A 57,671-nucleotide genomic window follows, 5' to 3' on the forward strand; every position below is an offset into this window, starting at 1 on the left:
CATTTATGAAAGATTTTTGAATGCACTCTATCAGTCTAGACCTAAGCCAATGATTAGCCTAAATAATATCGTCAAAAATATTTGACGGCCGGGTTGCCGCAACCAGAATGCCCGCCCTCAAGCCAATCTTCACATCGGGGTTAGGGAAGATAATGTGCTCGCCAGCCCGTGCCAATATCCGGTCGCTACCGTCCTCCCCTACCACATAGCCCGCCTCCAGCGGCGTAAAGTTCAGGATATCGGCAGCCACATTCAGTTTGAATGTCTCGCTGCTCCGAATGATGTCTCGGGTGGCGTGGAAAACATGATAGTCATCCGCTTGAAAGCTGGCCGCCGTATACGAGCCGTCGCCGATCAGCTTCTGCAGGGTGCGCTCGAGCGCGCTGACATCGACGACGCCATTCTCGCCAAACGGTCGGGCCTTGCCGAGCTCCAGGGTAAAAGCCTGGGCTGCAAATTGATGGCTGGTGAAATAGGAAAAGGTCGGTGACGGCGCAGTATGTAAGAGCAGCGTGTGCACATCGCAGTCTCCCAACAGGCTGACGGCCTCCAGGGAGTGTGGCCGCCCATCGGTATGGGGATAAATGGCAAATTTCTCGTAATACGATCCGCGGATTGCCGTGTGCAGATCGAAATGCCAGCGCGGCACGCCTTGGGCAGCGGTGTCGAAGAAGCGGGTAACGGCACCTTCCAGCTCGGCAACTCGCCTTGCCTCGTCGCAATCACCAACGCTGGCATGCTTGCCGCAAAACAGCCTGTTCATGTCTTCCTGAAGATAGCGTTTACCGACCCGCATGGCTTGCAGGTTGCCGACAATGAATAGAAGACGCACACGACTTGCCAGCTGCCCCTTGCGGATGGTCGCCACCAGGCGATCGACCAGTTCGATTGGGGCTGTCTCGTTACCGTGAATACCGCACGAGATAACCAGCTCGGCCAGGGGCGGAGTAGCCGGCGTGACCTGCCAGGCCCCGGGGGCCAGTAGTACGCCCTCGGCGCCATCAGGCAATGGGCCGTTGAGGAAGGAGGTATCGGTGCCTTCGATCAGCGCACGAAGAAAAGGAGAATGCATGACGACCAGCCCTTTGCAGAAGTCGGGCCGGTACGTCGTCGAGAGGCTGTCGGGCGGAGTATGCCCTGCTGACCGCCGTGCACGCAGCCCGATAATACGACAACGCCGCAGACAGGCTGCGGCGGCTTAATTGGATCAGACCAACTGGAATGGATAGACCGATCCCAGTTTCAGAATCTGCGTCAGCTCATCGAGCGCCGTCCGGCACTCGATGAGCAGTTGCGGGTCAGCCAGATCTTCCGCTGCCAGCCTGTCGCGATAGTGCTTGTCCACCCAACCGTTCAAGGTGGTAAACAGGTTCTCCGACATGAGCACAGCCGGGTTGACCGCTGCCAGCTCGGTCTGGCTCAAGGCAACGCGCAGGCGCAGGCAGGCCGGGCCACCGCCGTTCTGCATCGACTGCTTGAGGTCGAATACCTTGACTTCGTCGATCGGGCCGCCGCTCTCGGTCAGCTTGTTCAGGAAGGACCAGACGCGCTCGATCTTGTGGCACTCTTCGGGGACGACGATGATCAGCTTGCCATCGGGCTTCGACAGCAACTGGCTATTGAACAGGTAGGACTTCACCGCCTCTTCCACCGTCACCTCCGCCTCCGGCACCTCGACGGCGACAAACCTGCCGCCGACGGCAGCCAGCTTGCGCTCCAGCTCGGCCAGCACCTCGGCTTGCCGGTGGAAGGAACGCTGGTGGTGGAACAGCACGTTACGATTACCGACCGAGATCACGTCGTTGTGGAACACACCGGCGTCGATGATGTCCGGATCCTGCTGGGCATAGACCACCTTGTCGTCGGACAGCCCGTGCAGCCGGGCAATCGCCTGGCAGGCTTCCAGCGTCTGGCGCGCCGGGAATCTGGTCGGCTTCGGGTAACGGCTGTCGAACGCGGCCTGGCCGAACACGAAGAACTCCACGCCTGCCGCATCGTACTCGGCGCAGAAACGGGTATGGTTGGCCGCGCCTTCGTCACCGAAGTGCATCTGCGCCGGCAACGCCGGGTGGTGTGCGAAATGGCGCTCGTCGGCGAACATCGCCTTGAGGATGCGGCCGGTGGTCGGGTGCTCGATCGAACGGTGGAATTTATTGTTCAGATTGGCCGGCGTGAAATGTACGCGCTTGTCCGCCGTGTCACCCGACGGGCTGATCGTGGCGGCATTGGCTGTCCACATGCACGAAGCCGAACTGACGGCGGCAAGGATCGCCGGGGCCTGTTTGGCCGCCTGGCGAATCACCTCCGCATCGGTGCCGGAGAAGCCCAGGCCACGCAGATGCGCCACGCTGGGACGCTCATGCGGGGCCAGCACGCCCTGCTTGAAGCCCAGGTCGTGCAGGGCCTTCATCTTCTGCAGGCCCTGCTTGGCGGCCAGCTTGGGGTTCGAGGCGGCCTTCTCGTTCGAGGTCGAGGCGACGTTACCGTAGCTCAGGCCGGCGTAGTTGTGCGTCGGGCCGACGAGGCCGTCGAAGTTGGCTTCAAATGCGGTCATGGGCGATCCCCGTTATCTATGTGTAGCCCGGATGTGGCATGGCAAAATCCGAGATGGGTGTTGGCTGGCGTGTTGGTTCAGCAGGACACCCGGATTCCGCCTGCGGCTGCATCCGGGCTACATACCTGTTACAGGCTCATGCCCGGGCTGAGCTGCCCAGGCAGCACGATGGTCGCCGCTTCCAGGCCAGCTACCGGGTAGGAGCAGTAATCCGCCGCGTAATAGGCGCTGGCTCGGTGGTTGCCCGAGGCGCCCACACCGCCGAACGGTGCGGCGCTACTGGCGCCGGTGAGCGGCTTGTTCCAGTTGACGATGCCGGCACGGCTTTCCTGCCAGAAGCGGTCGTACAGATCCTTTCGGTCCGAGATCAGGCCGGCGGCGAGGCCGTAGCGGGTGGCGTTGGCCAGGTCCAGTGCCTCATCGAAGCTCTGATAGCGTTGCACCTGCAGCATCGGGCCGAAGTGCTCTTCATCCGCCAGATCCTTGACCGCGGTGACATCGACGATGCCGGGGCTCAGCAGCGCGGTGCCCGCTTCCACTCGACGCATTTCCAGCAGGATCTTGGCGCCCTGCTCGGCCAGCTTCTGCTGCGCCTTGAGCAGGTTGTCGGCGGCGGCGACCGAGATCACCGCGCCCATGAATGGCTGCTCGGCATCATCCCAGCGGCCGACCTTGAGCTTGCCGGCTACGTCGATCAGCCGTTGCAGGAAGGCGTCACCTGCCGCTCCCACCGGCACCAGCAGGCGGCGCGAGCAGGTGCAGCGCTGGCCGGCGCTGATGAAGGCGGACTGGATGACGTGGTGGATCGCCGCGTCGGTGTTGGCGACATCCTGCACGATCAACGGATTGTTGCCGCCCATCTCCAGCGCCAGAATCTTGTCCGGGTGGCCGGCGAAGGACTGGTGCAGCAGATGGCCGGTATTCGAGCTGCCGGTGAAGAACAGGCCGTCGATACCGGCATGGTTGGCGAGCGCGACGCCGGTATCCTTGGCGCCTTGCATCAGGCCCAGCACACCGGCCGGGATGCCGGCCTGCTGCCACAGCTTGGCCGTCTCCTCGGCGACCTTGGGCGTCAGCTCGGACGGCTTGAAGATCACGCAGTTGCCGGCAATCAGTGCCGGCACGATATGGCCGTTCGGCAGATGGCCGGGGAAGTTGTACGGGCCGAACACGGCGACGACGCCATGCGGGCGGTGGCGCAGCACGGCCTGGGCGTCACCCATCTCGCTTTGCTTCTCGCCAGTGCGTTCCTGGTAGGACTTGATCGAGATATCGACCTTGCCGATCATCGTCTGCACTTCAGTCAGCGATTCCCAGCGCGGCTTGCCGGTTTCCAGGCCGATCAGGTCGGCGAGGCCGGCCTTGTGCTCGTTGAGCAGCTCGGCGAAGCGCTTGACGATGGCGACACGCGCATCGAAGCCCAGATCGCGCCAGCCCTTGAAGGCCACGCGGGCGGCCTTGACCGCGGCATCCACCTGCGCGGCGGATGCGGCGCGGCCCTCGAATACGGCTTGCTGGGTGACCGGGTTGCGACTCTGGAACGGGGCGCCCTCGCCTGCTTGCCACTGGCCCGCGATGAATTGGGTCGACATCGGTTTACTCCTCTTTGGCGGACAGGGGCACGGCACGCACCTCGTCGCCCGGTTGAATATTCAGCTTGGCGCGTGCTTCCGCCGAGATCGGCAGGCCGTCGCCATGGAGGCGGCTGCGCACGAGGCAGACGCGGAAATCGTCGAGACGCCGATTCGATACCAGATAGGTCACGCCATCGTCGGCTGCGTGATGTTCGAGCGCCTTGAGCACGCGCGAGTCACGCACGGCGCGGATGCTCGACAGCATGCACTCGACCGTGGGGCCGGCATCAAAGATGTCCACATAGCCCTGGTACTGAAAGCCCTCGCCTTGCAGCAATGCCAGTGCAGGGCGGGTTTTCTCGTGCACCTGGCCGATCACCGCGCGAGCCTGTTCGCTGAGAAAATCGACATACACCGGGTGCTGCGGCATCAGCTCAGCGATGAAGGACTTGTTGCCGATGCCCGACAGGTAGTCGGCCTGCGAGAACTCCATCTTGAAGAAGTGGCGTCCGAGGCTCTCCCAGAACGGCGACATGCCATTTTCGTCCGACACGCCGCGCATCTCGGCGATGACCTTGGGCGCGAAACGCTCGGGGAACTCGGCCAGAAACAGGAAACGCGATTTCGACAGCAGGCTGCCATTGCTCGAATGGCGGAAATCAGCGTGCAGGAACAGCGAGCACAGCTCGGCGGTACCGGTCAGATCGTTGGTCAGGAACAGCGTGTTGAGCCTACGGTAGATATTGAGTTCGCGCGAGGCGTGCACCGAGGTACCGACGCGGTAGTTGTACCATGGCTCATCGAGCCCGACGCTGGCGGCAATGCCGCAGATGCCGACGACGCGACCATCTGCATCTTCCATCACGAACACGTAGTTGGCATCACCGATCGAGGCCGAGCCGTCGATCGACTGGACCGAGGTCTCGATGCGGCGCGCGAGGCTCTCCTCGTTGGCCGGCAGCGTGGTGACGCCAACGCCGGTCGAGCGCGCCAGGGCCATCAGGGCGTCGAGGTCAGTGGTCTGGATGGGGCGAACTAGCATCGTCGGGATATCCGTGAATAAGGCTTAGAGAGGGGCGACCAGTACCGTGTCGCCGCCGCGCACCTGCAATGCAGCGGCCAGCGCCGGCGGCAGGTTGACGGTGCCGCTGCCGGCATCGGGCTCCAGTGTGGCGACCGTCGCGCGAAACAGCCCAAGGCGCGTATTGGCCACCAGGAAGCGCTCACCCTGGCCATGCAGGCCGCCAACCTCGACGTGATAACGGCGCTGCGACGCGATGGTGCGGATGTGCCCGGTGCGGGCCTGCAGCACGCAGCCGCCATCGAAGATGTCGACATAGCGCTCGGTCTCGAAACCCTCGTTGATCAGTATCTCGAAAGGCAGCTCGGAGAACGGGTTGACCTGGCCGATGGCTTCCTGCGCGGCCTCGGTCAGCAACGGCACGTAGATGGGGTGCTGCGGCAGCAGCTCGGCAATGAAGGAGCGCCCGCGCACGCCGCAGTAGAGCTCGGCCTGTGCGTAGTCGATGCCGAAGAAATGGCGGCCGACGGAATCCCAGAATGGCGAATTGCCATCGTCGTCACACACCCCCAGCATTTCGGAGACGACAGTGTCGGCGAAGCGCTGCGGATGGGCTGCGATCATCAGCAGCCGGCCCCGCGACAGCAGGTCCGACCATTCGGAATAGTGATAGCTGTCGTCGAGGAAAAATGACGTCAGCAGCGTGTTGCCGGTCAGGTCATGGCACAGCGACAGCGCATGGACCTTGCTGTGAATGCCCAACTCGCGCGAGGCGTGGACCAGCGTCTCGTTGCGGTAGTTGTAGAACGGCTCGTTGAAGCCGGCCGAAGCAACGATGCCCGACACCCCGGCAATGGCGCCCGTCGAGGGGCTTTCCAGTACGAAGAAATAGCTCTCTTCGCCATTGCAGGTCACTTCGGCGTCGAGCGAGGCCAGCGACTTCTCTATCTTGGCATAGAGGCGATCACGATCGGCCGGCAACGAGGTCACGCCGACCGGGCTTCTTGCCGCAATCTTCTCGATGGCCGACAGATCGGCCAGGCTGGCTGGACGGAATACGAGCATGGTTCTCTCGATGAATGAGGGAAACAAAGGCGGGGCGCCTTGCGCGCTCCCGCCCGGCCAACATTTACTTGCCGGTGACGGCCGCCACCGCGCGTTCGAAACGGTTCAGGCCTTCCTCGATGTCGGCATCGGGAATCACCAGCGACGGCGCAAAACGCACGACATCCGGGCCGGCCTGCAGCACCATCAGGCCGAGCTTGGCGCTCTCGGTCATGAAATCCTTGGCGCGGCCGGCGAAATCCTTGTTCAGCGCGGCGCCGATCAGCATGCCCATGCCGCGGATCTCGGCGAAGCAGCCATGCTTTTCGTTGATCGCGTTGAGGCGCTCACGGAAGCGCTGATGCTTGGCCTTCACGCCAGCCTGTACTTCCGGCTGGGAAATGATGTCCAGCACCGCTTCGGCCACGGCGCAACCGAGCGGGTTGCCACCATAGGTAGAGCCGTGCGTGCCGACGGCCAGGTGCTTGGCGATTTCCTCGGTGGTCAGCATCGCGCCGATCGGGAAGCCGCCGCCGAGCCCCTTGGCGGTGGTCAGGATGTCAGGCACCACGCCGTAGTCCATATAGGCATAGAGCGAGCCGAGACGGCCGTTGCCGGTCTGCACCTCGTCGAACACCAGCAGCGCGTTGTGCTTGTCGCACAGCGCACGGGCGCCCTCGATGAAGGCCTGGGTGGCCGGCACGATGCCGCTTTCGCCCTGCACCGGCTCGAGCACCACCGCGCAGGTCTTGTCGGAGATGTGCTTGGCCAGCGCGTCGAGATCGTTGTACGGCAGGTGGGTGATGCCACCGGGCTTCGGGCCGAAGCCGTCGGAATACTTGCCCTGGCCGCCGACCGACACGGTAAAGAAGGTACGGCCATGGAAGGCGTTGCTGAAGGCAATGATCTCGGTCTTGTCCGGGCCGAACTTCTCGATCGCGTAGCGACGGGCGAGCTTGAATGCCGCTTCGTTGGCCTCGGCACCCGAGTTGCAGAAGAACACCTTGTCGGCGAACGTCGCATCGACCAGCTTCGTCGCCAGGCGCAGCGCCGGCTCGTTGGTCAGCGCATTGGACACATGCCACAGCTTCTTGGCCTGCTCGGTCAGCGCCTCGACCAGCGCGGGGTGGGCATGACCAAGGCTGTTCACCGCGATGCCGCCGGCGAAGTCGATGTATTCGCGCCCTTCCTGGTCCCACACTCGGGAGCCGGCACCGCGCACCGGCACGAAAGCCGCCGGGGCGTAGTTGGGGACCATGACTTTGTCGAAATCGGCGCGTTGAACCTGCTGGGTCATCTTGAATTCCTTTGCACAAACTGGGTGTTTGATGAGTGCATTCTAGAGTGAATGCCTCAAACGGGATTTTCTGGAAGCGACAAGTTTTTACATCTCATGTCGCTTTGCCGCAGCGGCTCAGCTTTCCGCCGCTTCCGGCCCGGCGCGGCGCCCGGGCTGGTTGCGCAACCGATCTTCGCGCGGCGTGACGCCGAAATGGTTGCGATAGGCGCTGGAAAAATGCGGGCCCGACGAAAAACCGCAGGACAAGCCGATCTGGATGATCGATTTGCTCGTCTGCAGCAACAGTTGGCGGGCGCGCTTGAGCCGCAATTCGAGATAATACTGTGAAGGCACGGAATTGAGATGCTGTTTGAACAGGCGCTCGAGCTGGCGGCGCGACACGCACACGCGATCGGCGATCTCGTCGGTGGTCAGCGGGTCTTCCAGATTGCCCTCCATCAGCGTGACTGCCTTGACCAGCTTGGGCTGCGCCGAGCCGCCGAGCTGGCTCACCAGCGGCACGCGCTGGCGCTCGTCGGCGGCGCGCATGCGCTCGTGCATCAGCACCTCGCTCACGGCAGCGGCCAGCTCCATCCCCTGGATGCGGCCGATCAGCGCCAGGCTCAGGTCCAGTGTCGCCATGCCGCCGCCGCAGCTCATGCGGTTGCGGTCGATCTCGAACAGATTGCTGCTCACCGCCGATTGCGGGAAGCGTTCGGCATAGCGCTCGGCGACCATCCAGTGCACGCTGGTCTTGTAGCCGGCCATCACGCCGGCCAGCGCAAGCCAGGCCGTGCCGCCGCCAACGCCAAGCAAGGGGATGTCGAGCTTGCCGGCCTGCTGCAGCAAGGCGAGCGACGGCTCCAGGCCGGCACGGCTGGCGGGTGGCTCGCCGCCGAAGGCAAACAACAGGTCGTAGGCCGGGCTGGCCGGCAGCGCCTGTTGCACGGCGATTGCCAGGCCGTCGGCGTCGCCGACCGGCTGGCCGTCGAGCGAATACAACGTCAGGAGAAACAACTCGGCCTCGGCGAGCCGGTTGGCGGTAGCCAGCGCAGCCCGCGCCAGCGCCAGCTCGTGCAGGCTGAAACCCGGCAGCAGCAGCAAGGCCACGCGCCGGGCGGGCTGATAGTCTTTGAGTTCGAACATGGCGTCGGCAGGCGCTGCCGCAGGGTTGCGCCGCCAGCGACGCGCCGGCGGCCAGATGATGTTACTTTAGACTGCCGGACAGGAACTGGCGCAGGCGCTCGCTCTGCGGCGTCACCAGCACCTGCTTGGGGTCGCCCTGCTCCTCGATGCGTCCCTGGTGCAGGAAGATCACGTGATTCGACACCTCGCGCGCGAAGGCCATCTCGTGCGTGACCACGACCATGGTGCGGCCCTCCTGCGCCAGCTGCTGCATCACGCGCAGCACTTCGCCCACCAGCTCGGGGTCGAGCGCGGACGTGGGTTCGTCGAACAACATCACCTCCGGCTCGACCGCCAGTGCCCGTGCGATCGCCACGCGCTGCTGCTGGCCGCCCGACATGTGCGCCGGGTACTTGTCCTCGACGTTCTTCAGGCCAACCTTGTCGAGGTACTTGCGCGCGCGCGCCACGGCCTCGTCCTTGCTGACGCCGAGCACGTGTACCGGCGCTTCGATGATGTTCTCAAGCACGGTCATATGGGCCCACAGATTGAAGTGCTGGAACACCATCGCGAGCTTGGAGCGCAGGCGCTGCAGCTGCTTGTGGTCCGCCGCCTTGAGCATGCCGTCCTTGGCCTTGACCAGCTGCATCTCTTCGCCGGCCACGACGATGCGCCCGCTATGCGGCCGTTCGAGCAGGTTGATGCAGCGCAGGAAAGTGCTCTTGCCCGAGCCGCTGGAGCCGATAATGCTGATCACGTCCCCGGCCTGCGCTTCGAGCGATACGCCCTTCAATACCTCGTGCGAGCCATAGCTCTTGTGCAAATCTTCGACGTGCAACTTGTTCATGGTATTCCCCGTGCGATCGGCTGTAGCCCGGGCGCCCCCCGCTGGCGTGGCCGAACCTGGCTGGCCAGTGAGCACGCTCGTTCTTTCTGCTTGCAAAAACATCTTGTCCCACTCCTGTATGGATGTGCTGGCCTTCGGCCTGTTATGAATTGTTCGGGCGCCGCAAAAATCTGCTGCTGGCATGTATCCTGGCCCGCTATCGGGCACCGGCCTCGCCCGCCTATCTGATCCATCCCGGCGGTGCATCACCCGTCACCGCCCGTCGCACAGCACGCCAGGTGCTAGGCCGACAGCAGATTGCCCGTCTTGAACGCCACGCGCCCCGCCACCTTGGCCATCCATTGGCCGGCGGTCGCGTAACGGCGGCTTTCCCGCGCATACAGCACGCCCGCAGTTTGGCTTCTGACCGTCTCGCAGCGGTCGCCCAGCGGGTCGATCACATCGAATATCGCGTCGCCCTGCTCAACCCAGTCGCCGGGCCGTTTGTAAAAACTGACCACGCCGGGGAACGGCGCCACGATCGACTCCGACCCCGCCAGCGGCGTCGCCGGCTGCAACAGCGCCGGCATGGCAGGCACCTCGTCCGCAATCACGCCGCGATGCACCAGGAAGGCATACAACCGGCCCGCATCGGCCTGCGCCTGCTCATGTGTGACCTCATTTTCGCTGCGCAGCTCGATGGTGACGGCCAGGCAGGCCGGCTCGATCGGGAAGCGACCCTTGAACATTTCCGCGAGCTTCCACCAGGTCTGCCCGCAGGCCTCGTCGAACGGGTGTCCGCCCGATTCGGTGGCCAGCAGCGTGGCATGCGCCCCCGTGTAGCGCGCCAGCGGCTCGCATTGCGCCCACAGCGGCGTGCCGGTGTAGAGGTGCAGCACGGCCTCGAGGTCGCAGTGCAGGTCGAGCACCACGTCGGCATCGGCGGCGAGCGACATCAGCGTCAGCCGCAGCGATTCGAGCTCCGTCCTGGCAGCCAGCGCCGCCAGCTGTTCGCGGATAGCCGAGCGGATCAACGCAGTATTGGCCTTGGCATCGGTGCCCAGCTTGCCGACGATCTGACGCTCGATCAGCGGCGCCAGATCGGGGTAGTTACGATTGAAGTTTTCACCCGAGGCAAACTCGAAGCGCCCCATGTGGTCGCCCATCATGGTTTGCGCCAGGCCGATCGGGTTGGCCACCGGCACCACCACGATTTCGCCGCGCAGCCTGCCCGCGGCCTCTGCCGCCTCCAGCATCGGACGCAGATGGTGCAGCACCAGCATGCCCGGCAGCTCATCTGCATGCAGGCTCGCTTGCAGGTAGACCTTTTCGCCCCGGCCGGCCTCGCCAAAATGCAGACTTTTCAGCGTGCGCTGGGTGCCGATGCTCGGTGACAGCAGGTGGTGGAAGCGGGTTTGCATGGTGATGGGTTCCCTTGGGAAGGATAGGAGGCCGCAGCGGCAAACGATCAGCCGTTCGCCCGGCGCCCAGCCTTCTGCACGTCAAGCCTTGCGCGGCTGCAGATGTGCGAGCCAGCGCCCTTCGGCCTTCTTGAACAGCTTCACCACCACAAAGGTCAGTGTCAGGTAGATTGCCCCGGCTGCGATGAAGGCCTCGAAAGGTAAATAATACTGCGCATAGACCTTGCGCGCCGCACCGGTGATGTCGATCAGCGTCACGATCGACGCCAGCGAGGTGCCGTGCAGCATCATGATCACCTCATTACTGTAGGCCGGCAGCGAGCGGCGCAGCGCGGACGGCAGCAGGATGCGGCGGAACATCGTCACCCGGCTCATGCCGACACTCTTGGCGGCTTCGATCTCGCCATGATTGGTGGCCTTGATCGCGCCAACCAGAATCTCCGTGGTGTAGGCACTGGTATTGAGCGCAAAGGCAAGACAGGCGCAGAAGGTGGCGCTGCTCAGGTAGTCCCAGGCCCAGCTCTGGCGCACCGCCTCGAACTGCGCCAGGCCGTAATAGATCAGATAGAGCTGCACCAGCATCGGTGTGCCGCGCAGGATATAGGTATAGAGCCAGACGACAGGCCCGCCGAGCTTGCTCGTCACCCGCATGATGGCCAGCGGCAGCGACAGCGTCAGGCCGATCAGCAGCGAGGCAGACAGCAGCTTGGCCGTGGTCAACAGGCCACCGGCGTAGAGCGGCAGGTTCTGCCAGATCACATCGAATTGCATCAGAGCGCTCCCCGTCTCAGAACTCGCCGGCCTTCACACCGACCGAATAACGTTTTTCCACCCAGCGGATCAGCAGGATCGACACCGAGGTGAACAGCAGGTACATCCCGGCCACGAACAGGAAGAAGGTGAATGGCTCCTGCGTGGCCTTGCCGGCTGCATCGGCGCGTTTCATCATGTCCTGCAGGCCGATCACCGACACCAGCGCGGTGGTCTTGAGCAGCACCAGCCAGTTGTTGGAAAAGCTCGGGATGGCAAAGCGGATCATCTGCGGCACGACGATGCGGAAGAACACCTGCAGGCGCCCCATGCCGAAGGCGAAGCCGGCCTCGGACTGCCCCTTGGGGATCGCCATGATCGCGCCGCGGAAGGTCTCGGACAGATAGGCGCCGAAGATGAAGCCGATCGTCAGGATGCCGGCAATGAACGGGTCGACGTCGACGAAATCGAGCGCCACCTCCGAGCCACGCGCAGCCATGTAATCGTTGAAGCGGGTGATCAGGTCGTTGATCAGTATCTGCCCGCCGAAGAAGATCAGCAGCATCAGCACCAGATCGGGCACGCCACGGATCAGCGTGGAATAGGCCTCGCCCCACCAGGCGATGAACTTGTTCGGCGCGAGCTTGGCCGCAGCGCCGATCAGGCCGAGCACCGTGGCCACCAGCAGCGAGCCGAAGGCAATTTTCAAGGTGACCCAGGCACCATCGAGAATACTGGGAAGGTATCCACCAAGCATCGTGCTTGCCCCTTTGATACGCTGGCAGACCGGAGTCTGCAGATTGAGCGCCAGCCGCTATGTGCGGTGCGCATGGTGTCGTCGAGTGGCGCAGGCGGGGCCTGTCCAGATTGCGTTCGGCCCGACAGTCCGCTTGTGCCGCCTCTGCGAGTCATCTCAGATAAGAACTTGTCGGCCCGAGCTACGCTCGGCCTCGACAGTTCTAAAAAATGCGCATGGGTGGGCGGGTGGCGCCACCCATGCGCCGACTCTCAAGGAAACACCTGAGGCCCGCCGACGTCGATCACTTGCCGTATACGTCGAAATCGAAATACTTGTCCTGCGTCTTTTTATAGACGCCATTGGCGCGGATGGCCTTGATCGCGGCGCTGAACTGGTCGCGCAGATCGGCATCGGACTTGCGCACGGCCACACCGGCGCCCTGCCCCAGGTATTTCGGGTCGTCGAGCACCGCGCCGACAAAGCCGAAGCCCTTGCCGGACGGCGTCTTCAGGAAGCCTTCGTTGCCCACCACGACATCCACCAGCGTCGCATCGACACGGCCGGAAGCCAGGTCGAGGAAGGCCTCGTTCTGCGAGCCGTAAGGCACGACAGTGGCACCGGCCTTGCCGAACAGGTCGTTGGCATAGGTTTCCTGGATCGAGGCGCGCAGCACGCCGATCTTCTTGCCCTTCATGCCGGCGGGCGTGGCGTTGAGCTTGCCATCTGCCTTGGCAACCAGGCGCGACGGGGTGTTGTAGTACTTGGTGGAGAATTCGACCGACTGCTTGCGCTCGTCGGTGATCGTCATCGACGAGATCACCGCGTCGAACTTGCGTGCATTGAGCGCGGGGATGATGCCGTCCCAGTCCTGTTCAACGAAGGTGCACTTGGCCTTCATCTGAGCGCACAGCGCATTGGCGATGTCGATGTCGAAGCCGGCCAGCTTGCCGTCCGGCGTCTTCGACGAGAACGGTGGGTAGGCAGCTTCGAGGCCGATGCGAATCTGCTTCCACTCCTTGGCCATGGCGGCGGGAACTGCCAGCGTGGACATCATCAACGCGGCGACCAGTGCGACTTTCTTCATTGACTTCACTCCTTGGCGGATGCTGTTCGTTACAAGCCTAGGCTTTTGACTCTAGGCGATGGGCTGATTGTAGTCAGCACCCCACGTCCAACATTTCTGAAATGCGACATCTTGTTACAGACCCCACCGCCCTCGCCATCGGGGGTGTCCGCAAGTTGACGACCGCCGATTCAAGCAAGCAACCGCTCTGCAAACCGCGCCAGTGCAAGCCGTCGAGCCGTTGACCGAAGCTGTCGCATTAGGGAAATCCGCGAGGATGCCGTTTCTCTAGAATGCGCCAGAATTAGAACCGGCCAAAACGGCACAGCTGGTTTGCGACGAGTTCTTATTTCGAACGATTAGAACTGACCAAGGTGGCAGCGCCGGCTTGTGACAGGTTCCTATTTCGGGAGATTAGAACCGGCCCAAACGGCACAGCCGGTTTGTGGCGAGTTCTAGAACCGTGCCCGGCACGACGAGTAGCAGTCCATGCAATATGCCCAACAGCAAATGGTTCCCGCTTATCGACAGAGCAAGCCACCGCACCCCATATGGCCATCCGATGCATGGCCAGATTGCGCGCCCCATGCCTCGATGCATCGTCTAATCTGAAGTTTCTGCCCACGAGGCATCAACGGCGACCAAGCAATCAGACACGATCTGAGGAGGAGACCCCCACATGCAGCACGATGTACAACTGACCAAGATGCTTGAACAGATTCGCGCAGCCGCCGGCAGCCAGATCGCCCCCGAGCTGCCGCCCTTCCTCGACCAGTATTACCAGCTGGTCGCGGCGGAAGACCTGCAAAGCCGCGAGGCGATCGACTGGTACGGCGCGGCGCTCGCGCATTTCCAGTTCGGCATGCAACGCAAGCCGGGCGAGCTCAAGCTGCGCGCCTACAACCCGAATTTTGCCGAGGACAACTGGCAGACCTCGCACACGGTGGTCGAGATCGTCAACGACGACATGCCTTTCCTCGTCGACTCCGTGAGCCTCGTGCTGCAGCGCCTCGGGCTCAATATGCACCTGATCGTGCACCCGATCTTCGACGCGGTGCGTGACGCCAAGGGCACGCTGACCGGCCTCGACATCGCCGGCAGCCAGCCCGAATCGTGGATTCATGTCGAGATCGACCGCGTCAGCAGCCGCACCCAGCTCGACGACATCGTGGCGGCGCTGCGCACCTCGCTCACCCAGCTGCACGCCTGCGTCGAAGACTGGCCGGCCATGGCCGAGCGCGTAGGCGACGTGCTGGCCGAGCTGAAGCAGAACGACAAGCAGGCTCCCGCCATCGTGGCCGATGCCTGCGCCTACCTGGGCTGGCTGCAGGATGACCATTTCGTCTTCCTGGGCTACCGCGACTATGAGCTGACGCACGACAAGAAAGGCCCGCAGCTCAAGATCGTCAAGGACACGGGCCTGGGCCTCTTGCGCGAGACCGGCGACAAGGAAATCTCGGCCAGCTTCAAGGCGCTGCCGGCCACCCTGCGCGACCCGGCGCATCCACGCGCGCAGAGCCTGCTGGTATTGACCAAGTCGAACTCGCGCTCGCCCGTGCACCGTCCGGGCTATCTCGATGTCGTTGCCGTGCGCCGTTTCGACGCCAAGGGCCAGGTAATCGGCGAACGCCGTTTCCTCGGCCTGTACACCGCATCGGCCTACAACACGCCGCCGCACCAGATTCCGCTGCTGGCCGGCAAGATCGCCGCGGTGATGCATGCCAGCGGCCTCTTGCCCAACAGCCACAAGGCCAAGGCCCTGCTCAACGTGCTCGAAACCTATCCGCGCGACGAGTTGATCGAGACCAGCGAAGACACGCTGCACGATATCGCCATGGGCGTGGTGAATCTGCAGGAACGGGCACGCGTGCGCGTGTTCATCCGCGAGGATGTGTTCCGCCGCTACGTCTCGGCCCAGGTCTACCTGCCGCGCGACACCTATAACACCGATGTGCGGCTGAAGATGCAGCAGATCCTGATCAGCGCCTTCAAGGGCACCGGTGCCGAATTCAATGTGCAGCTGTCCGAGTCGTCGCTGGCGCGCATTCATTTCATCGTGCGCATTCCGACCGGCGCCGAGCTCCATTACGATGCGGCGGACATCGAGGCGCAGATCGTCGCCGCCTCGCGCCGCTGGGCCGACGAGCTGCGTGACAACCTGCTCGCCCATGCCGGCGAGGAGCGCGGCAATGCCCTGCTGCGCCGCTACCAGCATGCCTTCTCGGCTGGCTATATCGCCGATTTCAACGCCCGCAACGCAGTGGCCGACATCGACCGCATCGAGCGCTGTCTCGACAGCAACACGCTGGAGCTCGCGCTGTCCGCGCCCAACCCGAACGATGTGAGCCAGGTTCGCCTGAAGCTCTACCGCTCGCAGGCGATCGAGCTGTCCGAGAGCGTACCGCTGCTGGAAAACCTCGGCGTACGTGTATCCGACGAGCGCCCTTACCGGCTGATGCTCGACGACGCACGCAATGTGTCGATCACCGATGTCGGCCTCAAGCTGCCGCAGACCGGGCTCCTGGCCGACAGCGACGCGCGCCAGGCCTTCCAGCAGGCATTTGCCGCGACCTTCAACGGCCTCGCCGAAAACGACCGCTTCAACCGCCTGGTGCTGCTCGCCAACCTGCAGTGGCGCGAAGTCGTGGTGCTGCGTGCCTATGCCAAGTATCTGCGCCAGATCGGCTTCAACTACACGATCGAGACCCTGGCCGACACGCTGGCCCGCCATGCGGCACTGGCGCGGCAACTGGTCGGCCTGTTCAACGCGCTGTTCGACCCGGCGCAGCCCGACAGCCTCAACACCGAGGCGCTGATCGGCGAGCTGCACGAGGCGCTGCAACAGGTCGAGAGCGTGGACGATGAACGCATCCTGTCGGGCCTGTTCAACGTGATCAAGGCCACGCTGCGCACCAACTTCTTCCAGGCCGGCAGCGACGGCCAGAGTAAGCCCTATGTCTCGTTCAAGCTGAACCCGCGCGAGATCCCGAACATGCCGCAGCCGGTGCTGATGTTCGAGATCTGGGTCTACTCGCCGCGCGTCGAAGGCATCCACCTGCGCGGCGGCAAGGTTGCTCGCGGCGGCCTGCGCTGGTCCGACCGCAAGGAAGATTTCCGCACCGAGGTACTGGGGCTCGTTAAGGCGCAGATGGTGAAGAACACCGTGATCGTGCCGGTCGGCTCCAAGGGCGGCTTCGTCTGCAAGCAGCAGGTGCCGGGCATGGACCGCGACGCGGTGCAGGCCGAGGGCATCGCATGCTACAAGACCTTCATCCGCGGCCTGCTCGACCTGACCGACAATCTGGTCGAGGGCAAGGTGGTGCCGCCGGCGAGCGTGGTACGCCGCGATGCCGACGACCCCTACCTCGTCGTCGCCGCCGACAAGGGCACCGCGACCTTTTCCGACATCGCCAACTCGGTATCGCAGGAATACGGCTTCTGGCTCGACGACGCCTTCGCCTCGGGCGGCTCGGCCGGCTACGACCACAAGAAAATGGGCATCACTGCACGCGGCGCATGGGAATCGGTCAAGCGCCAGTTCCGCGAGATGGGCGTCGATACGCAGAAGGAAGCCTTCACCGTGGCCGGTATTGGCGACATGGCCGGCGACGTGTTCGGCAATGGCATGCTGAACAGCCCCTATATCAAGCTGGTGGCCGCGTTCAACCACCTGCACATCTTCCTCGACCCGAATCCGGACGTCACGCTGAGCTACAAGGAGCGCCAGCGCATGTTCGCGCTGCCGCGCTCGAGCTGGGAGGATTACAACAAGGAGACGATCTCCGAAGGCGGCGGCGTGTTCTCGCGAGCGGCCAAGTCCATTCCCCTGTCACCGCAGGTCAAGGCGCTGCTGCAGGTCGAGGCCGACAGCCTGACCCCGGCCGAGCTGATGAACGCCATCCTCAAGGCCCCGGTGGATCTGCTCTATAACGGCGGCATCGGCACCTACGTCAAGTCCGGCACGCAGAGCCAGGCAGAAGCGGCCGACCGCGCCAACGATGCGATCCGCGTCAACGGCGCCGAGCTGCGTGCCAAGGTGTTCGGCGAAGGCGGCAACCTCGGCTGCACCCAGCTTGGCCGCGTCGAATTCGCGCTGAACGGCGGCCGCATCTACACCGATGCGATCGACAACTCGGGCGGCGTCGACTGCTCCGACCACGAGGTCAACATCAAGATCCTGCTGACCGGGCTGATACAGGCCGGCGACCTCACGCTCAAGCAGCGCAACACCCTGCTGGCCGAGATGACCGACGAGGTGGGCGAGCTGGTACTGCGCAACAACTATCTGCAGACCCAGGCCATCAGCCTCGAATCGAGCCAGATGCTGCCGCTGCTGCCAGCCCATATCCGCCTCATGCACAGCCTGGAGAAGGCCGGCAAGCTGAGCCGCCGCCTCGAATACCTGCCGAGCGACGATCAACTGGCCGAGCGCCGTACGAGAAGCCAGGGCGTGACCAAGCCAGAGCTGGCCGTGCTGCTGGCCTACAGCAAGATGGACCTGTTCCAGGACGTGCTCGACAGCAAGCTGCCCGACCAGCCCGGCATGGATCAGCTGCTGTTCGACTACTTCCCCAAGGTGCTCGGCGAGCGCTTCCCGGCCGGTATGAAGAGCCACGCGCTGCGCCGCGAGATCATCTCGAACCAGCTGATCAACGAGACGATCAACCGCATGGGTTGCAGCTTCGTCGTCCGTCTGCGCGAGGAAACCGACGCCAGCGGCGCCGACATCGTGCAGGCCTGGCGCGATGCCTGCCGCCTGCTCGACGCCGGCAGCCTGTTCGACGCCATCGAGGCGCTGGATGGCGATGCCACCCGAAATGCGCACACCGCGCAGGCGGGCGGCAAGCAGGCGTCAGGCGGCGGCGCCAGGGCAAGCAGCCAGTACGCGCTGCATATCGAACTGCGCAAGCAGCTAGAACGGCTGACCCGCTGGGTGCTGCGCGAAAAGCTCGGCAACCCGGATCTCGGGCAAACGCTCGATGGCCTGCGCGACGCCTTCCAGCAGGCGGTGGCACAAGCACCGCGCTGGCTGGCCTACCGCGCCGATCTGGCGGCCAATGTGCAGGGCTTCATCGCCGACGGCATCCCGGCCGAGCTGGCGCAGCGGATCGGCTATCTCGATGCGATCGTCGCGCTGCTCGACATCGTGCTGCTGGCACAGCAGGCCGGCCAGCCGGTCGAGAATGTCGCCACCAGCTATTTCCGCCTCGACGAGCTGCTCTCGCTGACCTGGCTGCGTGCCAATATCGACGCCCTGCCGCGTGAATCGCGCTGGCAGACGCTGGCCCGCATGTCGCTGCGCGACGAGCTGTACCGCGAGCAGCGCAACCTGGTCGAGCGCGTGCTCAAGCAGGGCGAGCTCGATACCTGGCTTGCCGCCAAGCAGGATGCCATCAACGGCGCGCGCCAGTTGCTGGCCGAGCTGCAGAGCGAGAAGCAGACCGACATCACCATGTTGTCCGCCGCCTTACGGGAGCTGCGCATCCGTTTTGCGTAGATCGGCACCAGGCAAGCAAAAAGCCGGCTTCATGCCGGCTTTTTGCTTGGTTCGGCCACCGCTTAACGAGCGGGTGTCCGTTGTCGCTGCAGATACCCCAGGGCCAAGAGCCCCAATGCCGCCAGCAGCATCGTCGATGGCTCGGGCAGGCCGGTCGGTGTCGGGTTCGAACCCAGGCCCGTCAGCGGCGCCACATCGTCAATCGCACCGAAGCCACCGAAGATGTAGGTGGGGTTGGTTGGGTCGGTGATGTCACCGCTGCTGCGATAGTCGATGAAGGTGATCGAGTTGCAGCCGGCAATCAGCGCATGCCCCTGGCCATCGACCGCGCCCTGGTCAAAGTCGCAATTGATCCCGCTGCGCGTTTTCAGCCCGCCGCCCGTCGTCGCGTCGATGGTCCCGACAGCGCCGTCGCCAAACAGGGTGATCAGGCTGGTGTAGGGGTCGTAGATCATGCCGTGCGCCGGCAGCAGGCTGGTGTAGAGCCGCGTGGTGGCGAACGTCGTCATATTGAGCAGGCCGACATTGCCAAAGCCGTTCGGCGAGCCGTTGACGTAGAAGACATTGCCGCCCGGCGTGAATGCCACCTGCGTCAGGCCGGTATCGCTGCCGCTCAGGCCATGCAACGTCCCTGCCGCCAGAGGGGCGATCGGCACGTCGACCAGGGCGCCGCCGAAATTACTGGTCCAGACCTTGTTGCCGCTCGGGTCCAGCGCCAGATGGTAGCTGGCGCCCTGCGAGGCGCCGGAGCCCACCAGGGCGCCGGCCGTGGTGACCTCGTAGACAAAGCCGGTGCCGGCGCCGCCGATCAGCAGATTGCCATTCGGGGCGAAGATGATGCCATCCGCCCCCGGCAGCGCCGCGATATTATTCGCGCTGCCCAGCGCGGCATTGTTGGCGACGTCGTCATAGCTGTAGCTGACACTATTGACGTTGTTGCCGCCGTTGTAGTTGGTGTAATAGAGCGTGCCGGAAAACACGGTAGCCTGAACCGGCACGGAACAGGCCAAGCCTGCGACGGCCAGCGCCAAGGCACTGATTTTGCTGCAAACAGGCTGCTTCATCTCGATCTCCCACCCGCGTGTTGAACACACAGGAGAACAAGCAACAGCAGTGCCAGCTCTCAATAAAGTTGGAAAATATAATATAAAACGCAAGTCATTGTTATTACTAGCAAATAAAGCCAGCACTCCATCCCGGCATCATATCCACGCAGGGGCTCGTATGAGCTGTCAAATTCTTCGACAGTCATATACTGTCAGGCACACCATCCACCCGCCTGTTCAGCCAGCAGGCCATGCAAAAGCCCGCGATGAACGCGGGCTTTTGCATTGAAACAAATGACTGCGACAACTTAGCCGATGGTCACCGCTGCCGTGTCCTTCGCCACGGTCGCATTCACCGTGTACAGCACCGGCACGGCAGGCGCCTGGCCGTTCGCCACCTTGGCCACCTTCTTGAACTGGGTCGCCATCTTGTCGGGGGTGACGGTCACGATGGCATAACCCTGCGCATCGGAGTCGGCATGGGCGATCCAGCTGTTGAACGACTTCAGGTAGAAGTCGAAGGTGTTGACGTCACCCTGGTAGATCAGGCCCTTCAGCGGGTTGAACAGCGGGTTCGAATCGACCACCGACTTGAAGTAGGACTGGAACGAGTTGCTCGACACCCCGGCGGTGACCAGGTCGACCATCACCGGCGTCTTGCTCGCCGCATCGAAGTCGTCCATCACGCTGCCGGCGAAGAAGGCATGGATGTCGCCCGTGATGGCCACGACGTTCTTCACGCCGTTGTCCTTGAGGAACTTCATCATGTCCTTGCGCTCGGCGTTGAAGCCATCCCACTGGTCGGCATTGAGGATGTAGTTGTTCTGGAACTCGGCCGGCACCGCCACGCCCAGCGCGGCAATCGCACGCAGGTCGACCTGCATGCGCAGCAGCGATACTTCGTTGGCCCATACCTTCCAGGTGGCCGACGACGTGGCCATCTTCTGCTTCCACCAGCCGCGTTGCAGCTCGCCGAGAACGCTGGTGGCTGCCAGCGGATACAGGCCACCCGTGGCTGCCGTGGCGGCTGCGATTTTCTGCGCCTCGGCGCCTTGCAGATCGGTCTGCTTGACGAAGTAGCGGCTGCCTACCTCGCCCAGCGGCGACAAGGTTTCGGGGATCACGTGGTCGGTGCGGAACAGGCGCTGATCGGTGACGATCAGGTGCATGAGCTTGCCGAAGTGCAGGTCGCGGTAATTGGTGATCTGCTTCGAGAAATCGGGCTGGGTCGAGTCATATACCACGTCGGCCGGCATGAATTCATACCAGGCCTGGGTTGCGGCCTTGCGGCGATCCGCCTGTTCCGGGTTGTCCACGGTATAGGTCTGGTGATCGCCCCAGCAGTCGTCGCTGAACTCGTGGTCATCCCAGATCGCGATCATCGGGAACTTGGCGTGCAGCGCCTGCAGGCGGGTATCGGTGCGGTAGGTCTTGTACAGGTAGCGATAGTCGGCCAGCGTGGTGGCATATTTACCGTTGCCGGTTGCCGTGGCGGTGCCGTTGGGCAGGGTCAGGGTCGTGTGGCGCGCTTCCACGGCGCCGGTCTGGAAGCTCTCGCCGACGGTTTCGTAGATGTAATCGCCAAGGTGCACGATGAAATCGACATCCTCGTTGATGAGCGAATCGAAGGCGCCCCAGTGATTGACCGTCCAGTCCTGGCACGAGATGAAGGCGAACTTGAGCGAAGCCAGGTCGGCGGTGGCCTCGGGCGCGGTCTTGGTGCGGCCGTTGGTCGATGCATCGCTGCCCACGACGAAGCGGTAATAGTAGGTCGTGTAGGCTTTGAGACCCGTCACCTTGTGGCGGATGGTGTTGTCCCAGGCGGCCTGGGTCACGATTTCGGTATCGAGCACGAGCACCTTGAAGTCGGCCGTTTCCGACATCTGCACGCGGACCTTGATGTCCTCGGCGGCGCCATCGTTACGCACCACGCGCGACCACAGGATGATGCCATCCGGCTTCGGGTCGCCCGAGGCCACGCCCTGCGGGAAGCTGTATACCTTGCCGGTGCCGGGGGCCGGCGTGCCGCCGCCATCGCCGCCGCCACAGGCTGTCAGGCCGGCGCTGGCCACCGACATGGTGAGAAAACCACTGAGTCTTAGAAATTCACGACGATCCACACTTATCTCCTCTCCCGGTTATACAAAAGCCTGCTGACGATTTGGACGTTTTCAGCAGGCTCTTTACGGGCAGAATATTAACGAAACGAGAAATATCCTACCCGGCAATTATTAAATATTTATCACATTCGAACTTGTTGAATCACGCCACAGGTTTTGTGTTGAAGCCATATCGAACAGGCAGGGCAGCAGCCGGGGCGTATTCGATATCGAGCATCCCACCACGCGTATGCAGGTAGATGGTCTGGCCCGATCCATCCATCCAGGCCGCCAGCTGCTCGCCTTCCAGTATGCGGCCCTCCCCGTCGCGCAGATGCTCCATCACGCCAACCAGATCGCGCTCGTCCACCACGCCCAGGCCCTGTTCCGACACCAGGTACAAACGGCCGTCATCGTCGATCACCGCCCGGTGCGGCGAGATGGGCTGCCCGTCGTGCGCCACGAAGGCCGGCGGCCATACGCCATCGGCGAGCCGATAGATCCAGGGCGTTGACTCGAGCTCGACAAAGACTTTTTGCGGGCCGTTCTGAAAATAATAGTCGCCGTTTTCCGCTCTTGCGTAGTTTCGGCCGATGAATTCGGCCAGGCCCGCGTGGCTCAGCCGCTCCTCGCGTATCCACCAGTGGCCGCGCCGGTCGAGCCTGAGCCAGCCATACACCGCCGGCACATTGGGCCACTTGGCCATGGCCTGCAATACGATATCGTCCATCCCCAATCACCCTGTCTGATTCAATACCCTGAGCGGCGGCGTGCGCGTGAGCCGCAACAGGCTCGGCAAGCCGGCCAGCACCACGGCCAACGCCCCGCCGACGATGCCGAACAGCGGCAGGCGCCAGTCCGGCTGATAGGGCAGGCTCAACAGCTTGACGCTGACGGCCCAGCCCAGGCCCGCGCTGCCGATGACGGCCACACCCCCCGCCAATGCGCCGATCACTGCAAACTCGGCGAGCGCCGTCTGCAATAGCTGGCGGCGGCTGGCCCCGAGCGTGCGCAACACAGCGTTGTCGAGGCGGCGCTCGTCCTGGGTCGAGGCCAGCGCCGCGTGCAGCACCACCAGCCCCGCGGCCACGGTGAACAGGAATACGAATTCGACCGCACCGACCACCTTGTCGATGATGCCGCGCACCTCGGCCAGCACCGCCCCGACATCGACAACAGTCAGGTTCGGGTAGGCCCGCACGAGCTCGTTGACGAGATCCTGGCGGGCCTCGGGCAGGTAGAAGCTGCTGACATAGCTGGTGGGCTGAGCCTTGAGCATCGACCCGGTGGCAACGACGAAGAAATTGACGTTGAACGAATCCCAATTGACCTTGCGCAGGCTCGTCACGGTCGCCTCATAGCGCACCCCGGCAATGTCGAAGGTGAGCCGGTCGCCCAGCTTGATGCCGAGCGTCTTGGCCAGGCCCTCCTCGACCGAGAACTGCGGATGGGTATCGCCGGCCGCCCAGAACTGCCCGGCGACGATGCGATTGTCGTGCTGCATGTGCTCAGCCCAGGAGAGGTTGAATTCGCGCTCGGCCAGATTGCGGGCCCGCTCGTCCAGATAGCGCTCCAGCTTCACGTCCTGGCCGTTCAGGGCAACCCAGCGCCCACGGATCATCGGAAAGGCCTCGGGCGCCTTCAGCTCATGGCGCGTGAAAAACGCGGCCAGGCCCGCCTGCTGCTGTGGCTGGATATTGATGACGAAGCGGTTAGGCGCATCGGGCGGCACCGACTGCTGCCAGCTGCGCAGCAGGTCGGCCCGCACCAGCGTCAACGTCAGCAGCGCCATCAGGCCCAGCGACAAGGCCACGATCTGCAGGATGGACAGGCCCTTGCGCCGGTACAGATTGGCAATGCCGAAGCGCCAGGTGATGCCCGAGCGCCGGTTGAAGCGGCGCAAGCCCAGCATCAGCACCCAGCCCACGCCCGCCGCCAGCACGATGCCGAGCGCGAAGCCGCCGAGCACATAGGCCGCCAGCCTGGCCTCGCCCGCCTGCCACATGAGCAGGGCCGCCAGCACCGAGCCGCCCGCCAGGTACATGGTGCGGCTACCGATATCGGCGTCGATCTCGCGCCGCAACACCCTGAGCGTGGATACCAGACGCAGGCGCAGCAACGGCGGCACGGCAAAGCCAAACAGCAGCAGGCTGCCAAGCAGCCAGCCCTGCACACCCGGCAGCCAGTGCGACGCCGGCAGCTCGCTATCCACCAGGCTGGCGAGCGAGCTGACCAGCACCTGCTGTGCGACATAACCGAGCGCAACGCCGGCCAGCCCGGCGCCAAGCGCCAGCACGGCAAACTGCCACAGGAACAGCTGGAAGATTTCCGACTGGCTTGCGCCCAGGCAACGCATCATCGCCACCGGGTCGAGATGGCGCTCGACATAACGCCGCGTCGCCAGGCCGATCGCGACACAAGCCAGCGCCACGCTGGCAAGCGCGGCCAGGCCGAGAAAGCGGTGCGCACGTTCGAGCGCGTTGCGTACCTCGGGGCGTGCATCCTGCACGGTCTCGAGGCGCTCGCCTCGCGCCATAAGTGGCTCGGCGAAACGCCGGTAGGCGTCGATAGCCGGCTCCGGGCCCGCCAGCAGCAGGCGGTAACGCACCCGGCTGCCATTCTGGATCAGCCCGGTGCGGGCCAGATCGTCGGCATTGAGAATGACGCGCGGCATGATATTGAACACGTCGGCCGCCGCATCGGGCTCGCGATCGATACGGGATGCGAGGCGCAGGCGCGTGTCGCCGACCTCGAGCTGCGCCCCGGGCTGGATGCCGAGCCGCCCCAGCAGCCGGTCATCGGCCCACACCTCGCCGGGCCTGGGCGCCCCCTGTACCTGGCTGATGGCCGGGCGCGCGCCCAGGCTCAGCCGACCGCGCAAGGGGTACGGGCCGGACACCGCCTTGATCGAGGCCAGTTGCGTGGCATCGCCATGCAGCACCATGCTGGGGAAGGTTGTCGTGAACGCCATCTGCAGGCCGAGCGCTGCGGCCTTGCTCGTGTACTCGGGGGCCATCGGATGGTCGCTCGATATCACCAAGTCGGCCCCCAGCAGCTCGTTGGCACGCGAGGCCAGGCCACGCTCGACGCGATCGGTGAAGAAGCCGACGCTGGTCACCGCGGCAATCGCGATCAGCAGCGCAAGCAACAACACATTCAGCTCGCCGGCACGCAGGTCGCGCCGCAGCATGCGAAAGGAAAGCCGCGCGCGCTGGATCGGGCTCATGCCGCCCTCGCATCGCCGACGATGCGCCCGGCGGCGATGCGCACGGTGCGCCGGCAGCGTTCGGCGAGCTTGTCGTCATGCGTCACCAGCACCAGCGTCGTGCCTTGCTCCTGGTTCAGCGAGAACAGGAGCTCGATGATCTGCTGCCCGGTAGCCGTGTCGAGGTTGCCCGTCGGCTCGTCGGCAAACAGGAGCCTGGGGCTGCCGGCAAAGGCCCGGGCCAGCGCCACCCGCTGCTGCTCGCCACCGGAAAGCTGTTTCGGATAATGTTCGAGCCGGGCCTCCAGGCCAACGCGCGCCAGCCAGCCACGCGCCACGCTTTCCGGGTCCGGCTTGCCGGCCAGTTCGAGCGGCAGCATCACGTTTTCCAGCGCGGTCAGCGACGGCAGCAGCTGGAAGGACTGGAACACGAAGCCCACCCACTCACCGCGCAGTCTGGCCCGGCCATCTTCATCGAGCGCCGACAGATTGCTGCCGCCCAGGTGAACCTCGCCTGCGGACGGGCTGTCCAACCCCGCCAGCAAGCCAAGCAGCGTCGACTTGCCGGAGCCCGAGGCGCCGACGATCGCCAGCGACTCGCCGGGCATGATGGTCAGGTCGACACCGCTGAGGATGTCGAGACGCGTATCGCCCATGCTGACTTGCCGGCACAAGGCCCTGGCCTGCACAATCGGCGTATCAGACAAAGAACGATTACTAGGGGAAGCCACATTCATGTCGCGTTTCATTCGCCTGCTCTTGTTGATGTTATTACCCGCGCTAGCGTGGGGCGCGCCTGATGCGCCAGTGGTATTGGTCTTTGGTGACAGTTTAGCTGCCGGCTACGGCTTGCCGCAAAGCCAGAGTTGGGCCTATCTGCTCGGCAAGCAGCTCGCACCGCGCTACCGTGTGGTCAACGCCAGTGTCAGCGGCGAGACCAGCAGCGGCGGGCTGACACGCATCGAGTCGGCGCTGGAGCAGCACCGGCCTGCCATCGTGATGATCGAGCTGGGGGCCAACGATGGCCTGCGCGGCCTGCCGCTGGCCGACACCAAGCGCAATCTGGCAGCCATCATCGGCAAGGCGAAGCAGGCCAAGGCCAGGGTATTGCTGATCGGCATGCAGCTCCCGCCCAACTTTGGCGCTGCCTACGCGCGGCGTTTCAGCACCCTGTATTCGGAGTTGGCCAGCGAGAACAAAGTTCCACTGCTCCCCTTCCTGCTCGAAGGGTTTGCCGACAAGCGCGAGCTGTTCCAGGCCGACATGCTCCACCCCACCGCGCAGGCACAGCCGATGATCGTAGACACCGTGGCGAAGGCGCTGGAGCCGCTGCTCAAGCCTTGATCGTGGGGATTCGGAAAATGTGGATGACGCAGGCAGGCTAACGCGCAATCGGCAGACAAAAAAATACCCGCGATGTGCCGCGGGTAATCGCTTACGTGGAGTTGCAAGCTATTCGAAACGGTAATCGAAACCGAGCGATGCGGTAGGCTCCAGTTTGAAACTGGTCACGGACGAAGCGGCTACCTGCGCGCGATCATGTGCCGACACTTCGTTGTCGAGCACGGCGTTCAGCGTCGGGTTGCTGCTCGCAAAGCTGATCTTCGTGGGGCGGCCGGCTTGTGCCATGCCGACATCAGCCACCAGGTTCAAGCCTGTGCTGCGGCCACGGCTGCGGTTGAAATCAAAGCCAAGCACGGGCGCCACCTTGCTCAGGGTGACGATGCCAGCACACATGGCCGCTTCCTTGATGTCCTGCACGCCCTGCCCGACCGACTCTGCAATATTGGCCAAGCCACGGCCGATGCGGTTAAGCGGCGTTTCAGCAGGCGTGGGGCTCTCGCTATCCACCATCGGGGTAGCCGAGGCGACGGTGACAAGTTCAGGCTGGGACGAGTGGCGCTTGCGCAGCCATGTCCAGCCCAGCATGCCCAGATCGACGGTATTGGAAGTGCGGATGACTTCAACAGGGACAACCGCCCGGTTGTCGAGACGGGCAAGCAATTCGGCAGGAACGGAAACGCTGCGGGGCATTTCGCCCCGCAGCTCCGCGGGTTCGACGAGCGGGTTGCTGCCCAATTTGGCGCCCAATGCAACGGAGCTTCCGAGGCATCCCAGCAACACAAGAGCACAGCACCGCAACTTCATCGTGTCTCCTCACTATGCGGTTGATTTCTTTATAGTTACCGCACGACCCTATTCGGATTTGAATTTATACTCTAATTATTCAATTGTCAACATCACCCCGCCACTAAACTGGTTAATCCACAGTACAGATTGCGCCTGGCTTTTCTCGCACCAGGCCGAAAGTGGCAATGCCATTCATCTGTTATCCCAGTTGTGACAGAATGTTAGACATGCTCAACGAACGTTCCCAAATCCTGCTCAAGACCCTGGTGGAGCGCTATATCACCGAAGGGCAACCGGTCGGCTCGCGCACCTTGTCGCGTTTTTCCGGGCTCGACCTGAGTCCCGCCTCGATCCGCAATGTGATGTCCGACCTTGAGGAGATGGGCTTCATCACCAGCCCCCACACCTCGGCAGGCCGCATCCCAACTGCCCTTGGCTACCGGGTGTTTGTCGATACGCTGTTGACGGTCAGGCCGCTCGAAACGGTCGAGATCCATCAGCTGGAGGAGCAACTACACCCCGACAACCCGCAACGCCTGATCAATTCGGCATCACAGCTGTTGTCGGAGCTGACCCAGTTCGCCGGCGTGGTGATGACGCCTCGCCCGAGCAATGTGTTCAAGCACCTGGAATTCATTCCCCTGGGCGAACGCCGCGTGTTGCTGATCATCGTCACACCGGAAGGCGACGTGCAGAACCGCATCCTGACGACAGACCGCATCTATTCGCAGTCCGAGCTCACCCTGGCCAGCAACTTCTTCAACCAGCACTACGCCGGCAAGACGCTGGACGACGTGACGTTCAACCTGCGTGACGAGCTGCGCCAGTTGCAGACCGATATCAGCTCCTTGATGGAGGCAGCCCTCGCCGTCAGCAGCCAGGCCTTCAGCAGCGGCGGCCAGTACGTGATCGCGGGAGAGCGCAAACTGCTCAACGTGGAAGACCTGACCAGCAATGTCGCCAGCCTGCGCAAGCTGTTCGGCTTGTTCGAGGAAAAGACCGAGATGCTCAAGCTGCTCGAAATCAGCCGCCAGGCCGAGGGGGTCAAGATATTCATCGGTGAGGAGTCCGGTGTCACGCCGCTCGACGAATGCTCGGTGGTCACCGCCCCGTATGAAGCCAATGGCCAGATCGTCGGCACCGTCGGCGTCATCGGCCCGACACGCATGGCCTACGAGCGCGTGATACCCATCGTCGACGTGACGGCCAAGCTCTTGTCGAGCGCGCTATCCGCGGGGACGAGCCTGACCTGAGGCAGGCGAGGTGCAGACAACAAAAAAGCTGGCCATGCCAGCTTTTTTGTTTGGATCAGGCTGGCGTTCACGCCATCCGCTTCAACACCTCATCCTTGCCGATCAGCGCCAGCACGGCATCGATGGACGGCGTCTGAGTGGTGCCGCAGACCAGCACGCGTAGCGGCATGCCGAGCTGGCCCATCTTGATGCCCTCTTCGGCGCAGAACGGCTTGAACAGCTCGTGGATCGCCGCGGCGCTCCAGTCCACCAGCTCGCTCAGCCTGGCGGCGAAGCGGCCCATGCGCGCACGCGAAGCATCGTCGAGGTGCTTGGCCAGGTCTTCGTCGCTCGGCATACGCTTCTTGTAGAAATAATCGCACTGGCCGACCAGGGCATTGGTGTCCTGCACACGCTCCTTGACCATGCCGATCACGGCGCCAAGCTCAGGGCCGGCCGACACGTCGATACCGGCCTCAGTCAGTCGCGGCGCGATCAGCGCGGCGAGCTTGCCATTGTCGGACGCCTTGATGTGCTGGGCATTGAGCCACAGCAGCTTTTCCTTGTCGAAGCGCGACGGGCTCGGGCTCACGGCTTCGAGGCCGAACCATTCGACGAACTGCTGCATATCGAAGAATTCGTCGTCGCCGTGTCCCCAGCCGAGGCGGGCCAGGTAGTTGAGCAGCGCCTCGGGCAGGATGCCCATGCCGGCGTAGTCGACTACGCTCACCGCATCGCGGCGCTTCGACATCTTCTGGCCATCTTCGCGCAGGATCATCGGCAGGTGGCCGTAGACCGGCAGCGGCGCGCCCAGCGCGGTAAGGATGTTGATCTGGCGCGGCGTGTTGTTGACGTGGTCGTCACCGCGGATGATGTGGGTGATATTCATGTCCCAGTCGTCGACGACGACGCAGAAGTTGTAGGTCGGGCTGCCATCACCACGCGCGATGATCAGGTCGTCGAGCTCGACGTTGGCGATCTCGATACGCCCCTTGACCGCGTCTTCCCACGCCACCACGCCGTCGAGCGGGTTCTTGAAACGCACCACGGGCTGCACACCCGCCGGGATTGCGGGCAGCGTCTTGCCCGGCTCGGGGCGCCAACGGCGGTCGTAGCGTGGTTTGTCACCACGGGCCTCGGCCTCGGCGCGCATGGCGTCGAGTTCTTCCTTGCTGCAGTAGCAATAGTAGGCGCTGCCGGCTTCGAGCATCTGCTGGATCGCGGCCTTGTAGCGGTCGAAGCGGTGGGTCTGGTAGAACGGGCCCTCGTCGTAGTCGAGGCCGACCCAGTGCATGCCGTCGAGGATCGCCTTGACGGACTCGGGGGTCGAGCGCTCCAGATCCGTATCCTCGATGCGCAGCACGAAGGTGCCGCCATGCTTGCGGGCATAGGCCCAGGAAAATAGCGCGGTGCGCACGCCACCGATGTGCAGGTAACCGGTGGGGCTGGGGGCGAAACGGGTGCGGATCATAGGCGGACGATGGTGCAATCGGTAAAACCAGTGATTTTACCCGTTAAGTGCGCTTGGCGTAATGGCGGCGCCAAAACCGGCGTTAGCGCATGGGTGAGCAGAATAAAGCGCTTATACTGCAGACAGCGAGACAACAATTGCGCCAACTGACATGTCAGCATCGCCACACTTCTACCTGCTGGCCGCAGCGGCCCTGACTGTGTCCATGTGCTGCGCAGCCGAGCCATTGCGGCTCGTCACCGAAGAAAATCCACCCTACAACTATGCCTCGCGAACGGTGGATGGCGTTGCCGGCATCTCGACCGATATCGTGGCGGAAGCCGCCCGGCGCGCCAGTGTGGCAGTCGAGTTCGAACGCTACCCCTGGGCCCGTGCCTACTGGCTGGCGCAGCACGATGCCAACACCTGCATCTACTCGACAGTGCGTTCACCGGCGCGCGAGGGCCTGTTCCGCTGGCTGGGCCCGATCGCATTCAACCGCTGGGCGCTATTCGCCCGTTCGGATTTCCCATATGCATTGAAGTCGCTGCAGGATACGCGACGCTTCACCATCGGCGGCGCGCAGCAGGACGCGCGCACGCTCTATCTGCGCGACCTGGGCTACAAGGTCGATGCCGCCCCCGACGACAAGTTGAACCCACGCAAGCTGCAGGCAAAGCGTATCGACCTCTGGGTGGCGGGCCTCTACAAGGGACGCTCGTTCGCCTCGGAACAAGGCGTGGTGGACATCAAGCCGGTACTGGTATTCCACGAGGTCGAGTACTACCTGGCCTGCAATCCGAAGGTCGACGACACGATCTACGACAAGCTCGTAGAACAACTCGATGCCTTGCGCAACGAGAATTACCTCAACGCCTACTCGCCCTCCATCGACGAGGGCAAGAAGCACTGAGCCCGGCCAGTGGCCGTGATCGGGCCGCGCAGGCAGGATGGCGCCTGTCTGCAGCCCAATCAGCGCCTCACTGCAGCACGCCATCCACCATGTGCAGGATGCGATCGGCCCGCGCCGCCAGATCCGGGTCGTGCGTGACGATGACCAGGGCCGTGCCCTGCTGCCGGTTCAACGCCAGCATCAGCTCGTAGACCTCCCCCGCCGTCCCGCGATCGAGGTTGCCGGTAGGCTCGTCGGCCAGGAGGCAGGCAGGCTCGTTGATCAGGGCGCGGGCGATGGCGGTGCGTTGGCGCTCCCCGCCGGACAGCTCGCCCGGCTTGTGCGCCAGCCGGTGTCCGAGCCCGACCTTTTCCAGCATCGCCTGTGCCTTGGCCCTGGCTGTCGCCGGGTCCTCGCGCCGGATCATCAGCGGCATCGCAACGTTTTCGATCGCGCTGAACTCCGGCAACAGGTGGTGGAACTGGTAGACGAAGCCGAGCTTCTGATTGCGTAGCTCGCCCTTGGCGCGTTCGCTCAGCGTGGCAATGTCCTGGCCGGCGATCTCGACGCGCCCCGAGCTGGGTGCATCCAGCCCACCCAGCAGGTGCAGGAACGTACTCTTGCCCGAACCCGAGGCGCCGACGATGGCGACGATTTCACCACGATTGACCGTGAAATCGATGCCATGCAACACCCGTACATCGAGCCGCCCTTGCTGGAATATCTTGGACACGCCCTGGCAATGAAGGATCGCCTCACTCATAGCGCAGCGCCTCCGCCGGATTGACGCGCGACGCGCGCCAGCTGGGGTAAAGCGTCGCCAGCAGCGACAGGATCAGCGAAACAATGGTAATCGTGCCGACATCGGACCATTGCAGGTCGGACGGCAGCTCGGTGATGAAATACACCTCGCCGGAGAGTATCTGGATGCCCAACAGGCGCTCGATGGTGGGCACGATCACATCGATGTTCAATGCCGTCACGATACCGGCAAGCGAGCCGACGATGGTACCGATGAAGCCCACCACCGAGCCCTGCACCATGAATATCTTCATGATAGAGGCCGGCGACGCGCCCATGGTGCGCAGGATGGCGATGTCGGCCTGCTTGTCGGTGACCGTCATCACCAGCGTGGAGACGAGATTGAACGCCGCAACCGCGACGATCAGCGTCAGTATGATGAACATCATGCGTTTTTCGATCTGCACCGCACGGAAGTAGTTGGCATTCTGCTGCGCCCAGTCACTCACATAGGCGTCGGCCTTGAGGCTGTACAGCAACTCGCGCGCGATCCTCGGGGCCGCCATGACGTCGTTGACCTTGAGCCGGATGCCGCTCACGTCGTCACCATAGCGGAACAGCCGCTGCGCGTCGGCCAGGTGGATGAAGGCCAGCGTATCGTCGTACTGGAACAGGTCCATGCGAAACACGCCGACCACGGTGAACTGCTTGAAGCGTGGCATCGCACCGACCGGCGACACCTGCCCCTGCGGCGTGATCAGCGTGACCTTGTCGCCGAGCCTGACACCAAGCTCGCGCGCCACGCCGCTGCCGAGCACGATGCCGAAGCCGCCCGGCACCAGTCGTGGCATCGTGCCGGCCACCATGTGGCGGCCGACGTCGGACACCGTCGCCTCGGCATCCGGCAGAATGCCCTGGATCATCGCCCCCTTGACCGAGCCATCGAAGCTCAGCAGGCCTTGTCCATTCAGGTAAGGCGCCGTGGCGATCACCGCGCCATTGCGCCTAACCTGCTGGGCGACCCCCTGCCAATCCGGCAGCCGATCGCGCGGGCCGCTTACCTGAACGTGCGACACCACCGACAGCATGCGGGCACGCACCTCTTTCTGGAAGCCGTTCATGACCGACAACACGACGATCAGTGCCCACACGCCGAGCGCGATGCCGACCATCGAGGCGCCCGAAATGAAGGAGATGAAATGATTGCGTCGTTTTGCGCGCGTGTAGCGCAAACCGACAAATAGTTCGAATGGGCGCAAAAACGCCTCCGTGCCACGAAATCAAAGCGCTGAAGTTTGCCATATGCACCGCCCGCTAACCAGCGCGGGCGTATGACAGTCACTGTCCGCACCGGCCTGAAAAAGTTCACGGCGCGGCAAAACGAAACACTGCTAGTGGCCCGCCTCGACGCTGCTTGTCAGTGATTTTCGTTTATACTGAATATCAAATATTCGAACCAGTTATAAGAGACGCTGCCCGCAGCGACACTCAATAGCTGCTGGCCATCAGCGCCCACCGGGCCACCATTCATGTTCAACAAACTGTTCAATCGCGAAAAGCCCGAATCACGCCAGGACGCGGCACTTGCCATCGTCACCGGCGCCCTGTCGCAGTCGACGGCACAGGGCCTGGGCTCGGTGCGCGCGTGGCTGGAAGGCCACGCCGAGGCCATGATGCAGAAGCAGACCTGCATCGAAACGCTCGCCCACATCGACGACGCACTGCGCCAACTGTTGGTCAAGGCAGAGCAGGAGCTATATCAGGCGCATGCCAATCTGACACGCACCCAGCTGATCCTGCAGGCGGCCCTGCCGTTCTGCACGGTCATCGCCAACACCACCGCGCGCGCGGTGGCGGCCGAGGGGCCCGTGCTTGCCAAACGCTCGGGGCAGATCGGCGCGGTACAGTCGGCGATCGCCTCTTTCGTGTATTGGGCGGCCAAGGGCTACCTGATGCGCTTCATCGGCCAACCCCAGTCGGCCGGCTTTCCGTGGGCCAAGATCTATCCGCTCTACGATTTCGGCCGCAAGATCGAGGCCGGTGCGCTGTCGAAATTCGCCGGTAGCGCCACCAGCGGGCTGGGCCAGATCAAGAAGCAGCTCGCCTACCTGCTGCTGCTGACCCGCACCTTGTCGCCGGACCTGAACGGCCGCCAGATTCTGGTTGCCGACCGCCTCGTCACCATGTTCACGGCCTTCGTCCAGGTGGCGGATCAGCACAGCGCCGACACGCCCTTCGCCACAGCGCAGGACAATGGCCAGCCGACCTTGCTCGACGACAATGCGGTGGTCGTCGCATCGCAGCAGCCGGCGTTCTACTTCGGTGTGCAGCGCTGCAGCACCGAGCTGGTATCGCTCGAAACCATGATTACCATGCAGCATCGCCTGCCGCCCAAGCTCGAAGAAGACTGGCGGCTCGACATCGGCGAGGCGCTCACCGTGCTGCGCCACCTCAAGGCACGCTGGAGTGGGCGCCAGTCGATGCGCCGCGACAAGCGCATCCAGGCCCAGGGCAATATCCAGCTAGCCTACGAGTTTGCGCCGGTGCGGCGCCTGATCTCGCTGATGGAGAATGCCGCCCAGGTCAAGACAGTGGAACCCACGCGCACCGTCGGTGAGCTGGAGAACATCAGCCAGAGCGGTCTGGGCGTGATCCTGAGCCCGAACGCAAGCTGGGCGCGCAGCGGCCGCCTGATCGGCATTCGCCAGGCCGAGGCGCCGCGCTGGAGTGTGGGGGTGGTGCGCAGAATCGTCGCCCGCACTGACAGCTCGTCGCTAGCCGGCATCCAGGTCGTCAGCAGCGCGCCCGAATCGGTTCGGCTGGTCGAGCGCGCCAAGGTGTCGCAATGGGAGCAGGTCACCAGCGCCGAGACGTTCAACAATGTGCTGGCCATTTACGCGCCCAAGGCCGAGAGCACGGCGGCGCGGCTGATCACGGCGGGCAACACCCTGTCGGTCGGCCAGGAATACGGCGCCAGCCTGGTCGAGGGCAACGCGCTGATCAAGGTTCTCGATATTGCCGAGCTTGGCGGCGACTTCGTCATCTACGACTGCGATGTGCTCATTCAGGCGCCCCCCACCGATGAACCGGCGCCACGGCCGCACAGCCCACCTCCCCGGCTCAACATCATCTGACGGCATGGTAGCGGGGCCCTCCGGGGCGCCCCGGCACGCGGCCGGTTTGCCGTCGGGATTTTTTACATGTCGCATATATAAATCCGCTGCCAATCGCGGATCATCACCCGACATACCCAACACAACATATTAATTATCAACAAGTTGCGAAGAACAATAAATTTCCAGACACGACAAACAGGCAGGCGGCGTGTCGATTACATTTACACAATCAAATATAAAATCATTCCCACAACGGCAAACGCTTGATAGACATACGTTTCAAGTAATGGCACGGCTTATGCTTACTCCTTTGGCAAACGACTCTTGGAGCAAGCCGTGTTTAAAGCCATCTCCCTTAGCGTACTGACACTGGCCTCTGCCTCTGTGCTCTCGGCGCCCATGCAGGTAGACGGTAATCTCGCCGATTGGGGTGCGTCGGTGCAGGACTCGCGCAATGCCCACCCGGCCAGTGTATTCAGTACGGTGAATGTCGGCGCGGGCAACAAGCTGTTCAGCTATTCGATTGAAGACACCAACGATCTTGCTGGGCACGGCTTCTACCTCGGCCCGCAATACGGCGGCCAGGACTATGACGTCGAATTCATGGCCGCCGCGCTATCGGCTGGCCGGGTATTTATAGCCATCGCAACCGGCCAGCGTCCCGACAACGGCTTCAGCTACTACAGCCCTGGCGACATCCGCATCGTGGCGGACTCCGGCGCCGTTTACGGCATCGAGATTGGCGGCGGCAAGGGCGACAGCAGCAAGTCGCAAGGCACGATTCACGCAGGCGCCGCCGGCACCACCTACGTGCTGGATGGCTCGGGCAACACCATCAATGTCAAAACTGCCGCGGCCAGCCAGGTCGCCGGCTCGGTCTGGTCAAACGTCAGTTGGATCAAGAGCCCGGTCGATCGCAGCACCGATGTCCAGTTCGAGGTGAATAGCCAGTCGACCCGCCTGGGCGTGGCCGATTTCGTCTACACACGTGACAGCATCACCACCCAGCACGCGGTGATCGAGCTGTCGCTCGACCCGGCTTGGTTCACCGGCGCCCACACGCTTGATTTCTACTGGGGGCCGTCCTGTGCCAACGACCTGCTGATGGTCAGCGACGATCTGGCCGGCAGGGTCCCCGAGCCCGGCGTACTGACCCTGCTCGGCATCGGCCTGCTGGCCGGGGTGGCTGCCCGCCGGCGGCGACAGCGATAACCCCATAACAACAACGGCGCGAAATGCGCTTGGGCGATTCGCGGCCACCATGGTGGCCGCTTTTTATTTGCCGATAGGGCTTGCCACAGCGGGCTGGTAAAATGGCACTTTTACGCCTGCCGGCGACCCCGCCTACCCCATGCAGTTGACCGTCGTCATCCCCCACCTGTTCTGGCCCGATCCCGAGTTGCCGGACATCTACCGCGACTTGCCACTCCCTGCCGCAGAAAAGCTGCTGTCGCGTGGCAGGCATCTGCCCGATACCACGCACGGCCTGCTCGACTGGCTGGCACAAGCCTTCCAGCTCCCTGCCGGCGACATGGTGCCGCTGGCCCCGCTGTCGCTGGCGCTCGACGGCATCAGCCACGACCAGGCCTATTGGCTGCGGGCCGACCCGGTCGTGCTGCAGCTGAACCGCGATCAACTGGTGCTCGCCGACAGCGGAGTGCTATCGCTGTCGCAACACGAGGCTGATGCGCTGATCGACACCTTGAACCGTCATTTCGAGAGCGACGGGCTGACCTTCGTTGCGCCTCACCCGACGCGCTGGTATGTGCGCTGTGCACAGGCGCCGTCGATCACGGTGGCGGCCGTTGCCGACATCGTCGGGCAGGACATTCACCCCAACCTGCCGCGCGGCAATGACGCAATGGTCTGGCACCGCCACCTGAACGAAGTGCAGATGCTGTTTTACACCCACCCGGTCAACGAGGCGCGGGAGCAAGCCGGCGACCCGACCGTCAGCAGCCTGTGGTTCTGGGGCGGCGGCCGCCATGCGCCGCTGGCGGCCAGCCGTTTCGACACGCTTGCCAGCGACAACTGGGAGGCCAACGCCCTCGCCCACGCGGCCGGCTGCAACACGGTCGAGATGCCGACCACCGCCAGCGAATGGCTGAGCCAGCCTGCCGCGGCCAGGCCCCTGCTGCTGCTCGATTCGCTCTCGGGCCCGGCGCAATATGGCGATGCCTATGGCTGGCGTGAAGCCATCAGCGCCCTCGAGCGTGACTGGCTGGCGCCGCTGTGGCAGGCGCTCGCCACCCGCCGCATCGCCCGGCTCGAGCTGGTGGTCCCGGGCCGGTTGCGTTGTGTCATCACCCCGGCGGCCCGCTGGGCCTTCTGGCGGCCGGCCCGCACCTTGTCCAGCTGGGCGCCGGCCAGCCTGGAGGCCCGACAATGACGGCGATCCGCACGCGGGATTACAACCAGGCCCACTACGATCAACTGCTCGCCAGCGGCCACACGCCGCTGTTCGCCAGGCTGTACGCGGCACGCGGCGTGAGCGCCGAGAGCGAGCTCGAAACTGGCCTGGACAAGCTGCTGCCCTTCACCCGGATGAAACACGCCGAAGCGGCGGGGACCAGGCTCGCTGATGCGATCGAGCGCGGGGAACGCCTGCTGGTCGTCGCCGACTACGATTCCGACGGCGCCACCGCGTGTGCCGTTGCCCTGCGGGCGCTCGCCGGGTTTGGTGCCCGGGTCGATTTCATCGTGCCCAACCGCTTCGAGTACGGCTACGGCCTGACGCCGGAAATCGTCGAACTGGCGGCAGAGCGCGCCCCCGACCTGCTGATCACGGTGGACAACGGCATCGCCAGCCATGAGGGCGTGGCGGCGGCCAAGGCCCGTGGTATCGACGTTCTCGTCACCGACCACCACCTGCCCGGCGAGCAGCTGCCGGACACGCTGATCGTCAACCCGAACCAGCCTGGCTGCGGCTTTCCGAGCAAATCGATCGCCGGCGTCGGTGTGATCTTCTACGTGATGCTGGCGCTTCGCGCCGAGCTTCGCCGCCGTGGCAGCTATGCCAACCGCCCCGAGCCCAACCTCGGCAACCTGCTTGACCTGGTCGCGCTCGGCACGGTCGCCGACGTCGTCAAGCTCGACCCCAACAACCGGATTCTGGTCAACCAGGGCCTCGCCCGCATGCGCGCCGGCCGCGCGGCCCCCGGCGTGCTGGCGCTGTTCCAGGTGGCGGGGCGCCACCATAGCCGGGCAAACTGCTTCGACCTCGGTTTCACGCTCGGACCGCGCCTCAACGCCGCGGGGCGGCTCGACGACATGTCGCTCGGCATTGCCTGCCTGCTGTCGGACGATGCCGGCGAGGCCCTGCGGCTGGCAGGCGAGCTCGATCACCTCAATCGCGAACGGCGCTCGATCGAAGCGGGCATGCAGGAAGAAGCACTGGCGCAGCTCGACGGCATCGACGTCGAAGGCCGCCATGCGCTGAGCCTGTACCGCGAAGACTGGCATCAGGGCGTGATCGGCATCCTCGCCTCGCGCGTGAAAGAGCGCTACCACCGGCCGACCATTGTCTTCGCGCCGGGCAACGAGGGCGAGCTCAAGGGCTCCGGCCGTTCGATCGCGGCGCTGCATCTGCGCGACGCCATCGATCTGGTCGCCAAGCGCCACCCAAGGCTGATCCTCAAGTTTGGCGGCCATGCGGCGGCGGCGGGGCTGACCATCGCGGCGCACGACATCGATCGTTTCCGCGCGGCATTCGACGCCGTCGCGCGCGAATCGCTGAGCGAGCATGACCTCACCCGCGAGGTCGTGACCGATGGCGAGCTGGCCGCGGCAGATTGCACGCTCGATACCGCGCAGTGGCTGGCCACCCAGGTATGGGGGCAGGGCTTCCCGCAGCCGATATTTCATGGCGAGTTCGGCATCGCCAGCCAGCGAGTCGTCGGCGGCAAGCATCTGAAGCTGAACCTGGTTGCCCGTGGCGGCACACTCGATGCGATGCTGTTCAATCATGCCGATGCACTGCCCAACCGCATCCGCGCGGCTTATCGGCTCGGCGTCAACGAATACAACGGCGCCACCACGCTGCAGCTGATCGTGGAGCACTGGGAAGCCGCTTGATCGCGGTCAAACCGGCCACCACGGCGGCGTGCACGGCTGCCCGCCCGCCGCTACACTAGAGGCAGGGAGCCCTTGTTCATGCCGACAGACCTGTTTGATTCCGCCAGCCTGGCGCCGCTGCGCGCCTTCACCACCAGCCTTGCCATCGGCCTGTTGATGGGGCTTGAGCGCGAGCGCAGCCCGGCAGCCAAGGCCGGCCTGCGTACCTTTGCGCTGACCGCCCTGCTGGGCACGCTCGCAGGCTTGCTCGGCAGCACGCTGGAGACTCCGTGGATCGTCGTGGCCGGCCTGTTCATCGTCGGCACCACCATCGTCGCCGCCTATCTTCACCCGGCCAACGACCAGGCAGACCCGGGCACCACCACCGAAGTAGCGCTGGTTTTCTGCTATGGCCTCGGCGTGCTGTGCTGGTATGAGACACGCAATCTGGCGGTGATGCTGGGCATTGCCGCCACCGTGCTGCTCTATTACAAGTCGGAGCTGTCCGGCATCGCGCGCGGCCTCACCCCCAAGGATCTGCGCTCGATGCTGCAGTTCGCGGTGCTCAGCCTGGTCATTCTGCCCGTCCTACCCAACCAGGACTTCGGCCCCTACGACGCCATCAATTTGTACCAGGCCTGGCTCATGGTGGTGCTGATCTCCGGCGTGAGCCTGGCAGGCTACGTGGTCTTGCGCCTGCTCGGCGAACGGGTGGGCGCGCCGCTGCTGGGCCTGCTCGGCGGTATCGTGTCCAGCACGGCATCGACGCTGATCTACTCGCGACTGGCAAGAGAGAACCTCGGCCGTGCCGGCTTTGCCGCGGTGGTGGTGGTGCTCGCCCACCTCACTGTATTCCCGAGGCTCACCCTGCTGGGCGCCGCCACCGCACCGTCCTTGCTGGTGATGCTGGCGACGGCGCTCGGCAGCGGCCTGGCGGTCGGGCTCGTGCTGGCGGTCTTCACGCTCGGCAACGATACGCCGCATTCGCCACAGCCGGAGATGAACAACCCGACCGAGCTCAAGACCGCGCTGAGCTTCGGCCTGCTCTACATGATCGTACTGCTCGCCGCCAACTGGCTGCAGGATGTCGCCGGCCAGCGGGGCTTCTACATGGTGGCGCTGGCATCCGGCATCAGCGATGTCGATGCGATCACGCTCACGGCGATGCGCCTGTACAACCAGGGCAAGCTGCTCCCGCATGAGACCGTCACGGCCGTCGTGCTGGCCGTCTGCGCCAACACCGGCTTCAAGCTCACACTGGCCGCCAGTCTGGGCGGCCGGCCGTTCTTCAGGCAGGTGGTGGTGCCGATGGCGGGCGCCAGCCTGGTTTGCCTCGCGAGCCTGCTGTTTATCACCCGGCCTTGATCCGAATCAAATAATCTCCCTCCTCAAGCGTGACGGTGCCCTTGAAAAGGGCTGGTGTCGTTCCTATCTTGATTCTTACCAACGCTGAGCGCTCGGCGGTTTGATGTTGTTGATTTGTATGTCTTATTCTTATCTGGAGAAACTCAAATGGCCAACATTCGCCCCGCTTTTGACAATGCATTCGACGACCTGCTCAAGGGCTTTTTCGTGCGCCCGGTCCAGTTCGCCGATCAACCCGAAATTCAGCTCAAGATCGACGTCAAGGAGTCACCGGAAAGCTATTCCGTCCACGCCGATCTGCCTGGCGTGAAGAAAGAAGACATCCACGTGCATATCGATGGCAATGTCGTTGCCATCAGCGCCGAGATGAAGCGCGAGAAAGAGGAGAAGGAAGGCGAAAAGATTCTTCGCTCCGAGCGCTATTTCGGCAAGGTATCGCGCAGCTTCCAGCTCGCACAGGATGTCGACGAGGCCAACGCGACAGCCCGCTACAACGATGGCGTGCTTGAACTGTTGCTGCCGAAGAAGCAACAGAGTGCCGCCAGACGGCTCACCATTTCCTGATCCGCCCCCTCCTCTCTGCGGATACGGGAAATAAGGAAGGGAACCATCAGGTTCCCTTCCTTTTTGCCATTGCGGCCTGGCCCTCGTTCTGGGCCACGGGCTTCAGCCCTAGGCAGGGTAGCGGCGGCACGCCAATCGCACCCCATCGGCAGCCGGCAGCACGCCCGGGCCTGCCCGCTCGGTAATGTCCTGCGGCTTTCCCCGGCCTATGGCACGATCCCGCAACTCTTGCTGTGCCTCGCCTTCGCACTGATCGCCTGCGGCAACAGCCTGTTCGGCACGCTGGCCCACGCGGCCTGCTGCGCGCGGATTAGCCCTCTTAGGGTAAGCAACGGGTCAACGTGCCTGCCATGGGGGCATTCCCCCGCCGCGGTATCACGATCAATCGTCGTCATCCTCACCGCCCGCCAGGCCGGTGGCTTCATCCAGGCCGTATTGGATAGTCTTTTCGCACTCCTCCAGAAACGCCAACAGATCGTCATATTCGGCCGTCTCTTCGGGCTCCCATTCCACCACCCGGTAGTCCCCGGTCTTCGCATCCCTGCAGCTTGCGTCGAGGTAAACCCAGTTATTGGCTTGCCCCATATTGGCAATCACGATGCCGCGCGCCACCTCCGGCGCGCCACACCGGGCCGATACCCGCCGCCACTCAAGCATGGCCGTATGCCACTTACCATTTGGCATCAGGTCTTGAATCGACAATATATGCCCCGGATACGCCAGCCATTCATAACCGTCATACAGGGACAGAAACGTCCGGTAGGACGGCGGCAACGCTACGCCGAGATAGGCTTCATAGGTGCTTATCTCCGCCTCGCTCGCTGGCGGATGGGGCTTGGGCTCGATGTGCTCATAGCCATTCAGCTGCTTGAGCTTGCGCAACTTGCCGTCAATCGCCTTGATCCGTCGGATCAGCTGCTGCTTCATGTCCGGCATCTCCCCCTCCATCTGCGCCAGCCAGCGCTGCTGGTACGGCGGTGATAAACAGCGGTGGGCCAGGTGAATACTGTGGCTGTACAGCCCATGTTTGTCACCCGGCACCTTATGAGTCATCGCTTTCATCGATCAAGCCAGCGTTGATATCCAGTTCGTATTGAATAAGCCCCTTGCGATTTTCCAGAAAGCCCATGAGATCACCGAATGCCTCGTCATCCTCTGGAGAACTTTTCACCAGGACATATTCACCTGTCCTTGAAACCAGTTTTCCCGAATCCAGGTAGCACCAGTTATTTGGTTGACCCAGATTTGCAATCGGAATAGCCCGTGCAACCTGAGGGGCCCCATAACGGACAGACATTTTTCTCCACTTGGCAAAAGGCTCATGCCACCGCCCGCCCAGCATTACATCCGGAATTGCCTGCATATGACCAGGGTAAGCGAGCCAATCATAGCCATTGTGCTTGAGTAAAAATGCCCTATAAGTGGGTGGAAGTCTCAGACCAAGATAGGCTTCATCGTTTTGAATCTCATTTTCTGACGCTGGCAAATTAGCAATGGGAACAACATCTTACTAATCATCATTTTTTGCAAGCTCATGCAGTTTTTCTACGATCTCATCGATCAATTCATTGATTCTGTGCTCAATGTGTTTCATATTCTTAACCTCATCCAACCGCATTGCAGATGCCTTGCAAACATCTGAGAAGGCCACGGATCGAACATCAGCTCGGCACCGGGCTTGGCTTCAAAGCGGATCTCGTTGAAGTTGGCGCCGCCGCCTGGGCTCGAGCGGCGCTTGGTGCCGGTCTGCGCTTTGTTCGCGGACAGGCCGTAGGGCGGCATCTGTTCCTGCTTGTAGACACGGCCGGTGACGATGGGCTGGTCCGGGTCGCCTTCGAGGAAGTCGACGATCACTTCCTGGCTGATGCGCGGGTTGGCGACATGGGGTTGCGCCCCTACCCCATCTGCGCCAGCCAGCGCTGCTGGCGCCAGGCAGGTGCCGCGGTGTTGAACAGCGGGGTGCCGGGTTGCAGCAGGCACAGGTACTGGGCAGCAGCCATGCGTTGGCGTTGATAGCCGTTGCGGAGTACGTAGATACAATGTTCGCGCGTGATAGGCTTCCCCATGAAGACACGTTTCCCTGCAGGGAACTTGGCTTCATTTGCCTGCCACCATTGGCTCACGGCGGTCTGATCCGGCCATGGCAATCCCTCGTCTTGATCAAGGGCAACGTTCTCATCGTCAGGATCCTCACAGGCTCCTGAGGAGGTTTCTTCAGGCGGAGGCCTGAAGAAAGGAGGCTGCCAAAGGTCAAGGCCAGTAACCATGGAAAATGCTTCGCCAGCCCTCCTTGCCAGACTGCTATCGGACATCCGGTCAATCAACCACGGAACATAGTGTGAATCTCCGGCAACACCACACCCCCAGATCAATCTGCGCCAGAGTTTTGGAAGGGATTCAGCGCGGTGCGCCAAATCGCGCAAAAAGTCGTGAGCATGGTCCAGTGGTGAGGCTCTCAGTAGCAGGGACATCGCCATCTCAGAATCACCATTGAGTTCATCTGCGTATTGGCGTAAAACGCTCATTCCGCGCCCTCTGTCACCACACATGAACAGGTACCAGCAGGCAGAAAAGCGGACTCCCTGATCCTCGCTTGATAGATAGTTGGATGCCACATCCATTAACTCTCTGTGTCCAAACTCTGCTGCCGATTGGAAAACTGCCGAAGTCAACTCAGGCTCGGAGTCTTGCATCAAGACCAAAGCAGTTCCTGGACTGACTCGATGAGCAAAGCAGGTCGCTAGCCCAATCCGCACCTTGAAAGATTCGGGCGACAATAGCAGGCTTGCGACATAACCTTGCAGATATTGCGCTGACACCCACCCCATAGCTGAAGTAAACCCCAAATATGCATAAGAAGAATCACGCGCCTTCTTAATGATTTTCTCTAGGCGATCAATTTCCCGCCTTTCGAGAGCTACAATCGATCCGGCAAATATCTCTCCACCATCATCCGTCCCCATTGGCACCACCCCATCCGCAAGTGCAACCCGAATACCATCCAAGTGTGCAACCATACGAGCGTCATGCCGAGCCAACTCTTCCAAGCCAACATTTGCCACCGTAATGGCAGAAGATCTCATCATCCAAAGTGATGCCACTTCTGACAGATGTTCATTTACGATAGAAGGTATCATCTGTGATGATCTAATGATTAGGGTCGATATCCAACATAGTGTCACGACGAAAAAAATTAACCTTCTCTCAGAAATCGATGATGCCAGATTGACTGAGCATCAACATCCTCCTGATCGTCTTCATCTTCAAAATAAGTAACCTTGTCTGGCATATATAAAACCTCTTGTCGATCAAGCATAGACGCAAGGGCTTGGTAAGACGAGATAGATTCCTGATGATTCTGGTCACCCAGAATTGGGAGTAAAGAAAGTTGTACCCACAGATTATCGCTCTTTTTCTGCACCAAAGCGTCACCACCAAGAATGGCTTCTATTTCACTTTGGGGTGGCAGTTTTCCAGCCACCTTTTTACCGAATACATTTATCCAATGTGCTCCAGATGTACGATCGCCTATTCCGAAAATTACACTTGACACCTCGGCTATGTCAACACACAGGAATCTATGGGCTAATTTCTGCTTTCTGCCTTGATTCCCCTCCAAGGCAATAGACATATAAGCATAACTCAAAGGCAATATCGACGCCCACTCGGCCAATAGCCCTTTCACCTCTTCTTGATGCTCCCAATAAAAAGCCATAGGAACCCATGCCTGAACAAAACAGGCATCATCCTTAAATAATTTATCATGTATAGCAAGCCCCTGATATTCGAAAAAAAAATCAGGAATATTAGCCTGGCCTCCAGAAATGCTGATGGCGCCATTTATTGTCATTCCGCTACCCGTCAATCGCTCACTGACAATACGATCAAGTTGGCTAGCCGTTGCTTCGAACCAATCCCCAGATGCCCCACTATACATGCGGAGAGATCCATCAGGAACAACAAGCATAAAGCGCCTGAACGCAGACACTATATCACCAGCAATCAATTCGTGAGGGTGCCTGATAAAAACCACCAACTTCATTACCTCCCTCACGATAAATTTCCCGCCACCTTCAATGTCTATTAATTTATTTATCTCTTTGGCCATCAAAATATCCACCATAAGGCAATGTCATTCACTACAAGTATCACTATGCTCGTTGATCATTTTCGGGCTTTTTCCACAAGCTTTTTTGTATATCTGATCCTGTGTCATACCATCATACTGTTCGCCAGGCGGAGTCCTTGCACCCTTAACTTTTGAGCTGTACAGTGGCCATTTTGGAGGTGTTGAGCGTTTAGGGCATTGAAATTTAAAGTCGTAAACCTTTTTTGGTGGACTGCCATAGACCACATCCGGTCTAATTGATTTATCAGTGCCCGGAACGGGAAAGCTAGTCGAATCTGCTGAGGTGGCAGGCAGAATATCATTCTTTGCGCCCTTCTGATTTTTCTCTATTTCCTCCTTACAGCAACTATGTTTTTCATTGCTTATCTTGAAAGCATTTGGTGGCTTTCCAGGCTTCCTTTCCCAACACCACTTCCCATCCTTATTTTTCCCTTTATATTTATTATTTATTTTCTCTTCACACTTCTTCCAAATTTCACATAACATCGTTTCTAGTTCTACAACTGTTTTTGGATCTTGAATAGTCCCGGCAAGATCAGCGGTATTCTCGTGGTTCTGGAACTTCTTATCCGTCAGACGACATGCTCCCTGTCCTTCCATCTTTACATCAAACGAATACAAAATCCAGGTTGACTCCTTGATAAACGTGCTCGATTTAACCCCGCCGACAGTACCCGCCTCATCACCATTTGACATTGAAAACTCGGACCCCTTGATCGCAACCATCATTCCGCCATCGGCTTTTACGGTTGTCGTCCCCTTACTTAAGGTTGTCGATTGAGAAATATTGGGGTAGGGAATCGGAACCGGCCCACCAGGTGTCGGTGTTTTGCAGACATCGGGAATCGTAGCAGTTGAAATCCCGTTACTCCCCTTATGCACAAGAGAGTTACTAGTACCGTTGACTTTGATGGTAACCGGCATTGCTAAGCGAGCCTCCGCAATTCAAGTACGGCAGCAGCCCGATCCCCTGCTTCCGAGCTAGCCCACACCATGGCGAAAGTGCCGTTGGCGTAACCTTTAATACCAGCTATCACGGCAAGCTGCATGTGCAATGGAGCACCAGCTGCCGATATATCTCCCCAACTGTCGGCTGGTGCAATAAAGTTAGAAGCGGAGTGAAAATACTCTTTGGCCCGCAAACAAGAAAAACCATATTCATCGGCTCGATAGGGCTCGCCATTCATATCACAATACAAGTCACTTACCTTTACTCCATTCGGCAGTCGGTCTAGTGCAGATCTGAAAGCTTTTGTCAGTCCTTCCCCGATGCAGATCGTCTCGGTCTTGATACGTTTTGGCTCAAAAGCAATACCCACACCTGTTATCCGGGCCAAGGGATCGAGCCCGAGTCGCTCTACAACGGAGCGGCGAGCCAGCAGCAATGCTCCTGCTCCCTCTCCTGGAATGAATCCCCATGCATTGTTGTGCAAACCAGCACCATGCAACTGGTCTTGTTCCTCCAACCATTCAAGCGTATACGGTTGAATATATGAGTCCACTGCGGCAACTACACAGCCATCGTACGAACCATCCTCCAGTTTTCCGAAGGCGGCATTCAGCGCAAGCAGGCCTGCGGCATGCCCATTTGGAAACGAGGCGATACCAGCAAGATGAGGGTATCTATCACCAATTGCGGTGATCATCAGAGGCTGCAGATCGCGAGCAAGGCCAATACGCGGTGGTGGCAAACCAAGTGACAATGCAATTCTCAAATCACCGCGGGCTTCTTCGGTTATTGCAGCGAACACCTGATCGATAGCGGGAAGCAGCAATGCCTTGAAGCGTTCAATTCCGGTCAGGCGAATATCGAGCCAAGGTGCTCGCGCGATCCGTAAGGGCTGACCCGCCATGTCGACCATATATGGGTGCAAAGTAAAGCCGCATATGCCTGCTCGTACAGCCGCTGCACTGGACCAGGCATCCTGCCCCACCACAGTACTGGCACCAAGGGATACGATATAGATGGCTTCATTCCACATTTCATGTCAGCTCAAGCTCGGCGTCCTCGGCTTCACGCTCGCCAGGGCTAATATCCGATTTGACGGTAATCACCGTGCTCTTGAGCTTTTGCACCTTGAAATGGCACGGGAGGGCTGAATGCCACACCAGCGATACCCGGGGGAATTCCGGCTCAAGAATCACGCTGTGCAGCTTCTTGTTTTTGTGGATTTCCCGGCTTCCGTCGGTAAACCAGGTCTCAAACCCGAGAAACACCTTAGGCAGCAGAAAGCGCAGCGTGCCGATGGGGGAAAGGTTCAGCAGGACAACGGGCTCGCCGCCACGAAGAAATTCAGGGGGCTGCTGATCTACTGGCGCACACTGGAAGAAACGTTCGTCAAAATCATCAGGCAGCAGCGGCTGACGTGTTTTCATCCAGCGCTCATCATAGGTACCGGCAAACGACGCACGTGGTTGCCAGTGGCTGCATAGCGGCCCGAAGCCCGCAACAGCAGGACGGTCGTTCCACCCTCGGATAAGCTGGTTTGGGTTCTCAATATTCGGCAATTTCAAGCCACGGGCATGGCTACGTGCCACGGCAAAGCCTGCGCCGACTGGGTTCCGCCAGTCCCAGTCGCGCTCGGGGAACGCTGAATGCTTATCCACACCGCCGTAGGCACGCTCATAGACAAGCGGCATCGTGCAAAATGGCTGAGGGGTGGAGGCCCCCATCGCCCCCCACTCGCGGTCACCAATCACCCGTAGCAACTTTTTCACCGGCCCCGCCCGAAAACCAACATCCAGTTCACGAACCGGTTTTCCCTCGGGGGCATAGGCACATCCTAAAACAAGGATATCCGTCGTCGCCTTGGTCAGAACCAGATCGGCTTCGTATTGGATACTGCTGTTACCTGGCTCACCAAAATATGCAGGCGACCGCAAGACCGGTGGCTGCACCTTGGCAATCTCCGTCGTCCCGTCAGGCTTGATGTCGAAACTACACTTGACCGCAACGAGCCAGACTTCGGCGCCATCACGGTCTCTGACCCAGCCGCGTTCGGCTGCAAAGGGAGTGCGATTATCGATCTGCCACATGATTCGTATCAGTTGATATCAACTGCTGCGCCCTTGATCTTGTTGTACCCAGTCGAGCGGCTGAGGATGTAATTGCCTTTGATGATGATCTTGCCGGCACGAGTCAGCGTAATGCTCGAATCACCACAACGCAGCGTGATTTCCCTTTCGGCGGAAAGCAGTAATCGCTCGCCATCCAGATCAACAGTTACCGGCAACGCGGGTGTCGCCGCGCATTCATCAGCAATGCGGGTCTGCACCACGCCGACGATCAGCGGTCGATGGAAATCCCCGTTTTCAAAAAGTACGAGCACATCCGCACCCAGCATGTCACGGCACAGCCGCACAACCGACCTGGCAGGCACAATTTCCTTGCCGTATTCCCCACACAGACAGACAAGTGGCTGCTCGTCCAATTGAAAACCACAAAAAGAACCTATCTCCGGTGCCAAGCGGCGCTGACCGATGCTGGACATACCGGATGACGGCGGCGGGGAGTAGGAGTTATCCACCGAGGCCGACGATAGATCATCCCTTAGTGCCACGAACGGATCCTGTTCCATCGTTCCCATATCATTGTCCTCAGCGCTAATTCAAGCCAACCTTGCTACCCTTGATCACCACGTCGCTCGATGCCTTGACGTTCATCTTGCCCGAGCCATCGATGGTGATGTCCTTACCCTTGACGGTGATCGTGCCGTCCTTCTTCATCGTGATGCTGGCGCTGCCGGTGGTGATGGTGACCGAGTCGCCGGCGTTGATGACGAGGTTCTTGCCGATGCTCTGGTTATCGTCCTTGCCGACCGAGACGGTGCGGCCGTCGCCGATGGTGACGCTTTCCGCCTTGCTGACGCTTTCGGTGCGGCCGCCGCCGATGGTGATGCTTTCGTCCTTGCTGACGTTCTCGCTGCGGCCGCCGCCGATGGTGATGCTCTCGTCCTTGCTGACGTTCTCGGTGCGGCCACCGTTGATGGTGATGCTTTCGTCCTTGGCTACCGTTTCGGTACGCGCGCCGTTGATGGTGATGCTTTCGTCCTTGGCTACCGTTTCGGTACGGCCACCGTTGATGGTGATGGTTTCGTCCTTGGCGACCGTTTCGGTACGCGCGCCGTTGATGGTGATGGTTTCATCCTTGTCCACCGTTTCGGTGCGGTTCTGGTGGATGGTGATGGTTTCGTCCTTGGCGACCGTCTCGGTGCGCTGGCCATGGATGGTGATGGTTTCGTTGTTGTCGACCGTTTCGGTGCGGTCGTGCTTGACGTGGGTGGTCTCGTCGTTGTCGATGGTCTTGGTTCGGTCGTGGCCGACCCAGTGGGTTTCGTCGTGCTCGACCTCGATGTCCTGGTTCTTCTCGGCGTGGAGGAACACCTGTTCGGCGCCGGTCTTGTCCTCGAAGCGGAGCTCGTTGAAGTTGGCGGCTCCGCCGCCGGGGCTAGAGCGGCTCTTGATGCCGGTCTGCGTCTTGTTCGCGGGCAGGCCGTAGGGCGGCATCTGTTCCTGGTTGTAGACGCGGCCGGTGACGATGGGCTGGTCCGGGTCGCCTTCGAGGAAGTCGACGATCACTTCCTGGCCGATGCGCGGGTTGGCGACGCCGCCCCATTGCTTGCCGGCCCAGGGCTGAGAGACGCGTATCCAGCACGAGGCGTTTTCGTCTTTCTTGGCGTAGCGGTCCCAATGGAATTGCACCTTGATGCGGCCATATTCGTCGACGTAGATTTCCTCGCCCGCCGGGCCGACCACCACGGCGGTCTGCGGCCCTTGCACGGTGGGCTTGGGGGTGCTGCGCACGGCGCGGAACGGTGTCTTGGAATTGAGCGCGATGAAGCGGCACTGGTAGCTCGACCCCTCGCCTTCGGTGCTCTCGTAGCCGTTGTACTGGAACTGGGTACGCGCGCTGGTCACCAGGTATTCGCGGTTCTGTTCGCTGCGCCCGTGCCCGGTCAGCTTGAACAGGTAGCCGCAACAGAGACCGAGCGCGCCGGTATTGCCCTGAGCCAGCTCGTACTGGGACTGCAGCTCTTCGAGGCGGGACTTGACGTAGTGGTCGCCCTCGCCGGCCGTCACGTATTCGCCGGGGTAGTCGAAATACTCATGGCTGGCCTCGGCGTGGCTGCGGCTCTGCTTGGCGCTGACCTTCAGCTCCACGCTGGGTTTCTTGAAATCGTATTCGTCGAGCACCATCGCGCCGGGCTGGATCTCGCGCGTGACAGTCCATTCGTTGATGTGTTCCTTCTCGAGCTTGGTGTTGCGTTCGAGCGGGATGAAGGGCACGCTGCCGTAGCCAGGGAAGGACTGCACCGCGCTGTAGCTGTCGGCCAGCACCAGCGTGTGTTTGCCCTTGCTGTGCTTGAAATAATAGAAGATGCCCTCTTGTTCCATCAGGCGGCTGACGAAGTTGAAATCGGTCTCGCGGTACTGCACACAATATTCCCACACGCGGTAGTCGGCGCTGAGGCGCGTCTCGAAGGCGGCGATCGGGTACTTGTTGAAGATGGCCTTGATGATGTCGGGCACCTTCATGTTCTGGAAGATGCGGCAGTCCGAGGTGCGCGTGAGCAGCCACAGCCAGGGCCGTGCGGCGATTTCGTAGCGGTAGTAGCGGCCATCCATGCCCATCAGGCCAAAGCGTGTGACATAGCCGTCGAAATGGCGCACGGCGTCGTTCGGCAGCGCGAGATCGACCGTGACGTTGTGGCCGAGCAGCTTGTCCGGGTCGATGTCGGCCTTCTCCGACAGCGCGACGATGCCGTACTCGAACGGCCGCCCCAGCGCCTCCACGGCATTCATGCTGTGAAACAGCAGCGTTGTATCACCCAGCGGGGTGTGCAACTCCATCACGCGCGGCATGCTGGCTCCGGCAAGGGGAAACATGGGCAGGCCAGCATGTGAACGGGCCTGTCAGCGGATGCATCAAACCCCGTCCCGCAGGGCCAGTCGCCGCTGGCTGACAAGGGCTGTCGATGACTCTTCAACCTTAGTGGTCGAACGCCCCAGTTTCAAGTGAGACAAGGGCTTGCGAGACGCCGGCATGCGCATGCGCTCGCTGCCCGCCCCCCGGCTTCATGCCAACGTCAATACCGGGCGCGGCAACCGTCACGGCTTGCGTGCCGCGACCACCAGCCCATGCACGTCTTCACCGGCCTCGCTGCGCAGCACGGCCGGCGCCATCTGCAGCAGCTCGAACCCGGCTGCACGCAGCTGATCGGCCACATAGGGCCCGCTGTGGCTGTAGCGTCCGTGCGGGTTGATGCGGTAGCCGGCCGCCACGCCGGCATCGCAAGCCTCGACCGTGAACAGCAGCAGGCCGCCTGGCCGCAGTGCCTGGCAGGCCGCGCGCGCCACGCCACCGAGCTCGCCGAAATAGACCAGCGTATCGGCCGACACGATGATGTCGAACGCCGCATCGTGCGCCGTCAGGAAGGCCGTCAGCTCGCCTTTGTAGAGCTTGTCGTAGACCTGCCGGGCGGCGGCCCGCGTCAGCATGCCGGCGGACAGGTCCACCCCCAGCAGCCGCGCCGCATACGGTTTGAGCAAGGATCCACACAGGCCAGTGCCGCAGCCGGCATCGAGCACGATCAGGGTCTCGTCGGCCGCGGCCAGCCGGCCCAGCGTCTCGACCAACAGCGACGGTGCGCGGTAATTCAGACGCTCGAGCTTGGCGTCGAAGCTGTCGGCAAAGGCATCGAACGTTGCCGCGACATAGGCATCGGCCGCACGCGGCGGCACATCCAGGCCCGAACAGGCGGCCAGCATGTGCCTGGCGATCGGGTGATCGGGCTCGTCCGCCAGCCACTGGCGAAACACCTCGCCGGCCTTGTCGATCTCGCCGATGGTGTAATAGGCCACCCCCAGCAGCTTGCGGCTTTGCGCGTTCAGCGGCTTCAGCGTGATGGCCTTGCAGTAACAGGCCACGGCGTCGTGCGTGGCGCCGCGCGCGGCCAGCAGCATGCCGAGATTGTTGTAGGCATCGACATGCTCTGGGTTGAGCGCGATCGCCCGCCGATACGCCTGTTCCGCCTCGTCGCCACGCTGTAGCGCCCGCAGCAGCACGCCCAGGTTGTTGTGCGCATCGGCATGGCCGGGCTGCAGCGTGATCGCCTGGCCGTAGACATCGGCCGCACGCTCGAACTCGCCACGTTCGAGCAGCACATTGCCCAGGTTGTTGTAACGGTCGGGCTGGCCCGGGTCGAGCGCGATCGAGCGTTCGATCAGCTCGACGGCCTCGTCGCTACGGTCGCGCTGGTGCAGCAGCACGCCGAGGAAATGCAACGCGTCGGGCGACGCCGGATCGGCCTGCAGCACGCGGCGATACAGGCTCTCAGCCAATTCGGCGTTACCGCTGCGATGCAGGTTCACCGCCATGGCGAGCGCCTCGTCCAGGCTGACGTCGACCAGTTGCTCCGGGTCGATCGATGCAGTATCCGGGGCCGATTTGATATCACGATTCACTTGGCAACATCCCTGAAATGGTAAAGCGGTCCGGCCTTAAGCGGCGACGCTGCCCTCCACGCCGAATTCATACACAAAATCGCTGTCCGCCACCTTGACCGTCACACCGCTCACCGGCCGGCCCTCGGCCAGATGGCTCAGGAAGGCCTGGCTGATCTGCGGCAGCACGGAATTGGTGAGGATCGCGTCGATCATGCGCCCGCCACTGTCCACTTCGGTACAGCGGCTGGTGATCAGCTTCACCACCTCGTCGTCGTAGTTGAACGGGATCCTGTGGTTCTCCCACACGCGCTTCTTGATGCGGTTGAGCTGCAGCCGCGCGATCTTGCCCAGCACTTCGTCGCTGAGCGGGTAATACGGGATCACCACCAGGCGTCCCAGCAGCGCCGGCGGGAACACCTCGAGCAGGGGCTTGCGCAGGGCGTGGGCGAGCGAATCGAGGTCAGGCAGCAGCTCGGGGTCGTGGCACATGCTCTTGATCATGTCTGTGCCTGCGTTGGTGGTCAGCAGGATGATGGTGTTCTTGAAGCTGATGTAGCGCCCCTCGCCATCCTCCATCCAGCCCTTGTCGAAGACCTGGAAAAATATCTCGTGCACGTCGCGGTGGGCCTTCTCGATCTCGTCGAGCAGCACGATGCTGTAGGGCCGCCGGCGCACCGCCTCGGTCAGCACGCCGCCCTCGCCGTAGCCGACATAGCCGGGCGGCGCGCCCTTGAGCGTGGAGACGGTGTGCGCCTCCTGGAACTCGCTCATATTGATGGTGATGACATTCTGCTCGCCGCCGTACAGCGCCTCGCCCAGCGCGAGCGCGGTCTCGGTCTTGCCGATGCCTGAACTGCCGGCGAGCATGAACACGCCGATCGGCTTGTTCGGGTTGTCGAGCTTGGCGCGCGAGGTCTGGATGCGACGTGCGATCATCTCCAGGCCGTGGCGCTGACCGATCACGCGTTCGCTCAGGGTGTCGGCGAGCCTGAGCACGGCCTCGACCTCGTTCCTCACCATGCGGCCGACCGGGATGCCGGTCCAGTCCGCCACCACCGCCGATACGGCCTGTTCGTCCACGCTGGGCAGGATCAGCGGCGCCTCGCCCTGCAAGGTGGCAAGCCTGGCCTGCTGCTCGCGCAGCTCGGCCAGCAAGGCTTCGCGGTCGGGCTGCGGCTCGGCTGGCGCCGCCGTGCCCGGTGTGTCTGGCGTATCCGGTGCGGCGACAGCGACCGGCGGTGGCTCAGCCGTTGCAGCCGCAGCCGGCGACGGCTCGGGTATCTCGCCAACAGGCGGCGGCGGGGCAGCGGCCACCTGCCCATCCACCGGCTTGCCACCCGCACGCAGCTTGGCGCGCAGGCCGAGTATCCGTTCGACCAGGGCTTTTTCTTCCTGCCAGCGCTGATTGAGGCTGGCCTGCCTCGTCTGCTCGGCCGCCATCTGCTGCTCGGCCTCCGCGCGGCGGGCGGTCGCGTCGATGCCGATGGCTTCTTCGCGGCCGATGATTTCGAGCTCGACCTGCAGCGACTCGATGTGGCGCAAGCTGTCCTCGACCTCGGGCGGCGTCGCATGCTGGCTGATGGCAACGCGCGCGCAGGCCGTGTCGAGCAGGCTCACCGCCTTGTCGGGCAGCTGGCGCGCGGGAATATAGCGGTGCGACAGGCGCACGGCGGCTTCGAGCGCCTCGTCGAGCAATTGCACGCGATGGTGCTTTTCAAGCGTGGAGGCAACGCCGCGCACCATCAGCAGCGCCTTTTCCTCGCCGGGCTCCAGCACCTGGATGACCTGAAAGCGCCGGGTCAGCGCCGGGTCCTTCTCGAAGTACTTCTTGTACTCGGCCCAGGTCGTCGCGCCGATGGTGCGCAAGGTGCCACGCGCGAGCGCCGGCTTGAGCAGGTTGGCAGCATCGCCGGTGCCGGCGGCGCCCCCTGCGCCAATCAGGGTATGCGCCTCGTCGACGAACAGGATGATGGGCTTGGGCGAGGCCTGCACCTCGTCGATCACGCCGCGCAGGCGGTTCTCGAATTCCCCTTTCATGCTGGCGCCGGCCTGCAGCAGGCCGATGTCGAGTGTGAGCAGGGTGACATCCTTCAGCGCCGGCGGCACGTCGCCCTTGACGATGCGCTGGGCGAAGCCCTCAACTACGGCTGTCTTGCCGACGCCAGCCTCGCCGGTGAGGATGGGGTTGTTCTGGCGCCGCCGCATGAGGATGTCGACGATCTGGCGGATTTCCTCATCGCGCCCGGTCACCGGGTCGATCTGCCCCTTGCGTGCGCGCTCGGTCAAGTCGGTGGTGAAGCGCTTGAGCGCCTCCTGCTTGCCCATCGCCGCCGGTGCCAGCGCGTCGGCCGCCTCGCCCGGCGCCGCCGCCCCGCTCGATGCCTGCAGGGCCGTCTCGGGTGAGGTTTCGACGATGCGCGGCAGCTCGTCGGTCAGGGTATCCGGGCGGATCTTCTCGAACTCCTTAGAGATGGCGAACAGCGCGTTGCGCAGCGAGGTGGTCTTGAGCAGGCCGATCATCAGATGCCCGGTGCGCACCTGATACTCGCCGAACATCAGCGTGCCATAGACCCAGGCGCGTTCGACCGCGTTTTCGAGATTGGACGACAGGTCGGAGATGGAGTTGGCGCCGCGCGGCAGCCGGTCGAGCGCGCGGGTCAGGTCGGCGGCGAGCCTCGCCGCGTCGAGCTCGAAGTGGCGCACGATGCGGTGCAGATCTGAATCCTGCGTCTCCAGTATCTGCTTGAGCCAGTGTTCGAGCTCGACATACGGGTTGCCGCGCAGCTTGCAGAATACCGTCGCCCCCTCCACCGCCTTGTAGGCCAGGCTGTTGAGCTTGCCAAACAGCGTGACGCGGCTGATCTCACTCATGATGCTCCCCCTCGCTTGCATGGTTGTCGTAGACGAGCCGCTCGGCGTCGAGCGTCAGGTCGGCCGCGGCATGGCCGCTCCGGCGCTGGCCCAGCCAGGTGGTCCAGCCCAGCCGCTCGTGGCGCCCGAGGCGCGCCCTGGGCACGTCGGCGGCCAGCAGGGTGAGCCGCACATCCCATTCCAGCTCGAAACCGAGGTATTGCCGCACCCAGTCGACCAATGCGCGCAGCGCCCGCCCACCCGGCAGCAAGGCGCGGTATTGCGCCTCGTCAAGCGGGCCGAGCCAGATCCTGATCTTGTGCTGCCGGTCCCAGATACGACCGCCAGCGGTGATACCGAGGCCAAGCGTCAGGCCCTTGTCGTGCCGCCCGAGGCGGGCACGGTCGTCAGGCGACAGGCGCATCCAGTGGCCGCAGAACTCCTCCACGCGCACCGGCAGCTGAAAATAGTCGCTCAACACCGCCACCAGCCCGTCGCGATTGCGCACCTGGCGCGCCAGCCAGCCGGCGTGGAAGCGCTTGGCGTCGTCAGGCACGCTGTCGCGCTCGCGCACGGCATCGAGCCCGAGACCGAACAGGCTGCCGACATAGCCCGCGAACCGGTCTTCATCGGGCCGATCCAGCGCCACCGTGGGCTGGGCCTGCGCCCAGGCACGATAGAACAGCAGCAGCATGCGGTGGTGGAACAGGTCGAGGAAACGCGCGAAAGTCGGGTCGCCGGCATGCAGCAGGCGGTCGCGCACATACTCGGTGAAGTGCGTCGGCATCGGGCCGTTGGGGCCGAGCAGGCCGAAAAACCGTACGGCAAGCCGTGGCGCATGCTTGTCGTCACCGCGCGTCAACGCGGACAGCGTGGCCGGCGCGAAGTCGAGCGCCGGCTCCTGCGCCAGGCGGACGGCCTCGTCCTGCGGCCGCAGCGCCTGGCCGAGCCGCGGCTTGTCGGCATGGGCGCACTCGATGCGGCGCATGACCTTGAAGAAGTCAAAGGCGTAGGGCCTGCGCTCGATCGCGTCGAACAGCTTCAGAGTATCGGCCGGCTGCCGCATCTTGGCTCCCAACGGCCGATCTCGCCGCGCTCGGCGGAGCGCAGCACGGTTTCGGTAAAGGTGTTGAGCGAGGCATGGCGCGCGAGGAGCTGCTCGAGCACGCAGCCGAACAGGTAGGCGCTGCCGCCCTGAAAGGCCAGCTCGCTGACCTGCAGGCCGATCTCCAGCCCGCGGCCGAAGGCGATCGGCCCGGGCATCGGCAGGCGCCGCGTCACCGGCCGCACCGACATGCCAAGCAGCCCCTCCACCTGCTTGGCCGTGCCGGCCTCGGGCTGCGACACGTACAGCGACAGCATTTCGCGCAGGGCAGCGGCGCCCTCCTCGGGGCCGGCATCCATCAGCGACAGGTAGTTCAGCGACAGCTGGCTCAGAAAGCGCCAGGACACCGCCCCCAGGGCCAGCGGCGAGGCCGGCCGGCTGGGGCCTTTAAGCGTGCGGATCGCGTCGACCGGTGCGGCGATGTCGAGCGAAAAATCGCTGCGATCGGTGCCCTGCGGCATGATCAGCGGCAGGTCGCGATTGGTGCACAGCGTCGATACCGCGAGCTGGCGCAGGTCGCCACGGTATGGCGCCTCGGCCGGGTCGACCAGCGACAGGTAGACCTCGCTGCCGACATAGCTGGTGCGAAAGCCGGTGCGCCGCTGCTTCTCCGACGGCACGCGCGGCTCGCGCAGCAAGGTGTAGTAAGCCCGGTGGGCCGTCCCTTCGGTGTGATAGGCGGCGTAGAACGGCAGGAAAGGCTGGTCGCCATCGCTATCGACGCCGAAGCCCGTCACGCCGGTCACCGCGAACACTTCGAAATCCATCGGCCGCGTGCGGTCCGGCACCACGTGATGCTCGTTGACGGCATCGTCGAGATGGATGCGGTCCGCACGCTTCGGAAACAGGTTGATGGCCGGTACGCAGTGCAAGGCGAAATCGGCCTGGTCCACCACCGCTTCGAGCCCCGGCTCGTGTCGCGAGAACGGTATGACCAGCTCGAACTCGCTGCCGCCGCGCCGCCGCAGCACCGGGTTGATACCGGTGACGTCGAAGAACAGGTAGCGGCGCGGAAACGCGAAATACTCCTGCAACAGCCGGTAGCCCTGAAAGCTGCGCAGGTTGGCCGGCAGCAGCGCTTCATCGTCGCCATAGCCGACGCGTTCGATGCAGCGCGCCGGCAACAGCTCGTGCCAGGCCCAGGGGCGCGTGCCCGGCGCCAGCACGACGGCCTGCGCCGAGCCGAAGATCAGCTCGTACAGCTTGCCCGCCACCTCGTCGCTGCCGCTCAGGCAGATCCGCAGCCGGTCCAGCGCCAGCTGGTCGAGCGTCACGCCGGCCGTACTCTGCAGCTTGATGCGGATGCCCGCCTTCATCGGCTTGCGCAGGCCGAAGCGCGCCACCGGCATGTCCGG

Annotated in this window: 44 protein-coding genes and 1 pseudogene (1 of these 45 running past the window's edge); 10 read left to right on the forward strand and 35 right to left on the reverse strand. The window is 62.7% G+C overall.

Annotation, left to right across the window (positions count from 1 at the left end; translation table 11 throughout):
• Positions 1-58 precede the first annotated feature (58 nt).
• The 12 genes from astE to ABWL39_RS07810 all read right to left on the reverse strand — a co-directional run bounded on the left by astE (position 59) and on the right by ABWL39_RS07810 (position 13,417).
• Entirely contained in the window at positions 59-1,072 is a 1,014-nt protein-coding gene (gene astE / locus ABWL39_RS07755) for a succinylglutamate desuccinylase (RefSeq protein WP_367788745.1), read from the reverse strand.
• A gap of 135 nt (positions 1,073-1,207) precedes the next feature.
• Positions 1,208-2,554, reverse strand: coding sequence for an N-succinylarginine dihydrolase (astB, locus tag ABWL39_RS07760; RefSeq protein ID WP_367788747.1), 1,347 nt, complete (start codon positions 2,552-2,554; stop codon positions 1,208-1,210).
• A gap of 128 nt (positions 2,555-2,682) precedes the next feature.
• A complete protein-coding gene (astD, locus tag ABWL39_RS07765) occupies positions 2,683-4,146 on the reverse strand; it encodes a succinylglutamate-semialdehyde dehydrogenase (RefSeq protein WP_367788749.1) in 1,464 nt (487 codons plus the stop codon).
• A 4-nt stretch (positions 4,147-4,150) separates the two neighbouring features.
• The gene (gene astA, locus ABWL39_RS07770; protein WP_367788751.1) at positions 4,151-5,170 is read right to left on the reverse strand and encodes an arginine N-succinyltransferase; all 1,020 of its coding nucleotides are present in this window, start codon (positions 5,168-5,170) and stop codon (positions 4,151-4,153) included.
• A gap of 24 nt (positions 5,171-5,194) precedes the next feature.
• Positions 5,195-6,214: an arginine N-succinyltransferase gene (locus ABWL39_RS07775; RefSeq protein WP_367788753.1), complete on the reverse strand. Its 1,020-nt coding sequence runs from the start codon at positions 6,212-6,214 to the stop codon at positions 5,195-5,197.
• Between the two features lie 64 nt (positions 6,215-6,278).
• A complete protein-coding gene (locus tag ABWL39_RS07780; RefSeq protein ID WP_367788755.1) occupies positions 6,279-7,490 on the reverse strand; it encodes an aspartate aminotransferase family protein in 1,212 nt (403 codons plus the stop codon).
• Between the two features lie 117 nt (positions 7,491-7,607).
• Positions 7,608-8,618 (reverse strand): GlxA family transcriptional regulator, encoded by a 1,011-nt coding sequence (locus ABWL39_RS07785; RefSeq protein WP_367788757.1) that lies wholly within the window; start codon positions 8,616-8,618, stop codon positions 7,608-7,610.
• A 61-nt stretch (positions 8,619-8,679) separates the two neighbouring features.
• Positions 8,680-9,444, reverse strand: a complete 765-nt coding sequence (locus ABWL39_RS07790; RefSeq protein WP_367788759.1) for an ABC transporter ATP-binding protein — start codon at positions 9,442-9,444, stop codon at positions 8,680-8,682.
• A 281-nt stretch (positions 9,445-9,725) separates the two neighbouring features.
• A complete protein-coding gene (locus tag ABWL39_RS07795) occupies positions 9,726-10,844 on the reverse strand; it encodes a M14 family metallopeptidase (RefSeq protein WP_367788761.1) in 1,119 nt (372 codons plus the stop codon).
• 81 nt (positions 10,845-10,925) lie between these two features.
• Positions 10,926-11,615 (reverse strand): ABC transporter permease, encoded by a 690-nt coding sequence (locus tag ABWL39_RS07800; RefSeq protein WP_367788763.1) that lies wholly within the window; start codon positions 11,613-11,615, stop codon positions 10,926-10,928.
• A 16-nt stretch (positions 11,616-11,631) separates the two neighbouring features.
• The gene (locus tag ABWL39_RS07805; RefSeq protein WP_367788765.1) at positions 11,632-12,351 is read right to left on the reverse strand and encodes an ABC transporter permease; all 720 of its coding nucleotides are present in this window, start codon (positions 12,349-12,351) and stop codon (positions 11,632-11,634) included.
• 283 nt (positions 12,352-12,634) lie between these two features.
• On the reverse strand, positions 12,635-13,417 hold the full coding sequence (locus tag ABWL39_RS07810) for an ABC transporter substrate-binding protein (protein ID WP_367788767.1): 783 nt from the start codon (positions 13,415-13,417) through the stop codon (positions 12,635-12,637).
• 658 nt (positions 13,418-14,075) lie between these two features.
• Between ABWL39_RS07810 and ABWL39_RS07815 the strand changes: the two genes are divergently transcribed.
• Positions 14,076-18,893, forward strand: a complete 4,818-nt coding sequence (locus ABWL39_RS07815; RefSeq protein WP_367788769.1) for an NAD-glutamate dehydrogenase — start codon at positions 14,076-14,078, stop codon at positions 18,891-18,893.
• Positions 18,894-18,955: 62 nt separating this feature from the next.
• On the opposite strand, the gene ABWL39_RS07820 is transcribed toward ABWL39_RS07815, so the two are convergent.
• The 5 genes from ABWL39_RS07820 to ABWL39_RS07840 all read right to left on the reverse strand — a co-directional run bounded on the left by ABWL39_RS07820 (position 18,956) and on the right by ABWL39_RS07840 (position 25,899).
• Positions 18,956-19,957 (reverse strand): PEP-CTERM sorting domain-containing protein, encoded by a 1,002-nt coding sequence (locus tag ABWL39_RS07820; RefSeq protein WP_367788771.1) that lies wholly within the window; start codon positions 19,955-19,957, stop codon positions 18,956-18,958.
• Between the two features lie 290 nt (positions 19,958-20,247).
• Positions 20,248-22,059, reverse strand: a complete 1,812-nt coding sequence (locus tag ABWL39_RS07825; RefSeq protein ID WP_367788773.1) for an alkaline phosphatase — start codon at positions 22,057-22,059, stop codon at positions 20,248-20,250.
• A gap of 142 nt (positions 22,060-22,201) precedes the next feature.
• The gene (locus tag ABWL39_RS07830; RefSeq protein ID WP_367788775.1) at positions 22,202-22,768 is read right to left on the reverse strand and encodes a DUF2946 family protein; all 567 of its coding nucleotides are present in this window, start codon (positions 22,766-22,768) and stop codon (positions 22,202-22,204) included.
• Positions 22,769-22,774: 6 nt separating this feature from the next.
• Positions 22,775-25,264 carry an ABC transporter permease gene (locus ABWL39_RS07835; protein ID WP_367788777.1) on the reverse strand — a complete coding sequence of 830 codons (2,490 nt, stop codon included), beginning with the start codon at positions 25,262-25,264 and terminating at the stop codon, positions 22,775-22,777.
• Entirely contained in the window at positions 25,261-25,899 is a 639-nt protein-coding gene (locus ABWL39_RS07840; protein WP_367788779.1) for an ABC transporter ATP-binding protein, read from the reverse strand. The genes ABWL39_RS07835 and ABWL39_RS07840 overlap by 4 nt, the downstream gene beginning before the upstream one ends.
• Positions 25,900-25,978: 79 nt before the next feature.
• Here ABWL39_RS07840 and ABWL39_RS07845 point away from each other — a divergent pair, with 79 nt between their 5' ends.
• On the forward strand, positions 25,979-26,587 hold the full coding sequence (locus ABWL39_RS07845; RefSeq protein WP_367788781.1) for an arylesterase: 609 nt from the start codon (positions 25,979-25,981) through the stop codon (positions 26,585-26,587).
• 108 nt (positions 26,588-26,695) lie between these two features.
• Here the strand turns inward: ABWL39_RS07845 and ABWL39_RS07850 are convergent, their stop codons facing one another.
• A complete protein-coding gene (locus tag ABWL39_RS07850) occupies positions 26,696-27,391 on the reverse strand; it encodes a hypothetical protein (protein WP_367788783.1) in 696 nt (231 codons plus the stop codon).
• Between the two features lie 209 nt (positions 27,392-27,600).
• Here ABWL39_RS07850 and hrcA point away from each other — a divergent pair, with 209 nt between their 5' ends.
• Positions 27,601-28,626: a heat-inducible transcriptional repressor HrcA gene (hrcA, locus tag ABWL39_RS07855; RefSeq protein ID WP_367788785.1), complete on the forward strand. Its 1,026-nt coding sequence runs from the start codon at positions 27,601-27,603 to the stop codon at positions 28,624-28,626.
• Positions 28,627-28,693: 67 nt separating this feature from the next.
• Here hrcA and gltX read toward each other — a convergent pair whose 3' ends face one another.
• The gene (gene gltX / locus ABWL39_RS07860; RefSeq protein WP_367788787.1) at positions 28,694-30,076 is read right to left on the reverse strand and encodes a glutamate--tRNA ligase; all 1,383 of its coding nucleotides are present in this window, start codon (positions 30,074-30,076) and stop codon (positions 28,694-28,696) included.
• Positions 30,077-30,227: 151 nt separating this feature from the next.
• Between gltX and ABWL39_RS07865 the strand changes: the two genes are divergently transcribed.
• Positions 30,228-30,968, forward strand: a complete 741-nt coding sequence (locus ABWL39_RS07865) for a substrate-binding periplasmic protein (protein WP_367788789.1) — start codon at positions 30,228-30,230, stop codon at positions 30,966-30,968.
• A 67-nt stretch (positions 30,969-31,035) separates the two neighbouring features.
• Here the strand turns inward: ABWL39_RS07865 and lolD are convergent, their stop codons facing one another.
• Complete coding sequence (lolD, locus tag ABWL39_RS07870; RefSeq protein ID WP_367788791.1) at positions 31,036-31,710, reverse strand: lipoprotein-releasing ABC transporter ATP-binding protein LolD; 675 nt, start codon at positions 31,708-31,710, stop codon at positions 31,036-31,038.
• Positions 31,703-32,947, reverse strand: coding sequence for a lipoprotein-releasing ABC transporter permease subunit (locus ABWL39_RS07875; RefSeq protein WP_367788793.1), 1,245 nt, complete (start codon positions 32,945-32,947; stop codon positions 31,703-31,705). The genes lolD and ABWL39_RS07875 overlap by 8 nt, the downstream gene beginning before the upstream one ends.
• A gap of 270 nt (positions 32,948-33,217) precedes the next feature.
• Between ABWL39_RS07875 and ABWL39_RS07880 the strand changes: the two genes are divergently transcribed.
• The 6 genes from ABWL39_RS07880 (at position 33,218) to ABWL39_RS07905 (ending at position 40,786) form a co-directional block, all read left to right on the forward strand.
• Positions 33,218-34,822 carry a hypothetical protein gene (locus ABWL39_RS07880; RefSeq protein ID WP_367788795.1) on the forward strand — a complete coding sequence of 535 codons (1,605 nt, stop codon included), beginning with the start codon at positions 33,218-33,220 and terminating at the stop codon, positions 34,820-34,822.
• Positions 34,823-35,140: 318 nt separating this feature from the next.
• Positions 35,141-36,016 carry a PEP-CTERM sorting domain-containing protein gene (locus tag ABWL39_RS07885; protein ID WP_367788797.1) on the forward strand — a complete coding sequence of 292 codons (876 nt, stop codon included), beginning with the start codon at positions 35,141-35,143 and terminating at the stop codon, positions 36,014-36,016.
• A gap of 139 nt (positions 36,017-36,155) precedes the next feature.
• Positions 36,156-37,193 (forward strand): hypothetical protein, encoded by a 1,038-nt coding sequence (locus tag ABWL39_RS07890; protein ID WP_367788799.1) that lies wholly within the window; start codon positions 36,156-36,158, stop codon positions 37,191-37,193.
• Entirely contained in the window at positions 37,190-38,878 is a 1,689-nt protein-coding gene (gene recJ / locus ABWL39_RS07895) for a single-stranded-DNA-specific exonuclease RecJ (protein ID WP_367788801.1), read from the forward strand. The genes ABWL39_RS07890 and recJ overlap by 4 nt, the downstream gene beginning before the upstream one ends.
• Before the next feature lie 78 nt (positions 38,879-38,956).
• Positions 38,957-40,222: an MgtC/SapB family protein gene (locus tag ABWL39_RS07900; protein ID WP_367788803.1), complete on the forward strand. Its 1,266-nt coding sequence runs from the start codon at positions 38,957-38,959 to the stop codon at positions 40,220-40,222.
• A 147-nt stretch (positions 40,223-40,369) separates the two neighbouring features.
• Complete coding sequence (locus tag ABWL39_RS07905; RefSeq protein WP_367788804.1) at positions 40,370-40,786, forward strand: Hsp20/alpha crystallin family protein; 417 nt, start codon at positions 40,370-40,372, stop codon at positions 40,784-40,786.
• Between the two features lie 381 nt (positions 40,787-41,167).
• On the opposite strand, the gene ABWL39_RS07910 is transcribed toward ABWL39_RS07905, so the two are convergent.
• The 14 genes and pseudogenes from ABWL39_RS07910 to tssF form a co-directional block, all read right to left on the reverse strand.
• Positions 41,168-41,848: an SMI1/KNR4 family protein gene (locus tag ABWL39_RS07910; RefSeq protein WP_367788806.1), complete on the reverse strand. Its 681-nt coding sequence runs from the start codon at positions 41,846-41,848 to the stop codon at positions 41,168-41,170.
• Complete coding sequence (locus tag ABWL39_RS07915) at positions 41,829-42,272, reverse strand: SMI1/KNR4 family protein (RefSeq protein WP_367788808.1); 444 nt, start codon at positions 42,270-42,272, stop codon at positions 41,829-41,831. The genes ABWL39_RS07910 and ABWL39_RS07915 overlap by 20 nt, the downstream gene beginning before the upstream one ends.
• Positions 42,273-42,442: 170 nt before the next feature.
• Positions 42,443-42,658: pseudogene (locus ABWL39_RS07920) on the reverse strand (type VI secretion system tip protein VgrG); the annotation flags it as partial.
• Positions 42,659-42,681: 23 nt separating this feature from the next.
• A complete protein-coding gene (locus tag ABWL39_RS07925) occupies positions 42,682-43,923 on the reverse strand; it encodes a TIGR02270 family protein (protein WP_367788810.1) in 1,242 nt (413 codons plus the stop codon).
• Between the two features lie 56 nt (positions 43,924-43,979).
• Complete coding sequence (locus ABWL39_RS07930) at positions 43,980-44,909, reverse strand: type VI immunity family protein (RefSeq protein ID WP_367788813.1); 930 nt, start codon at positions 44,907-44,909, stop codon at positions 43,980-43,982.
• Positions 44,910-44,918: 9 nt separating this feature from the next.
• Positions 44,919-45,839: a DUF4150 domain-containing protein gene (locus ABWL39_RS07935; protein WP_367788815.1), complete on the reverse strand. Its 921-nt coding sequence runs from the start codon at positions 45,837-45,839 to the stop codon at positions 44,919-44,921.
• A 2-nt stretch (positions 45,840-45,841) separates the two neighbouring features.
• A complete protein-coding gene (locus ABWL39_RS07940) occupies positions 45,842-46,897 on the reverse strand; it encodes a beta-ketoacyl synthase N-terminal-like domain-containing protein (protein WP_367788817.1) in 1,056 nt (351 codons plus the stop codon).
• 1 nt (position 46,898) lies between these two features.
• Positions 46,899-47,951, reverse strand: a complete 1,053-nt coding sequence (locus tag ABWL39_RS07945; protein WP_367788819.1) for a DUF2169 domain-containing protein — start codon at positions 47,949-47,951, stop codon at positions 46,899-46,901.
• Positions 47,952-47,959: 8 nt separating this feature from the next.
• Positions 47,960-48,502, reverse strand: a complete 543-nt coding sequence (locus ABWL39_RS07950) for a DUF6484 domain-containing protein (RefSeq protein ID WP_367788822.1) — start codon at positions 48,500-48,502, stop codon at positions 47,960-47,962.
• 16 nt (positions 48,503-48,518) lie between these two features.
• Positions 48,519-50,777 carry a type VI secretion system Vgr family protein gene (locus ABWL39_RS07955; RefSeq protein WP_367788824.1) on the reverse strand — a complete coding sequence of 753 codons (2,259 nt, stop codon included), beginning with the start codon at positions 50,775-50,777 and terminating at the stop codon, positions 48,519-48,521.
• A 246-nt stretch (positions 50,778-51,023) separates the two neighbouring features.
• Positions 51,024-52,379: a tetratricopeptide repeat protein gene (locus ABWL39_RS07960; RefSeq protein ID WP_367788826.1), complete on the reverse strand. Its 1,356-nt coding sequence runs from the start codon at positions 52,377-52,379 to the stop codon at positions 51,024-51,026.
• Between the two features lie 36 nt (positions 52,380-52,415).
• Positions 52,416-55,232 (reverse strand): type VI secretion system ATPase TssH, encoded by a 2,817-nt coding sequence (tssH, locus tag ABWL39_RS07965; protein ID WP_367788828.1) that lies wholly within the window; start codon positions 55,230-55,232, stop codon positions 52,416-52,418.
• Positions 55,225-56,277, reverse strand: coding sequence for a type VI secretion system baseplate subunit TssG (gene tssG / locus ABWL39_RS07970; protein ID WP_367788830.1), 1,053 nt, complete (start codon positions 56,275-56,277; stop codon positions 55,225-55,227). Before tssG ends, tssH begins: the two co-directional genes overlap by 8 nt.
• On the reverse strand, positions 56,253-57,671 hold the 3' portion of the coding sequence (gene tssF, locus ABWL39_RS07975) for a type VI secretion system baseplate subunit TssF (protein ID WP_367788832.1). It continues 456 nt past the right edge of the window; 1,419 of the gene's 1,875 nt are visible here — the last part of the coding sequence; its start codon lies off the right edge, out of view — the gene reads right to left on this strand; its stop codon occupies positions 56,253-56,255. The genes tssG and tssF overlap by 25 nt, the downstream gene beginning before the upstream one ends.

It is taken from the genome of Chitinivorax sp. PXF-14, from assembly GCF_040812015.1.
Classification (GTDB): Bacteria; Pseudomonadota; Gammaproteobacteria; order Burkholderiales; family SCOH01; genus JBFNXJ01.

Coding starts and splice junctions, on each gene's coding strand:
- astB (WP_367788747.1), bottom strand. CDS start 2,554: ATGACCGCATTTGAAGCCAACTTCGACGGCCTCGTCGGCCCGACGCAC.
- ABWL39_RS07820 (WP_367788771.1), bottom strand. CDS start 19,957: ATGAAGCAGCCTGTTTGCAGCAAAATCAGTGCCTTGGCGCTGGCCGTC.
- gltX (WP_367788787.1), bottom strand. CDS start 30,076: ATGATCCGCACCCGTTTCGCCCCCAGCCCCACCGGTTACCTGCACATC.
- astA (WP_367788751.1), bottom strand. CDS start 5,170: ATGCTAGTTCGCCCCATCCAGACCACTGACCTCGACGCCCTGATGGCC.
- ABWL39_RS07925 (WP_367788810.1), bottom strand. CDS start 43,923: ATGATACCTTCTATCGTAAATGAACATCTGTCAGAAGTGGCATCACTT.
- tssG (WP_367788830.1), bottom strand. CDS start 56,277: ATGCGGCAGCCGGCCGATACTCTGAAGCTGTTCGACGCGATCGAGCGC.
- ABWL39_RS07800 (WP_367788763.1), bottom strand. CDS start 11,615: ATGCAATTCGATGTGATCTGGCAGAACCTGCCGCTCTACGCCGGTGGC.
- lolD (WP_367788791.1), bottom strand. CDS start 31,710: ATGAGTGAGGCGATCCTTCATTGCCAGGGCGTGTCCAAGATATTCCAG.
- ABWL39_RS07945 (WP_367788819.1), bottom strand. CDS start 47,951: ATGTGGCAGATCGATAATCGCACTCCCTTTGCAGCCGAACGCGGCTGG.
- ABWL39_RS07890 (WP_367788799.1), top strand. CDS start 36,156: ATGCAGTTGACCGTCGTCATCCCCCACCTGTTCTGGCCCGATCCCGAG.
- ABWL39_RS07845 (WP_367788781.1), top strand. CDS start 25,979: ATGTCGCGTTTCATTCGCCTGCTCTTGTTGATGTTATTACCCGCGCTA.
- astD (WP_367788749.1), bottom strand. CDS start 4,146: ATGTCGACCCAATTCATCGCGGGCCAGTGGCAAGCAGGCGAGGGCGCC.
- ABWL39_RS07785 (WP_367788757.1), bottom strand. CDS start 8,618: ATGTTCGAACTCAAAGACTATCAGCCCGCCCGGCGCGTGGCCTTGCTG.
- ABWL39_RS07815 (WP_367788769.1), top strand. CDS start 14,076: ATGCAGCACGATGTACAACTGACCAAGATGCTTGAACAGATTCGCGCA.
- ABWL39_RS07830 (WP_367788775.1), bottom strand. CDS start 22,768: ATGGACGATATCGTATTGCAGGCCATGGCCAAGTGGCCCAATGTGCCG.
- recJ (WP_367788801.1), top strand. CDS start 37,190: ATGACGGCGATCCGCACGCGGGATTACAACCAGGCCCACTACGATCAA.
- ABWL39_RS07805 (WP_367788765.1), bottom strand. CDS start 12,351: ATGCTTGGTGGATACCTTCCCAGTATTCTCGATGGTGCCTGGGTCACC.
- ABWL39_RS07850 (WP_367788783.1), bottom strand. CDS start 27,391: ATGAAGTTGCGGTGCTGTGCTCTTGTGTTGCTGGGATGCCTCGGAAGC.
- ABWL39_RS07865 (WP_367788789.1), top strand. CDS start 30,228: ATGTCAGCATCGCCACACTTCTACCTGCTGGCCGCAGCGGCCCTGACT.
- ABWL39_RS07795 (WP_367788761.1), bottom strand. CDS start 10,844: ATGCAAACCCGCTTCCACCACCTGCTGTCACCGAGCATCGGCACCCAG.
- ABWL39_RS07810 (WP_367788767.1), bottom strand. CDS start 13,417: ATGAAGAAAGTCGCACTGGTCGCCGCGTTGATGATGTCCACGCTGGCA.
- ABWL39_RS07950 (WP_367788822.1), bottom strand. CDS start 48,502: ATGGGAACGATGGAACAGGATCCGTTCGTGGCACTAAGGGATGATCTA.
- ABWL39_RS07935 (WP_367788815.1), bottom strand. CDS start 45,839: ATGCCGGTTACCATCAAAGTCAACGGTACTAGTAACTCTCTTGTGCAT.
- ABWL39_RS07955 (WP_367788824.1), bottom strand. CDS start 50,777: ATGCCGCGCGTGATGGAGTTGCACACCCCGCTGGGTGATACAACGCTG.
- ABWL39_RS07930 (WP_367788813.1), bottom strand. CDS start 44,909: ATGGTGGATATTTTGATGGCCAAAGAGATAAATAAATTAATAGACATT.
- ABWL39_RS07900 (WP_367788803.1), top strand. CDS start 38,957: ATGCCGACAGACCTGTTTGATTCCGCCAGCCTGGCGCCGCTGCGCGCC.
- ABWL39_RS07790 (WP_367788759.1), bottom strand. CDS start 9,444: ATGAACAAGTTGCACGTCGAAGATTTGCACAAGAGCTATGGCTCGCAC.
- ABWL39_RS07835 (WP_367788777.1), bottom strand. CDS start 25,264: ATGAGCCCGATCCAGCGCGCGCGGCTTTCCTTTCGCATGCTGCGGCGC.
- ABWL39_RS07775 (WP_367788753.1), bottom strand. CDS start 6,214: ATGCTCGTATTCCGTCCAGCCAGCCTGGCCGATCTGTCGGCCATCGAG.
- ABWL39_RS07840 (WP_367788779.1), bottom strand. CDS start 25,899: ATGGGCGATACGCGTCTCGACATCCTCAGCGGTGTCGACCTGACCATC.
- ABWL39_RS07880 (WP_367788795.1), top strand. CDS start 33,218: ATGTTCAACAAACTGTTCAATCGCGAAAAGCCCGAATCACGCCAGGAC.
- tssH (WP_367788828.1), bottom strand. CDS start 55,232: ATGAGTGAGATCAGCCGCGTCACGCTGTTTGGCAAGCTCAACAGCCTG.
- hrcA (WP_367788785.1), top strand. CDS start 27,601: ATGCTCAACGAACGTTCCCAAATCCTGCTCAAGACCCTGGTGGAGCGC.
- ABWL39_RS07905 (WP_367788804.1), top strand. CDS start 40,370: ATGGCCAACATTCGCCCCGCTTTTGACAATGCATTCGACGACCTGCTC.
- ABWL39_RS07940 (WP_367788817.1), bottom strand. CDS start 46,897: ATGTGGAATGAAGCCATCTATATCGTATCCCTTGGTGCCAGTACTGTG.
- ABWL39_RS07780 (WP_367788755.1), bottom strand. CDS start 7,490: ATGACCCAGCAGGTTCAACGCGCCGATTTCGACAAAGTCATGGTCCCC.
- astE (WP_367788745.1), bottom strand. CDS start 1,072: ATGCATTCTCCTTTTCTTCGTGCGCTGATCGAAGGCACCGATACCTCC.
- ABWL39_RS07910 (WP_367788806.1), bottom strand. CDS start 41,848: ATGAAAGCGATGACTCATAAGGTGCCGGGTGACAAACATGGGCTGTAC.